Source organism: Microbacterium sp. (assembly GCF_026393345.1).
In the GTDB taxonomy this organism is placed as follows: domain Bacteria; phylum Actinomycetota; class Actinomycetes; order Actinomycetales; family Microbacteriaceae; genus Microbacterium.
The window spans coordinates 1-57671 of sequence record NZ_JAPLAI010000065.1 but is presented as its reverse complement, the minus strand read 5'-3'; the positions used below and the strand labels follow the sequence as shown (position 1 = coordinate 57671).

The following is a 57671-nucleotide window of genomic DNA, read 5'->3' as shown; positions in this document are numbered from 1 at the left end:
AACACCCCGTGGCGCGGGCCATCGTGAGCGCTCATCACGGTGCGCCACCGGTGGCGGAAACGTTCGCGTCTCACGCCGGGTTCGGCGTCCAGGCGGTTCTGGAAGGCTCGCTGGTCGTGGCTGGACGCCCGGAGTGGGTGGAGGACCAGTGGTCCGTTCATCTGCCGATCCGTTTCCGCGGTGAGGCTGAGGTGCTGGAGGCTGCTGGGGGCACGGTGATCGCGGTCGCCCGCGACGGGGAGTTCCTCGGTATCGTCGCGGTCTCTGACACCATCAAGCCCACCAGCGCGGACGCGATCGCCCGATTCCGTGCCCTGGGCTTGCGTCCTGTGCTGCTCACCGGCGACAACGCCGGCGCCGCCGAACACATCGCGGGTCTGGTCGGGATCGACGAGGTTCGGGCTGGAGTCACCCCCGCCGGGAAGCTCGACGCTATCCGGCAGCTGCAATCCTCGGGGCGGGTCGTGGCGATGGTCGGTGACGGTGTGAACGATGCCGCGGCCCTCGCCGCGGCCGATCTCGGCATCGCGATGGGGGGCGGGACGGACGCCGCCATCGCCGCCAGCGACGTGACCATCGCCTCCGGCGATCTCCTGGTTGTCGCGGATGCGATCCGACTGTCGCGTCGCACCCTGGGCACCATCAAGGGCAACCTGTTCTGGGCGTTCGCGTACAACATCGCCGCGATCCCGATCGCGATGCTCGGCCTGCTCAACCCCCTGGTTGCCGCCGCAGCGATGGCCCTGTCGTCGGTGTTTGTGGTGACCAACAGCCTCCGCCTACGACGGTTCCGACCACCGCCGGCGGAGTCCGTGCCCGCCGCACCCGCGACGCGAGTACCGCAGCCCGCTTGAGACCTGATGGCCGGGCGGTTCCATGCTGGCCAACAGGGACAATTACCCTGAAGGGAAGGAGGTGAGATCTCGATGATCGCTCTCGCGCAGCATCTGCGCCGCAGCCCATACGGGCTGGGCCGTTCTGTGCTGCTACTCATCGCCCTCACCGCCGCGCTCATCATCGGGCTGCTCGCGATGCATGCGATGAGCAGTGTCACCTCTCACACGACCCCGGCGGTCACAGCCGTGTCCATGCACGAAATGGACACTGCGCACGGTGATGCCATACAACCCGTCGAGGAAGGTTGCGCAGACTGCGGCGGGCATGAAGCCATGCTCGCGATGGCGTGCGTGCTAGCCCTCCTTGTGGTGTCGGTTCTGTTCTTGTTGCCCCGAACAGGTCTCACCTGGGTCGCCCCCCTCCGCCGGGCCGGACCCCTCATGGTCGCCGGCCGGGGAGCGCTGTCTCGACCACCCTCTCTTCTCGTTCTCTGCGTCAGTCGTACGTGATGGCAGCTCGCTGACCCGTCAGGGCAGCGGAGCTTTCGCGCGCGATCACACCGATCGTGCGCGCCACACAGACGACTGAGGAGAACCACATGAAGAACCGTGCCGCGGCGACCGCCGCGATCACCCTGACCGCGCTGCTTGCCCTCGCCGGCTGCGCCGGCACCACCACTGGCGGACCGGGCAACATGCCCGGAATGGGCTCATCGGCATCCCCCGCTGCCGACGTGAACAACGCCGATATGCAGTTCACGATGATGATGATCCCGCACCACGAACAAGCCGTTGAGATGGCCGACATGATCCTCGGCAAGGACGGCATCGACGAGCGCGTTATCACCATGGCGGAGCAGATCAAGGCCGCGCAAGGTCCGGAGATCGAGCTGATGGAGTCCTGGCTTGCTGACTGGGGCACCCCGATGGGTGACATGGACGCAATGGATCACGGGGGGATGATGTCGGACACCGACATGCAAGCCCTCGAGGACGCCACAGGTGCACAGGCATCCCGTGTCTTCCTGGAGCAGATGATCGTCCACCATGAGGGCGCGATCGACATGGCGCAGACCGAGGTCGACAACGGTCAGAACGCCGATGTCATCGCCCTGGCAGAGGCCATCATCGCCTCACAGACCACCGAGATGACGACGATGGAGGACATTCTCGCGACCCTCTGACCGTCAGGGGCCGGCCGCACCCGACGGCCGGTCCCTCACATAGGGAGACCGCCACTATGAAGACACATTCACGCACCCTCGCCGCTATCGGCCTCGCCACGACGCTCACCCTGACCACCGCCGCGTGCACCGCTGCATCCGAGAGTGAGACCTCGCTCGATCTCATCCCGCACGTCCACGACGTCGCTTTCGACCCGCGGGGGGCGCTGCTGGTCGGCGCACACACCGGCGCGTACCGGGTCGATCTCAGCACCGACGAGGTGTCCCTGATCGGAGAGACCGCCTTTGATGCCATGGGGCTCACCATCCAGGCGGACACGATTCTCGCCTCCGGCCACCCCGCCCCGGACAACCAGGACGACACCTTCACCGCGCCGAACATCGGCCTTGTCCGGCATACCCAGACGGGCTGGGAGCAAGTGGCCCTCGCGGGGGTCACCGACTTCCACATGCTCGCCGCCAGCCCCGCCGACCCCGACTTCCTTCTCGGGCTGCCCTCGGACCGGGCGGTCCTGGCTGCCAGTAGTGACTCCGGGCAGACCTGGACTGACCTCGGTCCACTGACCGCACGGGACATCAGCATAGACACGATGAAAGCCGATGTGGTCACCGCCACCACACCGGAGGGTCTGATGGTCAGCCGCGACGGCGGCATCACCTTCACCACGGTCGCCAACGCACCTGCGCTCCTGGTCATCACCGCCGACCCCACGGTGGAGGAGGGCATCATCGGGGTCGATTCGGACGGCACGATCTGGACCGGCGGCACGACGGAAGGGGCCGTCTGGAAAACTGCCGGGCGCGCTACCGGAGTCGCCTCGGCGATCGCCGCCAGCTCCGACGGCGCTGTCGCGATCGCTGACGAAGGCGGGGTCCGCGTCACCACTGACGCCGGAAACACCTGGCGGCTTCTCATCAGGACGAACGCTTCAGAATGAACCACTACCGCACTGAGAGGAGAAGACCATGAGCAACGCGAGGCGAACCGTGGTGTTGGAGGTCGAGGGGTTGTCCTGGGCGTCCTCGAAGGCCACGGTCGAGGCCACCCTGCTCCGGCAGGCGGGTGTCACCGATGTCGAGGCGAACCCGGTCTCCCAGACCGCGAACGTGACCTACAACCCCGAGCTGACCTCACAGGCTCAGCTCCGGCAATGGATCATCGAGTGCGGCTACCACTGCGCCGGCCAGTCCGTCCCCGAGCACATCTGCGATCCCGCCGACGACCCCACCCAAGCGGCGCAGACCGACCACAGCCCGCACCCGACCGAACCACACGTGCCGGTGCCCGGCGATTCACCGCCCCTGGGCGCGGCGAGCCCGGCTCACGATCATTCAGCGATTACCAGCCCCGCCACTGTGCGGGGCGAGAAGGCCGCGGACCGGGGCCTACACCAAACCCCGGATCACGGCGGCCACGAGATGGCAGACCGCAGCATGCAAGATGTGATGGGGCACGGCGGAAGCCACGCGGGCATGTCCATGGCGTCGATGATCCGCGACATGCGCAATCGGTTCATCGTGGCCGCCGTGCTGTCGGTGCCGATCATCTTGTGGTCCCCGATCGGGCGGGAAGTGTTCGGGTTCACCGTTCCTGCACCGTTCGGGCTGCGCGATGACGTGTTCTCGCTGGTCCTCTCCCTGCCCGTGATTTTCTACTCCGCTTGGATCTTCTTCGACGGCGCCTGGCGTGCCCTCCGTGCCCGAACCCTGGACATGATGGTGCTGGTCGCTGTCGGTGTCGGTACCGGCTGGCTATACAGCGTGGCGGTCACCCTCACCGGCGGCGGTGAAGTGTTCTACGAAGCGGCTACCGTGCTTGCCGCCTTCGTTCTGCTCGGCCATTGGGTGGAGATGCGCGCCCGCGGCGGCGCCAACGACGCGATCCGAACCCTGCTTGAGCTCGCTCCTCCCCGGGCAGTCGTGCTCCGCGACCGCGAAGAGGTCGAGGTCGCCACCGCCGACGTCGTCCCCGGCGATCTCATGCTGGTGCGCCCCGGCGCGAAGATCCCGACCGACGGCACCGTCGAAGAGGGCGACTCTGAGATCGACGAATCCATGGTGACCGGAGAGAGCCTGCCGGTCCTCAAGACTCCCGGCTCTGAGGTGATCGGCGCCACCGTCAACACCACAGGGACCCTGCGGGTGCGGGCCACCAAGGTCGGAGCCGACACCGCCCTCGCGCAGATCGTCGCGCTCGTCCAAGAAGCGCAGAACTCCAAAGCCCCCGGGCAGCGTCTCGCCGACCGGGCGGCGTTCTGGCTGGTCCTGGTCGCCCTGATCGGCGGCACAGTCACCTTCCTGGCCTGGTGGCTCACCGGCTCCCCGGTACCCACCGCGATCCTGTTCGCCATCACTGTGGTGGTGATCACCTGCCCCGACGCGCTCGGACTGGCCACGCCCACCGCGATCATGGTAGGAACCGGACTCGGCGCCAAACGCGGCGTGCTGTTCAAGAACGCCAGCGCCCTGGAATCCGCCGCGCACATCGACACGGTCGTCCTCGACAAGACCGGCACACTGACTAGGGGCGAACCCGAGGTCACCGACTACCTGCCGATCGGTATGAACGACATCGAACTGCTCTCCCTCGCCGCCGCCGCGGAACGCGAATCCGAGCATCCGCTCGCCAAAGCGGTCGTCGCATACGCCGACGCCCGCAACATCCCTCGCCGCACCGCCACTGCATTCCGGAATGTGACCGGGCTCGGCGCCGTCGCGACCGTCGACGGGCGCCGCGTGGTGATGGGCAACACCCGTCTGATGGCCGACGAGGGCATCGACATCAGCACCATCGAGGTCGCCCTGCACGAACTGGCCTCCACGGGCCGCACCGCGATCGCATTCGCCGTGGATGGCGAGGCAGCGGGGGTGATCGCCCTGGCCGACGCGCCGCGAGAGACCGCCGCCGCAGCGATCACCGCCCTGCACGAGGCCGGCATCGAAGTCGTCATGCTCACCGGCGACAACGAACCCACCGCCAAACGCATCGGCTCACTGCTGGGCATCGACACCGTCATCGCCGAAGTCCTCCCGGAAGACAAATCCGCGCAGATCGCCGAACTGCAACGGGCGGGCAAGAAGGTCGCAATGGTCGGCGACGGCGTCAACGACGCCCCCGCCCTCGCCCAAGCCGACCTGGGTATCGCCATCGGTGCAGGAACCGATGTGGCCATCGAGACCGCCGACGTCGTCCTGATGCGCTCCGATCCCCTTGACGTCGCGATCGCGCTCCGGATCGGGAAAGGCACCGTCCGCAAAATGCGACAGAACCTCGGCTGGGCCATCGGCTACAACGCCGTCGCCCTCCCGATCGCCGCCGGCGTGTTCGTCTCCTCACTGGGGATCATGCTCAGCCCCGAGATCGCCGCCATCTCGATGTCCGGATCCAGCGTCATCGTCGCCGGCAACGCGCTCCTCCTGAAGAGACTGCGCCTGCCCTCCCCTCCCGCTTCGACTCCGGCATCCTGACAGTCACCTCCAACCCAATCCGAACCCGAGGAGAATCTCATGACACATCACACCGACGACGCGACAGATCACGCGGAGTTCGTCACAGACCCGGTCTGCGGAATGCTGATCGACCCGACTACCTCCGCCACTAGCCGCGAGCACGACGGCACCACGTTCTATTTCTGCTCAGTCGGGTGCGCAAACACCTTCGACGCGGATCCTCACCGCTACGGCCACCCACACCCGTGAGGAATCACGGGACCGGTGCGCGGGCGACTGTGGCTCGCACGACCCGCGAACCGGCCCCCTCTCACACGGCCCTACCAGCCGCCACCCGGTAGTCCTTACCAAATCATTACATCGCCGCCCGAATCGGCGCTGTGCAGTCAAGGCTGCGTGCCCGTCTCCTCACCCTTACTGGAGCCGCCCCTACCTCGAGGCCCTACGCGACTGGGAGACAGCCTGCGGCAACTCGCGACCACCCCGGCTGCGGCTCGTAAGCGCGCGCAGAACAGCCCCGGCCTGCCACGGAGAGACGGACGGCGACTCGACGTCTCATTGCATTTAGTGCAACGACAAGATCGACCAGTGCAACCAAACGGCGCCAAGTGCAACGAGAGCCCGTTCCCGACAACGACTGTCGGGAACGAGGTGGGATGACACTGGATGTCACCTCAGGCGCGCGTGCGTTGCGCTATCGGAGCGTCCTTGCCGTGACACTTTCCGACCCGACCGCCCGCAGTGGAGACCGGGCTGACCTATCCGGCCGCGCCCACCTAGTCGCGGCGCACGACGGCCGTGCCGAGCAGCAGCTAGCCGCGGAAGGCATCGAGGCGGCAGAGCACACGAACGTGGGCTGGTGCGTCCGGGTTGACTCGCTCTGCGATCGCCGTGATCGACCAGCCGTCCTTGACTCGAGCGTGGACATCTGCGCAGAGCCAGTCCGGGACGTACCCAAACTTCTGACCATCGAAGGTGTTAACGAGGACCGCCTTCGGATTCACCTCGTTGCCTTCTTCTAGCTCGAGGCGGAGCGTCGCGCCATTCTGGAGGGTCGCGACGGCGCCATCCGAATCGACGAAATGCCGAACGCCTGAAACGAAGAACCGGCTCGTGAGCCGATCAGCGTTGGCGAGCGGCAGCTCGACGATGTGGAAGGTGTCGGTTGCCCTACCGCCGCCAGTGCGAGCCAAGACCTCGAATGGGACATCGTCCGAGCTGAGATCCTCAATGCCGAGCCAACTCAGATAGCGACCGTAGTGCGGCCGGTCGACGGAGAGAATGCGATTCGCGAAGAACGCCGGGACCTCATCGGAGACGTAGGCAGTGTCGCGATCAGGGTATTCGAGCAGTGGGACGAATGCAGGGTCGTCCCACGCACCCGGGAGGTATTGGAAAGCGAATCGACCGGAGGGGAGTGCGTCGAGTTGGCCCACCTTGACGAAGAGCCTCGACACCGGGTTCTGCCAGACCAGGATGAGGGTCTTGCGGCTCGCCGTGAGATCGAGTTGGTCTCGGTCAAGTGCCTGAGTAGCCATCGAGCAACCTCCTTCGATTCGTCGCCAACAGCCGAACTACGAATGTATGGGTGACCTCAGACATTATCGCGCGAGGGACCTGTGAGACGACGGAATGAACTGCATCTTGCGAGATCGCGTCGAGTCGTTCGACCCAGAAGCGGCGAGCCGTAGGCGAGGCGAGGCCAAGCGCGCTCCAGGCGAGTTCCGTGAGTTTGGGCTTTCCCGCGAAGTGGTGGCTGGTCCCGCGTTCCACCCAGCGCATCAAGTGGAGTTCGTCGTCCAACATTCGTACACGTCGCTCGTCCCGTTCCTGGAAGCCGAGCGCGTTTCCATGGTCGAACGAAGGCGCCAGGCGACGCTCATCCCCACGGAGGATGACCGCCCAGTTCTCGTGATGACGGTCGCGTCCAGCGACCCAGGCATCCATGAGGAGATAGCCAGCCCAGACGTCGAAGGCTGTGAAACCTCCTGGCCACTCCGTGTCGGCCGGTGGCCCAACCTCCTCGAGGGCATCCCGGACCGCGGCCAAGGTATAGCCCTGGTTCTCGCCCTGGACTGATTGATCGTAATCGGCGAACCGTGCTGACAGCACGCTGTTGCCATGATCGAGATACTCGAGACGGTCCCGAAGCACCGACCTGGACACGATCGCTCGCCGGCCTTCCAAAAGTGCTGGGCGCACTGTCGCGCTGGGGACACCGAGCTGTTCCGCGAATTGGTGGACGGTCCACTCGGCCCAATCCTCCCCGCTGACAGTCCCATCGAGCTCGTCGAGGCGCGCCAGCTTGAGCAGCCACTGTCGCTCACCGAACATCGGCAAGTCGACCCACCACTTCTCCTTCGATCCCATCGGTTCGTCGGCTTCGGCCGCACCGCGGACGAAATGAAGAGGCTCCCAGGCGGTCGGCACGGGGATGACCCTACCGGCGACTCCCGACGGCCGAATCGCCGAATCGCCCTTAACTCAGCGACTCTGCAAGATCGACCTTGGCACGCAACTTCGCGATCGGTCCGCCCCAGGTGCTCGTTAGGAAGGCCCATTGGCCGGCCACGACGCTCGGCGCAACGCCCAGTGTCTCGGCCAGTGAAACTATCTGCGCGGGGGTCGTCGCTGCCTGTAGAAGCTTCTTGTACGCGGGCGGTATCAGGTGCGTCTCGGCAAACTTGTTGGCTGCAACCTCTTGCGCATCGGCGTTGTCGTCGGCCTTGAATCCGTCGTCCACGAACGTGCTTCGCTTGGGGTGGAGCAGGACGTGGGCGATCTCATGAAGGATCGTGAACCACAGGCCGTCGAGCGATTTGTACCGGCTCGTGACAGCGATCATCGGGGTTCCACTTATCCACCGCGACACACCACTGATCCGCGTGTTTGGTATCTCTGGGACAAATACGAGGACTACTCCGGCATCAAGCAACAGTGCCTGAGCTTCTAGGAAAGCCGTGTCGATTTCCTTCACGGTGAGCTTCGGGATGGCGTGTGCAGCTGAGCGGAGCTTCTCACTATCGAACTCCGGTGCGTTCTCGACCAGAGCGGATGAGTGAAGCTCGGACAGACGGATCCACAGGGCAGTGAGGTCCGCATCGATCGTGTGAAGTTGACTGCGCTTGTAGGAGGCTTGCGGCTCCAGCCATGTCTTGTCGTATGCGGCTGGGGACGCGACGCCGAAGAACTGGAGTAGCTTTTCCGCGACCTGCGGCCCCTTGTCTGCAGCGTCGATTACATTTCGCTCGATCAGAATCTGCCGAGGGAAGTCTGAGGCCCACCCCACGAGGCCAGCAAGCGCGTCTCGTCTCTCGGCGCGCGCCTGATGGGTTTGGTACGCAGTCTCTAGGCGCAGCCACGTTTCGGCTGGTGTCCCAAGTACCTGCTCCAGCGTGACTGCAACATCTGGAGAGAGGGGCGCGGTGCCCTTGATGACGAGGTTGATGTGTTTTGTGCTCAGCCCCGTGCGCGCTGCGAGTTGCGCCTGGCTGATCGAGTGTTCGTCGAGCTCACGCTGCAGTATGCGGCCGGGTCGCGGCGCAAAGTCGAACTGGGCGTCTCTTGCCTTGTAAGTAGTCATAGTCCCGGTCAGCTCGCGCGCCGAAGAACTGATCGACCGCGAACATGCAAGTCCTGGATGAGGAGTGCTTCTGCTGCGGAGTAGTCGAGCGCCGACGCTCCACCAGCGATGATGCGTGGAACTCCGGCTTGGTTCAGTGGCCGTGCGTGCATGTCAACCTCCTGGATTGAAAGAGCTAGCGTTCCTGCTCGAATCTCCATTTGGACACTCCGGAACTGGGCGAGATCGCCGAGACGTGGTGCTTGCGCTATGAGGCTGAGGAGGTCCTCGGCTGCTTCGACTTGGCCGCGCGCGGCGACGCGCAGGCGTGCGGCGGATGTGCAGCAGCTCTCCAGCTGAGGATCAGACCATGCGAGCAGCAAGCTTTACCTCTTTGGTAAACGGAAATCGTGTACAATGGGATTTACCCGACAGGTACATGCTACTCGCTCTCACTCGGAGCGCGGGAGCAACACGGTGTTCGCTCACCATAGGAAGGAGGGTCATTATGACCCCCAACACTCCCGTCAAGCTCACGATCGTCATCGATGGCAAGGCTCACGTCACCTTCGACGAGGATCAGACCGCTGCGGCGCTGCTGCGCCTGGCAGGCCGCGAACCGAAGGTCTTCGATCTGTTCCTCGTTACTAAGAACGGCGTCGAGGAGAAGGTCAAGGACGGCCAGATCATCAATCTCAAGGACGGCGAGCGGTTCCGCTCGCGCCAGCACGCCCGCTTCACCATCGACGGCGAGCCGTTCCGCACGTACGACGAGGATCAGACCGCGGCCGACCTGCTGCGCCTCGCAGGTGTCGAACCGGCCGGCTATGACCTCGCCCGCGTCGGCGCTCCGGCATCGTCCGCCGACGACGAGATCGTGACCGTCGTCCACGGTGACGAGTTCGTCACCGCGAAGCACGTCGGCGGTGTCGCGTGACCGACACACAGGACCTGCCCGAGGCGGCCCAGCAGTTCATCGATGACATGACCGCTGCGGGCGCCCCGGCCAGGGCCGACGGTCCCCGAATTCTCTACGACATCACGCCAGTGAACGGCGCCCTCGCCGGCCAGGTCGTCGCCACCGGCGTCAGCCTCAACGAGGTCCAGAGCTGGCCGGCGGTGCCACCGCACTGGATCCACCTGCCCGAGACCGTGCGCTTCGAGCAGACCAACATCGACAGCTCCGACTGCGCGCCCGGATTCGTGCGGCACTCCCGCGACTACAACTACACCGACACCTCGATCGCCCCGGCCCGCGCGTGGCTGAGTCATGTCCGCGGCTTCGTCTCCATCGCCATCGCAGAGGAGGCCTGACATGCGGTACTCGGTAGCCATGACAGGCGAGGTCGAAGCAGCAATGCGCGATCACCTCATCCGTGACGACGGGCAGGAAGACGTCCTCGTCGCCACCTATGTGCTCTCCTCCGGCCTCGAGCGGACAACCGCTCTCATCCGGTCCATCATCCTTCCTCGCGAAGGCGAGCGTCATGTGCACGGCAACGCCTCGTTCACGAGTCGCTACGTGCTCCGCGCAGCGAGCGAAGCACGCGCTGCCGGCCACGGACTGGTACTCCTGCATTCCCACCCGGGCGCTGAAGGCTGGCAGCACCTGTCCGGGATGGACTGGGAGACTGAATCCGAGTACGAGCGCGTGGCGCGTACCGCCACGAAGATGCCCCTCCTCGGTATGACCCTTGGTGGTCACGACACCGCTTGGTCGGCACGCTTCTGGTTCGATCGCACCGCGCCGACCTGGGCCGAGTCGGTCCGGTCAGTCTCCTCCACCCTCGGGGTTACCTGGAACGATGAGCTCCGCGCTGTGCCGGGCGTCACGTCCTCGCAGGAGCGCACCGTCTCCTCCTGGGGTGAACGCGCCCAAGGCTCGATCTCGCGGCTCCGAGTCCTCGTCGTCGGAAGCGGCAGCGTCGGTCTAGATGTCGCGCAGCGCCTAGCGGCGACCGGTCTGGTCACAGTGGGCGTGATGGACTACGACGGGGTCGAGGCTCGCAACCTTGACCGCATGATCGGCGCCACCCGGCTCGACGCTGCCCTCGGACGATCCAAGGTCGACGTCGCATCACAGCTGATGAAGTCCGCCGCCACGGCCCACAAGATCGATATCCGCCGCCACGAGGTCAGCATCACCGACCCCGAAGGGGTGAGCATCGCCCTGGACTACGACGTGATCTTCTCTTGCGTCGACCGTCCCTGGCCGCGCGCGGTGCTAAACGGACTCGCGTACGCCGACCTCATCCCCGTCATCGACGGAGGGATCGCGCTCGACACCTTCAAGGACGGTCGCATGCGCAACGGGATCTGGCGCGCCCACACCCTCGTGCCCGGCCGGCCCTGCATGGGCTGCATCGGCCAGCTCGTTGCAGGTGACGTCTCCCTTGACAAGCTCGGACTCCTTGATGACCCGGAGTACATCAAGGGTGCAAACCGCGAGACTCCGTCGCGCCAGAACGTTGCGGCGCTCTCGGCCAGCGTTAGCAGCGCGCTCTTGGCACAATTCGTCAGCCTCACAGCCCACCCGGGTCGCCGAGGCGTTCCCGCCCCGCTTCGATACATCTTGTCCAGCCACACCCTCGAACACAGCACCGCAACGTCCGGCCCCTACTGTCCCTACGAGAACGCCACGACGTTGGGTGATCGGCGTACGCCCATCGCGGAGCGCCGCGATGACTGGCGGATCACCGTTGCCGCCCGCGCCACGACGAAGCACTCCCTTCGCCTCCGCGTCGCCGCTTGGGTCGAGCGTCTTGCGCGGCGCACCATCGATCGCATCGTTGATTAGTTCTCTGACGTAGTGCTCTCGTCATCGCGGGCTGTCAGGTTGCCCCTACGCACATGCTTCGCGGCGAGTCTCGGCACGCTGAGCCGAGGACTGGGTCGCGGGGATCTGCGGCGTCCCTACATAGCGGATGAGCACCTCTTTCTCAGGTGTCACGGAAGTCGTGCATGCAGACGTGCATTCTCGTGGGGGTTGCCCTGGCATTCGGGCACCGAGTGTTCAAATCTCGACGAAGAACTCCGGGTTCACCCAGATCTCTTCGACGATGCGGGCCGACACGCCGAGCTCGTAGCGCAGAAGGAGCTCGCACAGTCGATCCCCGTCGATGAGGTCGACCGGTGTGGCGCCGTCGCGTGATGCCTCTGCCTTCGCAGCAGCGGTGAACGCGCCTGTCGTGATTAGCAAGCCCTTCTCGCCTCGCCCTTGCAATGCGCCGCGGAAGTCTCTCACGTCGCCAGCGCCCACGCTGCCCTTGTAGCGCTTGCATTGGAAGTAGACCGGGAACGAGAGTAGGCCAAGCCGGTAGATGCCGATCCCGTCGATGCCCTGGTCGCCGGAGCGACCCGTCACGGTGACGGACTCGAAGTCCGCCTCGCGGAGCAGACGCTGTGCAAGCCGCTCGAACTGGGTCGGACTGAACGCGTCGGACGTGAGCACGCTGATAACGCGTTCCTTCCAGGACGCCGAGGGGGCGGCTTCAAGCGACTCGTCCGGCTCGTCGTCATTGCCGACGAGCGGCGCCCCTGTGGGCAGTGGTTCCCCGCGTGCGGCTCGTTCGAGCGCGGCCTCTTTGATCTTCTCGGCCTTCATCCGGAACAGCTCGGCCACGCGCTGCGAGTCTGTGACGGTGGGGTTGGTGAGGAACTGGTCGCCCGCCTCCGTGATCGCCCAGACGCCCCGCGCTGAGTTGGTGAGGAGCCCGAAGTACTTTAGGTAGGTCCTTGCCCAAGCGACGCGATAGCCGATCTTCGTCTCGGGGCCTTCGTTGTGCAGGACATCCTGCTGCGCCTCCGTGAACTGCTCGAGCTTGATGACCATGCTGACGATCTCAGAGATCGACCCGGACCCGCCCAGATGGGCAACGGCCTTGAGCGTCGGCAGGAGGAGATCCGAGAACTTGGGCAGCGGGACGGTCATCTCATCACTATGGCAGCCACGCAGGATCGACACAGATCACTACTTCGGCGGCTGTCTCGACATCCGCTGGATGCGGCTCGGTCAGACGAGATAGTTGCCCCGTGGCACCCGCCCGATCACGAGGTTGAAACCACCGGAGGTCCTCTTCTCGAGTGTCACGTGCTGGCCGATGTAGTTCGTGCCTTTGAGTACCTTTCCAAGGTCCGGACCCCAATGGATCACCGTCGGAACATTGCCCTGGCCAGACACGCGGTCCGGGTCATGGCTGACTCGCAGTTCGACTGCCCCGATGTCATGTCCATCAACCCAGACGCTGAACTCCGCAATGGCCTCCTGCTCGGTGTCGTGATTTTCCCTCGGCGTCCATGGCAGCTCTCCGAAGAACTCCTCGCGGAAATACGTCAGGTGGTTGATCGGCGCTGCTTCCCGACTGAGCCGGAGGTTTCCAGTTGGATTCGTCGTCGCCCCCTTCGGCTGTTGGGCTGCCGTGTGGTCCATCTCCTTCGACCACCGCCGTTGAACATCGGCGCTAGGTAATGGCGCGTCGGAGCCGGATACGGGCTGCTGCACATCTCGCGTCACGCTCACCCCGCTTGAACTGCCCGCAGTTCCCGGAAGAACCAGATCAATGATCAACGGCTTAGTCTTCGTGGCCGCGAACTTCGGGTTGAGCTTCGGAAGCGTGCGGAGCTTGGCCTGAACGGCCGTGAAAAGGCCGCTCACCGTGGCTGCTACTGCGCTGTCGGTGTCCTCGGGGGTATCGGACCTAGCCTTTTGCACGCGCCTGGCGCGGCGCTCCGAGCCGAGCATGATGTCCTTACTGTTCTCGATGTCGTCAATGAGCGCGGCCGTCAGCGGGACGCAGGATCCTTGCTCGCCGGTGAGCGCGTCAAACCACTCCGAGACGGCATCAGTGACCTCCTTGCCCTCGCCTGTGTCCCAATCGACCCATAGAGACGCCTCGTGGTTCCAGCCGAGCCCGCCGGCGGTCAGGTTGCTCGACCCGACTATGAGCGATCGGGGACCCGCTGAGGAGGCGAGATACACCTTCGGGTGGAACGTGCGCCCAGGGTCGTGGAAGACGAACGCCTCGTCGGCGACATCAAGCGCGATCTCGAGGCCCTCCCGTGTGGCACCTCCCTCGCTCACACCGAGGATTATGGTCACCTTTCCGCCTTGCGCACGGAATGCGGACAGGGAATCCCAGATCCGACCGAGGCCGGATCTCTTCGCCCAGGCGACCGCGATTCGCAGTTCGTCGAATCCGGCGGTCGTAGCGAACTCGATGAAGTCGAGGAGGTTCTGTTGTGTGGCGAACGGCTGGCCGACGAACCGGATTCTCATGTGACTCAGATTCGCACACAGGCTCCTCGACAGCAGTAACGTCCCTCGATAGACTATGCTTCAGTAACTGAAGCGGGAGTAGCGTGCGCACGCGAGAAGAAGTTAGTGACGAAAAGCTGCGGGGCGGCTTCTACTCTCCGGACGTCCTCGTTGACCTCTGCCTCGCGCGATCCAGGGCGCTACTCGGCGGACGAACTGGGCTGCGCGTTCTCGAGCCTTCCGCTGGCGATGGCGCGTTCCTGCGCGGCCTGGGCCGCGCGGGATTGGCCAAGGATCTCGCCCATGTCGAAGCAGTGGAGGTTCTGGAAGAAGAGGCGATGAAGGCCTCGCGCACGTTGGGCGATCTTAACCTGCCCGGACGTGCCGTGCACGCGAACGTACTGCGCTGGGCCGAGGATCACGGCGCCGATTTCGACCTCGTCCTCGCGAACCCGCCGTACGTGCGATTCCAGTTCATCTCCGACGAGGACAAGCAGCGTGCGCGGTCGATCAGCGCGGAGCTCGGCACCGCGGGTACCGCCGTGTCGAACCTCTGGATTCCAGTCTTCTTGCTCGCCCTCGCGAGGCTGCGCGAGGGCGGCGCATTCTCGGTGATCCTCCCTACCGAGTTCCTGACGGGTATCTCGGCGAACGCCGTGCGCAACTGGCTCCTCGGAAACACCACCGACCTCACGATCGACCTGTTCAAGCCCGGTACGTTTCCGGCCGTGCTGCAGGAAGTCCTCATCCTGAGCGGTCGGGCGTCGAGGCGTCCGGCAGGCGAGGTCGCGACGATCGACTTCCACGATCACAATGGGGGGACCCACTCTTGGTCCCATCGGGTCGCCCCCGCGGCTGGCACCTGGACCAACTACCTGCTGAGCCCAGACCAGAACGACGCGATCGACGCGACGCGATCAATCGGCGCCGTCCAACCGCTCCGCCAGGTCGCGCGGTTCAGTGTTTCGACCGTGACTGGCGCTAACGGCTACTTCTGCGTCGACGCAGCAGAGATCGACGAGTTCGACTTGCGGCAGTGGGCGATTCCGCTTCTCCCGAGGTCTCGCTTTGCTAAGGGCCTCGCGTTCGAGGTGGACGAGCAACGCGCACTCTCGGACGCTGGCCAACCCGCATGGCTGCTGAGCTTCGCGGCCGATAAGCCGTCACCGGCGGCACACGCCGGGGCACGTCGGTACCTTGAGCTCGGTACCGCACAAGCGATTGACAGGCGGTTCAAGTGCCGCGTCCGGGAGCCCTGGTATCGCGTTCCTGTGGTCCCACCCGGCGACCTACTGCTCTCGAAGCGCTCGAACCGATACCCTCGCGTGATCGCCAACCACGCGGGCGTGGTAACGACCGACACCATCTACAAGGGTCAGATTCTCGCGGGGGCGCCTGTGACTGCTGATGAATTCACGGCGACGTTCCACAACTCACTGACGATGCTCTCGGCTGAGGTCGAAGGTCGAAGCTTCGGCGGAGGTGTACTTGAGCTCGTGCCCAGCGAGGTGAGCTCGCTTCGGGTTCCCGTCATTCCGGGCGCTGGAGCCGAGCTCGCACGCCTCGATGGGATTGCGCGCACCTCTTCGGATCCGGAGTCACTCATAGAAGCCACAGACCAGACCCTCGCGCGGCTGCTTCCCGCGCTTGACGCGCCAACGCTCGCCTCGCTCAGTGAGGCGCGTCATGCTCTGATGGATCGGCGGCTGCAGCGGACACGACTGCGGTTCTACGACGACGACCGAGTTGCTTAAGAAGCGGAGAATGATCCGCGCCGCACCATAGCGGACTCTTCACCGCGAGCCGCCGGCTACTTCCACGGCCGCAGCCTCCAATACGGCCTCCGGGCCATTCACTATCAGAACGTCGCAGGGGCGCGCTCCGTCGAGGTGCGCATTGGCGCTCTTCAACCACACGTCAATCACGGGGTCGGTCCAGATTGCGGTGAGTCGTTCTCGAACGACGGCGATGTCACTCGCAGTGCCTTGCTCGATCAAGTCCCGCCCCAGTCGCGCGGCGTCCGGGCCGAACAGCGGGTCCTCGGATCGGACATTCATGGCCCGAATGTATCGAACAATGTGCCCGCAGAGAATCGAGATGTGCACGTTCGACATCGGCGACGTGAACGATCATCGAGCGGTGAGGTCCGGCATCTGAGCGGGCAAGATATCTTCAAGCGGCACCCGCAGCACCTGCGCGATTGCCAGGAGGGTCATCAGTCTGGGGTTAGACGTTCGCTCGGGGCTCGAACGTCCGCGTTCGAGTTGCTGGTACGTGTAGCGGCTGAGGTTTGCCTCATACGCCACACGATCCTGGCTGTATCCGCGCGCTATCCGAAGACGATGAATATTTGCGCCGATCTCGGCGACATACGCATCCCACCCAGATGGAAAGGCCAGAGGACTACGCACTATCTCAGGCTGACGGCGAGGCCTGCCCGGGAAGGCTCGATCTATCTGGCATTCTGCTCGCATGGCGACTCAACTCGTCGAGGTCGAGTCCTTTCGGATGACAGTCCGCGACCCCTTCCTCGATGTACTCATCAGCCTCGTCGCCGAGCCGAACGGAGTTCCGACAGCACTCCACGCCTACGAGACGACCTGCGCCTGGTGGGACGAGCACGCGGATGGCCCCACCGCGGACGAACTCTTGGACTCGATGTTCGAGCCGGCAGATTGGCTCACTGTGGTCGAAGACCGAAGCCGGCCACGCTCCGCCCAAGAAGCACAACTGCAGTTGCTGCGCGACTGGCTTCTGCTCTACTGGTGCAGAATCGGCGCGATCAGTTTCATTGCCGGCGTGGACCGAGTAATCCGTCCGGGAAGCCCGCTGCTCATGTCTGCTGAAACCCGGCAGTGAAGATCGGCGCTCCGATTGTGCAACGATCCGTTGCACAATCGTGCGGTGGTCTGATCCGCTGCAGGTTGGTCTCCCGATCCGAGCAGGTGCATTGAGGAGGGCGCGAGGTGCGCAAAGAGTATCCGGCGTTCAACTTCGACCAAGTCGACTACGTCACGTCCGACACGCACTTCGGTCACGCGCGGATCAGCGAACTCGCTTCCCGACCGTTCGCATCCGTCTCGGAGATGAATGCCGAGCTCATTCAGCGATGGAACCGGAGCGTCGCTCCCACCGATGTCGTTCTCCACCTGGGCGACGTCGCGCTCGGAACCATCATCGACTCGCTGCCACTCACCGCGCAGCTCAATGGGCGTAGGTTCCTCGTGCCAGGCAATCACGACCGCGTGTCACCCGCGACTCAGTCCCGGGCCGCGATCGAGCGGTTCACGCCGCTGTACGAACAAGCGGGCTGGACCGTTCTGCCCGAGGTCATTGAAGGCACCCGGCGGGGCATCCGACTTCTCGCGTCTCACTACCCGTATTCCGGCGACACCCAGGTGCAAGACCGGCACACGTCCCGTCGACCAATCGACCACGGCATTCCTTTACTGCACGGCCACACCCACGATCGATGGAACGGGCCTGTCGGACATCAGTTCCACGTCGGCATCGACGCCTTCGAATACGCGCCTATCCCGTTCTCGATGATCGACGCCTGGCTTGAAGATCTCCGCCGCGAGGACGACGAGATCGTCGGGGAAAGAACTGCGACAGGGGACGAAACACCGCCGTCAGAAGTCGCGGAGCGATTCGGGATCGATCTCCCGCCCCTTGAAACGCCCGGTCCGGACCACCGGCGAGGGGGGCACACCTTGATGGACGGAGACGAGGTGACAAGCGGGCCCGCAACGGCCATGGACCTCGTCCGGCGGGCGCGGGACGGCGAAATCTCGGGGGACGAACTCGTCGCCGTCTTGTCGACGTGGCAGTTCGAACCGCAGCACCGAACTCGAGGCCTCACGGATGACTGGGAATCCCGGCCGAACAGCTTTGACGCGGTGCAGTACGCGTTCAACCTCGATCTACTCGATGAGGATGCGTATCGCCGCATCGCCGATCGTGCCAGGCGGTCGGAGGCGGCGGGTCGCGAGTAGACAGCTACCGGCAGCGTGGATCACCGTCCGAGCAAACCAAGCTGGTCGTGTCTCGATTCGTTTAGCCATCCAGCACTTCGACGACTCTGTCGCAGCGAGGGCATCCGAGCCCGTTCACGCGGCTGACCACCCTCGCTTCCCAGACATGATCGCTTGAGCACCGCCAAGTGATCATTGCGGTAGATGCTGGCTTCACCCGTTCGGGTCGGGACTTGTTGCTGATGTCCCACTCCACAGCGAGGTCAGGTCTCAAAGTCGCCAGGTCGGTCTCTCCCGGAACGGCGCGATGACCGTAGCAGTGGGGGCAGCCACTGGCCTGGCGACCGGTTCGGCTTGCGATCACCGCCTCCCATTGATGCCCGTGCTTGCAGTTCCACAGCGCGCGCTGCTTCGAACCCGCAGGCACCTCGGTCGGCTCGCGCGCGTTCGAGGCGTCCCATTCGCGAACCAAGTCGGGCCGAACCGTGGCAAGGTCTGTCTTGCCGACGATGGCGTATCTCCCGAAGCAGAACGGGCATCCTGTGCCGAGAACGTGTCGCCGGTAGATGGCGGCAGTCCACGTGTGGCTCTCCGCGCAAACCCACATGACCTTCTTGCCAGAGCCCGGTACCACCGCGTCTGGGCGCAGCGTGTTGCTGGAATGCCACTGCGCGGCGAGATCTGGACGGACAGAAGCCAGGTCTGTGAGTCCAACAATGGGTCGCTTTCCGGCGCAGAACGGGCAGCCCTGGCCCTTGGATCGATTGCTCACCATGGCATCCCACTCGTGGCCGCACGAACCCGTCCACCACACCTTTGCTATCGAGAAGGCGCCAATCGAACCCGGAGCGAGTTCGCCGTTGCGCTCAAGGTTCCATTCCGCCATGAGGTCGGGACGAAGTGTCGCGAGATCTGTCTGGCCAGGAATCACTCGGTTTCCGGCGCAGAACGGACAACCGGATCCGTTTCTCGCCCGGTTGTTGATCGTCGCAGCCCATCGATGACCTTGCCCGCAGTTCCAATTGACACGTCGGTTGGATCGCGCACCAACGTGATCGGGGTCGCCAGCGTTCGCGCCCGGGCTGCGGTCCCACTCCTTCGCCAGCGCAGGGAACTGAGTGCCGAGGTCGGTCTGGCCCTTCCAGGCGGCTTGGCCCGCGCAATAAGGGCAGCCGGCTATCGCGCGGACGTACGGCGTCGATTCCCACGTGTGCCCTGCGTCGCACACCCACCACGCCTTATAGGACGTCCCCCTCCCGCCCCACGGGTCGCGGGCGGGGTCATTTGTGCTCCAGTCCCACTCGGCGACGGCGTGCGGTCGGCGCTGTATCCAGAGAGGGTACGGGGCTGCGACGTCGATGATCTCCGGAGCATCTACGACATCCATCGGGACGTTCAGTGGGTCAATGCGAGTTGGGCGAACTTCCCGACGTCGGGGACGCAGCCAGAGCACGATCCGTTCGACGAGCACATCGATCGGCGCCGCATCAAAATGAAACTTTGAGGCGATGGCTTGGCGAATCTCATCGGACGGCAGGCCGACCCACCGATCGACGATCGCTGAGTCGGAAAGCACCTGCAAGACCGCGATCGTCTCGGGGTAAAGTGCCGCTCGACCGCGGATTTCGTGGTCATCGATGCATCGTGACAATTGCGCCGTCCAGCCCTGCGGCTGGGTCAGCCAAGCGTTGTCGCGCACCATCTCCCACACTCGGGCGTGAAGCCGGGCGTCAATGCCTCCCGAGGCCACCAAGCGTCGGAATCGCCGCTCCGCCTTCGCTTGATGGTCGCTGTGCGCGACCACCAGCTGCGTGTCGGGTGTCGTACCTGGGCCCATCCAGACCATCTGACCTGGATGCCGAAGGCACCAGTTCTCGCGATCGTGCGGGATCTGCTCCACAAGATCGCCAGCAGAGCAAAGGCGGCAGAGGAAGCGTTGGGGATAGATCCACGATGCGTCGGGCTGTGTGATTCCTCGCAGACGAAGATAGTGACCCTCAGGGCGTCCCGCGGCGGCCTCGATAGTGGCCGCCGCAGCGGCCTCGTCCATCCACACCCGATAGATATACGGCTGCGTCGGGGAAGTGAGTCCCCGCTCTACGTCGCCAAACGGGACCCCGGCCGCTTTGCACTGTCGTTTGGCATATGAACGGGGAGATTCGAATCGATGCCACTTGGGGCGAATCGGCCACGCTCGGATGTCGGTCATGCTGCCTCGACCAGGTCTTTCAGCTTTACCCTGTGCCGAAGCGGTGTTGTGTGCTGCAGCCCGTCCAGGACCGCAAAGAGTTGATCGCGAGACACCTGTTCGTCGAGGCGGTTCGGATCATCGAGAATCGACGCGACCAGTCGCTCGATCGTCATGGCGAGCAGCGCGAGCCGTCCGTGCGTCGCGGAATGGAGAGCCTGCGCGTTGAGTGTGAGCGTGCCCGGCACGTGGTCACAAAGAGGCAGATTACGGTCAAAGATCGCCACCCAGCGCGTCCAGAGCGCCATCCCCTCCTTGGTCGAGACGTCGACCTTACGCAGCTCGACCATGTCGCATCGCATCGTGACCTGCATGCCGTGGCCGGATCCGAATGCCTTGCCGCTGCCCAGGCTGATCCCGACGAGCGCCACAGTCGCCGACGATTCGTTTTGCAGAGCCTTGATAACGCTCGACGGCTCAGTGCCTCTCAGATGGTGAGCCTCGTCGATCACAAGTAGCTTCGTCCGATGGACGCTGAGGAGTTTCAGGGCCTCCACGCGGAGCGCGTCAGTGTTACTTGACCTCGCCACGACCGCTGTGGGCGCAAGGAATCGGACGATCTGTGTCAGTAGCGTCTTGCCGGTGGCGTTCTCGGTCATCTCCACCCAGACAACCGGTACGTGCCCGTCGTCGGCGTAATCCGGAAAGTGCTTCGCGTGATCGTTCTCTACAGACCGAGCGAGGAGCATGGCGAGCTCGGTCTTGCCGTAGAAGAGTGGGGCCGAGATCATCAGACCTCTACGCGAGTTCGTGCGGCGGGGGTTGGTTCTGATGAGCCTCGCCAAAATTCCGGTGCTGCGATCCTGCTCCGGTGTGGGCACTCTTAGTGTTAGCCGAACAAAGTCGTCACGCGCTTGGTCGTAGAGCGCACGTTGGTCCGCGGGTAGCGCGCAGTAGTCCGCGAAGGAGAGGGCGGGCGGCATGGGGGGCAATGCACGGAGCGCCTCACGCAGGCCGGGGAGCGTCGTCTTGCTGGAGTGCTCCAGTGTGAGCGAGGGGATGATCACTAGCTCAGATCCTTCGTGGTCACGATGTCATACCGAGAGGAGGTCCAGTCAATATCGCTGACGTTGACCGGAGCGGCCCAATCTCGTAGATCGAAGGGGACGGGTTCGGTTACCGGGGCTGCGACGTCGTCAGAGCCACGCGCGGATACCCTGAGCTGGCGGTTTCGTGCTTGCTTGTCGCTTCGAGCTCTTCGCTCGATCTCGTCGAGGAACTCGGCTGTCTTTGGCGTCTCGCCTGGGGCTCCAGTGCCGAAGCGTTCGACGAGCCGGACCTCAGTCTCGGCGGCCATCCACGCCGCGCGGTCGTCGATCGCCTTGTCCCAGCACTCGATCCACTCGTCGGTTTCAGGATGCTGAACCCAGACCGCGTTGTCGTTGCAGGGATCGAATCGGATGTCGAACTTCCGTGCCTGCCGCGATCCGGCGGGAGCACCGGAGAGTGAGCGATTCCGGAGGTCAGCCAAGAGTGGTGAGTCGTACTTGCGGTTGCGGAATTCGATCCCTTCGTTGCTGATGATCCGGCCCTCGGAGGGGAGCAGAGCGAGGAAGTCCTCTGCTCGGAACGGAAGTTGAACCCCAGGACCGACCTCGAACAAGGCTGCGTACATCTGGTTGGGTGTCCACTCGCGGCCCGGGAACAGCGGAGAGCGCAGTCCCCCGTGCTGTTTGTTCAAGAAGACCGTGGTGATCCACGCGTCAAAAGCGAGCCGCACCGAATCCAACGTGAGCGTCGGGTTATCGCGTTTCCCTCGATTGGGCACCGAGTTGCCGGTGGAACCGGCAAGCCACTGTGCGAAGTCCGTCGATGTCGTGCCGAAATTGCGCTCGACGTGTGGCTTGGTCGCCGGGGCGTTCGGTGGCGCGAGCACGATTGTGATTCCGAAGGCGCGACAGGCCGCTTCGAATGTCGCTGATCGGAAGTCGGCGCCGCCGTCGACGGTGATCGCATGTGGAAAGATCCAGGGCACGGCGAGCGACTCGTCATCGAGGTACGGGTTGATCCTCTTCATCAGCTTCGCGGGCAGGGTCGCAGAGCCTGACAGGGTGGCTGCAGACGAGCCGGGCATGGCCCTGCGTCCGACGATTGCTCTTGCCAATAGCAGCGCGTGGTCGAATCCGTTCGGCCGATTGGCATGGATTGCCCACGCCAACGGGACTCTGCTTGCCACGCAGAAGAGCGCCGTGACGGTGGGGCGGAAGGTGTTGCCCTTCTCGTCCCACACTTGGACGTCCAACGTCGTCGAGTCGATCTCGCATACCTGTCCGAGTCGATGAGAGTTCCCCGAGAAGTACTCCCGATCCGGACTGTTCGATGTGTTGCGGCGGGTTGTCGCCTTCGCGAAGCTGTACCGGCCCGCATCACGCTCATTGATGTACCCCTGGAGGGTCGTGGGTTTCACGTTGCAGATCGCATCGCCCGGGTACATCGCCTCGAGCGTGCGTCGCACGAGGGCGGCGCAGTGACGGCGACTGCTCGTGTGCAGGTTGATTCGACTGTCGAGCTCGCGGTCGATGACCGCGATGAGGCGAGGATCCGCCTTGCTGATCACCAACCGCTTCTGACCCTTCGGATGCAACCGAGCATCCACCCCGGCGACGCCCTCCGACTCGTAGACCTTCCAATAGTTGAACAGCGCTTTGCGGCTGCGCGCGAGAGAGGTGCCAGCCAACTCAGCGACCTTCGCAGTGATCCGCTGCTCCTGCGTCGTTCGGGTGAGGTCGTACCCCGGACGCGCCCCGACCGCGCTCGGGTCCATCGGCACGCCACGGAAAGCCTCGAGCAGATGCTTTTCCATGTCGAGCACGTCAGCTGACCAGTCGCTTGCGGTGGGGCGAAGCGGCGTACTCGACTGCCGACGGGCGGTGCCAGCCAAGCCGATGAGTTCGGGCATCGAGATGACGAGCCAATCGTCTTCGGCGCCGTCGCGTCGAAGTGTTGCCTCGACGCCTCGGCGCACGCGCTCCCACACCCAGAGATCCCCATCTATCTCGACCTTGGCGCCGAGCTTGAGCTTGTACTCCTCGCTGGTCATGCCACCGCTCCCGTCAGTGCCGCTTCGGTTGTCGTGTAGACCGTCTCGCTGCTGAACACACCACCGAGATCTACGTGAAGCAGCCGGCGCCAAGCAAGGTTGTCGACCCACGCACACGCGTGTGGCGGGCAGTCCGGGGATGCGATCAGACAGAGATCGCCGCGGCTTCGACCCGCGCGCGCTGCGTTCAGGATGAGTGTTTCCGTCTCGTGGCCAGGTCGGCAGCGGTCGTGGCGGGACGCAGACAGGCTGTCGAGGTTGCCGGTCGCGCGTTTATCGTGGCCTGTCAGCACCCGGTAGCGCCACCCGAGCACATCGCAGGCGGCCGCAGTCTCACCGAACTGAATGCGCGCCGCGTCGTCGACCCGCTCCGCAGGACGCACATCCAACAGACCGTATGAGCCATCGGCGAAAAGCGCCAGCAGATCAGGGAAATGCGAGTAGCCCGATAACCGCGATCCGTGCCCGAAGGTGATCGCCACCGGCTGCGCCCAGAGTCGTTCCACCTGGCCGCTGTACTCCAACCAGAGGACCTCCCACCGTTCTTCCTGAGACTCGCACCAGACGTGGGTTTCCGTTGGCTGCCAGAAGTAAAGGCTCGGCGTGAACCTGAACCGAAGGCCCTTCGACTTCCGCAACGGTAGAGGATCGATCGTCGTCCAATCGCGATCACCCAGGTCGCGGTCGATGACGGCCCAGTCGTGCCGCTCGGACTTCTCGGGAGCGCTGCCGACGGCGCGAGATATCCAGTGCAACTCGGTGGACGATGTGCGCCGTCGGGGGACGATCTGCTGAGGTCCAGCTACTGGGAACACCCGCATCACCTCTCGCAAGCAAAGTCGGTGTCTGACGTTGCGAGGACGATGGGCTGATTGGAGCCCCATCGCTCCTCTATCCACTTCCGATGCTCTTCCTCGACGAACAACAACCCGTCGTCGTCATCGGCGTGTCGTGACACTCGATGTCATTCGACCGCCCGCCTATGTCAGGCAGAGCCGGTTTGTGTCATCGCAACCCGTTCCCGACAGCCGAACGAGCCGCCGCCGGGTCTTGACAGCATCCCGACGCCGTTCTAACGTGCAACCAAATGGTTGTAGATTCTGAACTCGACGAGGCCGTGACGGACCGCATCTTCCGCGCGCTCGCCGACGCGACTCGTCGCGACATCCTGCGCCGCACGATCGACGCGGAGCAGTCGGTGTCGACGCTCGCCGCGGCCTACGACGTGTCGTTCGCCGCGGTGCAGAAGCATGTGGCGGTGCTCGAGGCCGCCGAACTCGTGATCAAGCGGGCGGAGGGGCGCGAACGACTGGTCCGCGCGCAGCCAGCCACGATCCGGCGCGCCCGCGGGCTGCTGGAGCAGTACGAACGTCAGTGGCGCGACCGGGTGGACCGCCTGGATGCGCTGTTGGCGGCAGACATCTGAATCGGATGCGGCCCCACTCGCCGCATCCGCGATCCGAAGGGAACCGACATGCCCGTCACCGAGATCACCACCGATCCCGAGGCTCTGACCATGACGCTGGTCGCCGACTTCGCCGCCCCGCCGGAGCGGCTGTGGCGCGCGTTCACCGACCCGGAGCAGCTGGAGCGGTTCTGGGGCCCTCCGGGCTGGCCGGCCCGGTTCACCGCCTTCGACTTCGCCGTCGGGGGCCGGGCGCAGTACGCGATGACCGGCCCCCGCGGCGAGCGCTCGCGTGGCTCGTGGGAGTTCGTGCGGATCGACGGACCGGACGGCTTCGAGGTGCTCGACGGCTTCGTGGACGAAAACGGCGAGCTCATCGACGACATGCCGGTGATGCGCATGACGTTCACCTTCGAACCCACCGCGGCGGGCTCGCGACTCGTGAACGTCACCCACTTCACCTCGGTGGAGGCGCTCGACGAGGTCGTCGCGATGGGCGCCGTCGAGGGATCGACGCTCGCTATCAACCAGCTGGATGCGGTGCTCGAGGACCTCCGCGACTACGCGCAGGGGAAGGGCACCCGCACCGAGGTGCTGAGCGACACGCACGTGCGGATCACGCGACTCATCGAAGGTTCCCAAGAGCTGGTGTGGCGCGCGCACACCGAGCCGGATCTCATGCGGCAGTGGCTGCTCGGCCCGGACGGCTGGCGGATGACGGTGTGCGAGATCGACCTGCGTCCCGGCGGCCGTTACCGCTACGCGTGGGCACCGGAGGAGGGGACCGAGGGTGAGGCGTTCGGCTTCGACGGAGAGACGTTGCTCGCAGAGCCCGTGCGGCGGATGGTGTCGACCGAGCACATGACCGACACCGACTATCCGTCGACGACGAACGACCTGACCCTCTACGAAGAGGACGGCGCGACTCTCCTCACCCTCGTCATCGAGTACCCGGATCAGCAGACACGGGACATGGTGCTTGCGACCGGGATGACCGAGGGCATGGAGACGAGCTACGCGCGCCTGGAGAAGCTCATCGCGGCCTGATCGTGGGGTGGGGCGGCGCTCACGGCGAGTGCGCAGGGCCGCGTGCTAGGGTCGACTCGGTGCTTCCGAGCGCCTGCGTCGTCGATACGCTTCCCGGCTTTTGATAGCCGTGGCACTTCTCGAGCGGCGAACCGATGCGCGAATCCGCGCCGTCGCCCCACTCCGCGATCGATTCCGATCGCGCCTTTCCCGAAAGTCCTACCTCTATGCCTTCGTTCCTCGACCTCGGCGTGCCCGCACGTCTGGCCGCAGTCCTGTCTCAGTCCGGAAAGACCGAGGCGTTCCCCATCCAGGAGAGCACGCTCCCCGACTCTCTCGCCGGCCGCGACGTGCTCGGCCGCGGCCGCACCGGCAGTGGCAAGACCCTCGCCTTCGCGCTGCCCATGGTGGCGCGCCTGTCCGACGGCCGCCGCACCTCCGGCCGCCCGCGTGGACTCGTCCTCGCCCCGACCCGTGAGCTCGCGACTCAGATCGCCGCGACCCTGATCCCGCTGGCGGAGGTCTCCGGCCTTCGTGTCACCACGATCTTCGGCGGCGTGAGCCAGAAGCCGCAGGAGCAGGCGCTCCGCGACGGCGTCGACATCGTCGTGGCCTGCCCCGGCCGCCTCGACGACCTCATGAAGCAGAAGGTCATCGCCCTCGATCGCGTCGAGGTCACCGTCCTGGACGAGGCCGACCACATGGCCGACCTCGGCTTCCTTCCGGTCGTCACCCGGATCCTGCAGGCCACGCCCTCCGGCGGGCAGCGGATGCTGTTCAGCGCCACCCTCGACCGTGGTGTCGACGGCCTGGTCCGCAAGTTCCTGCAGAACGAGGTGCGCCACGAGGTCGACGAGTCCAGCGTCCCCGCCGCGGCCATGACCCACCGCGTGCTGCTCGTCTCGGACGACAACAAGAACGACCTCGTCAAGACGCTCTCGTCCGGCAACGGCCGTCGCATCCTCTTCACCCGCACCAAGCACCAGGCCAAGAAGCTGGCCAAGACGCTCACCGCGGCGGGTATCCCGGCCGTCGACCTGCAGGGCAACCTGTCGCAGAACGCCCGTGAGCGCAACCTCGCCGCGTTCGGTTCGCCGGTGTCCGAGGGCGGCGTGCGTGTGCTCGTCGCGACCGACGTCGCGGCGCGCGGCGTGCACGTCGACAACGTCGAGCTGGTCGTCCACGTCGACCCGCCGACCGAGCACAAGGCGTACCTGCACCGTTCGGGCCGTACCGCCCGTGCCGGCGCCGAGGGCACCGTCGTCACCGTCGTCACCCCGTCGCAGAAGCGCGACGTCACGCTGATGCTCCGCCAGGCCGCGATCGCTGCGGACTTCGAGCCCGTGGATGCGGCGCACCCCGCCGTGACCGGGCTCGTCGGTGAGGCCGCCGCCTACGTCAAGCCCGCGCCCGTGGTGGCGCAGGTGCAGGGCGGCCGCGGCGGTGGCTCGAGCCGTGGTGGTTCGGGCTCCGGTCGCAGCGGTTCCGGGCCGCGGGCAGCGCTCCGGCGCGGCCGGCGCAGCCGGTGGGCAGCGCACCGCGGGTTCGGGTGCGACGGGTGGGGCCCGCTCGGGCGCCGCGCGTCCGGCCGCATCCGGTGGGGCGCAGCGTCCGGCCGCATCCGGTGCCGGCGCAGGTGGCCAGCGCCGCAACCGTCGGGCGACCGGCGGCGGCTCCAGCACCGTGTGGTCCAGCTCCTCGCGCTGATCCACTGATCTTCGCCGCGACCCCCGCGGGCACCGCTTCGTCCTCCGACGACGCGGTTCCCGCGGGGGTCGTTCGTTCCCGCAGCGGCACCCATGGGCGCTCGTGCTGCCGGGGAGCAAGCTCCTCGTGCTGGAACTGGTCGACCTGGCGTTCGGCGATGCCGTTCATCTCGGCGGGTTCCTCCCCGTCACGGCTTTGATCATCGTGCTGATGCTGGCGCGTGGAGGCACGCGGCGGCTCTTGCGCGCGAGCGAGCGGTAGGCCGGATGCGGAGGCGGGGCGACCCCCGTCGGGGCGCTAGTGTGCGGGTTGCACATCTTCGTGCCCTGACCCGAACGAGGCACCCTCTTGTCTGACGCAGCATCCGCCCTGCCCACCGAACCCTGGTGGAAGAAACACGTCGAACTGATCGTCGTCATCCTGTTGGGTGTCGTCTCGGTCGCGACGGCCTACACCTCGTTCCAGTCCAGCCTCTACGGCGGGCAGAGCGATGACAAGATCTCGCAGAGCCAGGCGGCCGGCACCGCCGCCGAGTCGCTCTACCTCGAAGCGAACCAGCAGTACGTGCTGGATGCGCAGACGATCCAGCAGCTCGCCGTGCTGCGGGTCGGCGTCGACGCCGGCGACCCGCTCGCCCAGGCGCAGTACGACCAGCTGTACTTCATCGCGGCCTCCGAAGACCTCGATGCCGCGATGACGAACGCGGCGGAACTCGACGCGGCGGAGCCGGACTTCTGGCACGACCCGCAAGCGGACGAGGACTACCAGGACGCCCTGTTCAGTGGATATGCGGAGGAGCAGGAGCGCGCCGACGCGCTGCGGGTAGAGGGCGACGCGCTCGGGCTGCAGGGTGACACGCTGGGGCTCTACACCGCGCTGATGGCCATCACGCTGTTCCTTCTCGGTATCGCCGCGGTCGTCCGTCGCCCGCTCATCCAGTGGATCCTCATCGGCACCGGTGGTGCGATCTTCGTGGTCACCGCGGTGCTCACCCTGCTGATCCCGTTCGTCTGGCTCTGATCCGAGCCTCGCCCGTGGTCGGCCCCCGGGCGTCCGTCAACGACGTCCGGCGCGGGCGGCCGGGGGCGCATCCTGTTCGTGTGGCAGGACGGGCGGGGTGGCGCGGGCCGATCCCGCCCGTGCGGACACCTGAGCGGAGGCCGCCCCAGCCCCCGACGTCAGGCGCGGGCGAGTGCGTCTTCCAGCGCGACCCAGGCGAGCATGGCGCACTTCACCCGCGCGGTGAACTTCGAGACACCGCTCAGTGCGGCGGCGTCACCGAACTCGTCCTCGTCGAGCTCCAGCTGGCCGCGGGAGCGCAGCACCTCGCGGAAGTGGCCGATGAGTGATGAGGCGGCGTCGCGCGTCAGGCCGTCGGCGAGGCCGGTGAGCATCGAGGCGGACGCCTGCGAGATCGAGCAGCCCGCTCCCTCCCAGGTCACGTCGCGGATGACGTCGCCGTCGACCCGCACCCGCAGGGTGATCTCGTCGCCGCAGATCGGGTTCTTCTGATGCGACGTCGCGTGCGCGCCCTCCTCCGCGGCGAGGCCGAACCCGTCCCGCGCCTTGGAGTGGTCGAGGATCAGCTCCTGGTAGAGCCCGTCGAGCCCGCTCATACCGTCACCCCGAAGTAGTCGCGAACCCCCGCGACCGCATCCACGAACGCATCGACGTCGTCGAGCGTGTTGTAGACCGAGGCTGATGCCCGAACGCTCGCGGTCAGCCCGAACCGGCGGTGCAGCGGCTGCGCGCAGTGGTGGCCGACCCGCACCGCGATGCCGCGAGAGTCGAGCACCTGCCCGACATCGTGCGCGTGGACGCCTTCGACCTCGAACGCGACGAGCGCGACCCGTTCCGCATCGGTCGCGTCGCCCAGCATCCGGATGCCGGGAAGGGGGCGGAGCCCCTCCCGCATCCGCCGTTCCAGCAGCTTCTCGTGCGCGTGCACGGCGGGCATGCCGAGGCCGTCGAGGTAGCGGACCGCGGCGGCAAGGCCGACCGCCTGCGACACCGGCTGCGTACCGGCCTCGAAGCGGTGCGGCGGCGGCAAGTAATCGGCCGCATCGAGCGTGACGGTCGTGATCATCGACCCTCCGGTGAGGAACGGCGGCAGCGCCTCGAGCACCTCGCGGCGGCCGTAGAGCCCGCCGATGCCGTAGGGGCCGAGCATCTTGTGCCCGCTGAACACGGCGAGGTCGACGCCGAGGGCCGGCAGGTCGAGCGGGACCTGCGGCGCCGACTGGCATGCGTCGAGGACGGTCAGCGCCCCGACGCCGCGGGCGAGGGCAACGAGCTCCGCCACCGGGTTCACGATGCCCAGCACGTTCGACACATGCGGGAAGGCGAGGATGCGGGTGCGCTCGCCGATCACGGTGGCCGCCGCATCCAGGTCGAGCGTCCCGTCGTCGTGTACCGGGATGTGCCGCAGCCGCGCGCCGGTGCGTGCGGCGAGTTCCTGCCACGGGATGAGGTTGGCGTGGTGCTCCGATTCGGTGACGACGATCTCGTCGCCGGCACGGAGGGCGAGGGCTGCGGATGCGGCGCCGCCCCGGCCTGCGGACGCATTGCCGATGCCGTACGCCACGAGGTTGAGCCCCTCCGTCGCCCCGTGCGTCCACACCAGGGTCTCCTCGTCGGCGCCGACGAATGCGGCGACGGTGTGCCGGGCGTCCTCGAACAGCTCCGTCGCCTCGGCGGCGAGGGTATGGGCGCCGCGGTGGACGGCGGCGTTCGTGCGCGTGAGGAAGTCGGTCTCGGCGTCGAGAACCTGCCGCGGCTTCTGGCTCGTCGCCCCCGAGTCGAGATAGACGAGCGGATACCCGTTCACCTGCTGGTCGAGCAGCGGGAAGTCCGCGCGCACGCGCAGCGGGTCGAAGCCGGGAGAAGTCACCCCTCCAGGGTACGGGCGCCGGAGCGGGTGCGGCCCCGGAGGCGGGCGCGCAGTAGCCGGTCAGTCGATCGAGCGGCCGGCGCGCTCCTGCCCGGGGAGCGGCCGGGAGCGGCGGCCGTAGATGAGCTCGGAGGAGTCGAGCAGCCACGGCACCAGGGTGATCGTCACCCCGTGGACGAGCATGAGCTGCTGCGCGAGTCGCCGCGCGCGCCGGTTGTGCAGGAGCGACTCCCACCAGTGGCCGACGATGTACTGCGGCAGGTACACGGTGACCACGGCGGGCCCGTGCTTCTCGCGGTAGGCCGTGATGAACTGCGTCACCGGCTGGGCGTAGGCGCGGTACGGCGATTCCACGATGACGAGCGGCACCGGCATCCGGTGCTCCTGCCATTCCCGCTGCAGCTCCTGGGCGGACTCCTTGCTCACCGCCACGTGCAGGGCGATCGTCTTGTCGTGCCGAGCGGCCAGGGCATAGTCGATCGCCTTCACGACCGGCTTCTGCAGCTTTCCGACCATGATGAGTGCCACGTCGCCCGACGCACCGAAGCGGGTGTCGTCGTCGTACGCGATCTCATGCTCGACATCCCGGTAGTAACGGCTGATGCCCACCATCAGCAGTGACAGCAGCGGGATGGCGAGGAACACCAGCCACGCGCCGTGCGTGAACTTGGTCACCGTGACGATGAGGAAGACGGATGCGGTCAGTGCGGCGCCGAGCGAGTTGATCACGAGCCCGGTGCGGATCTCGCGGCGAGTGAAGCGGGCGGAGTTCTGCGTGCGGGCTTCCGCCGGGAGCGTGTTCATCTCGCGAAGCTCGCGTCGCCAGTGGCGCACCATCCCGACCTGCCCGATAGAGAACGACACGAACACCCCGATGATGTACAGCTGGATGAGGGTCGACAGGTTCGCGCGCGAGGCGATGAGCACCACGATCGCGGCGATCCCCAGCACGATCATCCCGTTGGAGAAGACGAGCCGGTCACCGCGGGTGTTGAGCGACTTCGGCGCATAGCCGTCGCGGGCGAGCACCGCACCCAGCAGCGGAAACCCGTTGAAGGCGGTGTTCGCCGCCAGCAGCAGCACGCAGGCCGTGGCCGCCTGGATGATGAAGAACGGGATCGAGTTCATGCCGAAGGTCGCGGACGCCACCTGGGCCATGAGGCTCGGTTGCGGCGAGGTGCAGTCGAAGCCGATGAGATGGCACGGGTTCTCGGCGTAGTGGACGCCGGAGACGAGCGCGATGAGGGTCAGGCCGGAGAACAGCAGGATCGCGACGAGCCCCATCGCGGTGAGCGTCTTCTGTGCGTTCTTCGCCTTCGGGCGGCGGAACGCCGGCACCCCGTTCGAGACCGCTTCCACACCGGTGAGCGCGGAGCAACCGCTGGAGAACGCACGCAGGATGAGGAGGATGACGGCCGCCTGCGACAGGTCCTCGGCCTGCACCGAGTATGCGGCGCTGGTCGCGACCGGCGGGTCGCCGAGGAGCCACCGGATGACGCCGACGATCACCATCACCCCGACGGAGCCGATGAAGATGTAGGTCGGAAGGGCGAATGCGCGGGAGGCTTCGCGGACGCCGCGGAGGTTCACGATCACGATGAGCACGACGAACCCGACCGCGAGCTCCACTCGCCACGAGTTCAGCAGCGGCAACGCCGAGATGATGTTGTCGACCCCGGAGGCGACCGACACCGCCACCGTGAGGATGTAGTCCACCAGCAGCGCGGATGCCACGACGACGCCGGGGAGCTCGCCGAGGTTCGTGCGGGCGACCTCGTAGTCGCCGCCGCCGGAGGGGTACGCCTTGATGAGCTGCCGGTACGACAGCACGACGACGACGAGCAGTACCACGACGGCCGCCGCGATCCACGGGCTGAACGCCAGGAACGCGGTGCCGCCGATGAGCAGGATCATCAGCAGTTCCTGCGGCGCGTAGGCGACCGACGACAGCGCGTCGGACGCGAAGATCGGCAGCGCCATGCGCTTTCGCAGCAGATGGTCGTCCGCGTCGCCGGATGCGAGGGGATCGCCCAGCAGGATGCGTTTGGCGATCGGGACCTCGGGCACGGGATCGCTGCCGGATTCCCGGCCGTCAAGTGTCACGGCGGGCGACACTACGCCTGCGGGCAGCTTCGGCGCAATCCGGCGCCCGAACCCGGTCATCGGGCTGGGTGCGCAGACCGGGGAACCCGTACGATCGTCCCGTGTTCATCGCGGATCGACGCCTCGCACTCGGCTTTCGTCTCCTCTCGGCGGTCGTCACCGCGTGGGGGATCGGCCGGGTCACCGGCGTGTTCGACGGCGACGTGAGCGGGGTGCAGTTCCTCTACTTCACGGTGCTGAGCAACATCCTGTGCCTGGTGTGGTTCGTGGTTCTCGCGGTGGCCACTGGGCGCGACATCGCCCGCCACGGCCCGCGGGGCGCGTCGGCGCCGTGGCCCCGGTTCTCGGGCGCGGTCATGATGTCGATCACGGTGACGATGATCATCTACCTGGTGATCCTCGTGCCGGAGGCGTTCACCCAGAACACCGGCTACACGCCGTTCACCCTGACCGACGACCTCATCCACATCGTGACCCCGGTGCTCACGATCCTGGACTGGCTGCTGTTCCTGCCGAAGGGGTCATTCCGCTGGTACGACCCGCCGCTGTGGGCTCTCCTGCCTTACGCCTACCTCGTCTTCGCTTTCGTTTACGGCGGGTTCGGCGGCACGTTCGGTGGGGGGTCGCCGTACCCGTACCCGTTCATGGAGGTCGACCGGCTCGGCGTCGGCGGGGTCGCGGCGTGGATAGTGGCGCTGACCGTCGCGCTGGAGGTCGTCGCTTTCGTCTACGTCGCGCTCGACCGCGTGCTCGCGCTCGCCGCGCGGCACCGCGATGCCCGGGGCGGCGTGGTCACCGAGCGAACCGAGGGCACCGAGCGGACGGAGCGCACCGAGGGCACCGAACGGACCGCCCGAGCCTGAGGCCGCCGGTCAGCCCAGCCACTCCCGGGCGGCCACGACGAGGTTCGCGACGCCCTGCTCGATCGTCGGATGCATGACCGGCGCGAACAGCGGCGAGTGGTTGGTGGGAATGTCCCGGTCCACCGTGCCGGCCGCGACGGCGGCGGCATACGCCGTCGGGTCGACGCCGCCCCAGAACCAGAACACGAGCGGCACTCCGGCGTCGCGGGCGAACCACGACACATCCTCGCTGCCGGTGAACATGCCGGGGTCGACGACGGAGTGGGCGCCGAACGCCTGCCGGAACGCGTCAACGGTCCGGGCTGTCGCACCCGCGTCGTTGATGGTCGGCGGCAGGGTGTGATCGGTGACGATCGTGGGCTCCCGCTCGGCCCCGGATGCGGCGGCCTCCGCCCGGACGACCCGCTCGACGCGGGTCAGCATCCGTTCCCGGCTGTCGTCGTCGGGGTAGCGCAGGCTCAGCTGCAGCGTCGCATCGGTGGGGATGATGTTGTGCTTGAGTCCGGCGTGGATGGACCCGACCGTCACGACCCCCATCTCGCGCGGGTCGATCTCGCGCGAGACGATCGTCTGCAGCCGCATGATGGTCGCCGCCGCCATGAGGATCGGGTCGATCGTCGCATGGGGCCGGGAGCCGTGCCCGCCGCGGCCGTGCAGGGTGACGGTCAGCCCGTCCGAGGCTGCCATCTGCGTGCCCGGGCGCACCCCGATGATCCCCGCGGGCAGCGGGGTGAGGTGCTGGCCGAGCACGACGTCGGGGGCCGGGAACCGCTCCAGCACCCCGTCGTCGAGCACCGCGCGGGCGCCGGCTCCGAACTCCTCCGCCGGCTGGAACACCGCCACGACGGTGCCAGACCACTCCGTCGTGGTCTGCGTCAGCTGTTCGAGGGCACCGAGCAGGGCGGTCACATGCATGTCGTGGCCGCAGGCGTGCATCACCGGCACGTCATTGCCTGCCGGATCGGTGCCGCGGGCGGTGCTCGCGTACGGCAGACCGGTGGCCTCCTCGACCGGCAGGGCGTCCATGTCGGCGCGGAGCCACACCACGGGACCCTCGCCGTTCCGGATGACCGCGACCACGCCGGTGCGACCGACACCGGGTTCGTATCCGATTCCGAGCTCGTCCAGCCGGGCGGCGATGACGCCGGCGGTGCGCGTCTCCTGGAACGACAGCTCAGGATGCTGGTGCAGGTCGGTGTAGATCGCGTCGAGGTCGAGCGGCATGGCCCGAGCCTACGCGCCGCGCCGTCGCCGCATCCGGAGCCGTCCCGCCGCCGCATCCGGAGCCCTCCCGGTGCCGCATCCGGATCCCCCCATGCGCCGAGACCACATCCGTTCCGCGAGACGACATCGGATCGGATGTGGTCTCGGCGGACGGATGTGGTCTCGGCGGAGGTCGGGGGTCAGTCCGCGGCGAGCCAGACGGTGGTGTCGGTGGGGAGCATGCCCTCGGTCACCGGACCGCTGGCGACCAGGATGCGGCCGGCGGGCAGTTGCAGCGGGGTCGCGCCGACGTTGGCGATGACGGTGACGTCGCCGTTACGGAAGGCGATCGCGTTGTCGCCGAAGCCCTCCAGCCAGGTGAGGTCACCGGCGCCGAGCGCGTGTTCGCGGCGCAGGCGCAGCAGCGACCGGTAGAGAGACAGCGTCGAGTCGGGATCGCCCTCCTCCACGTCGCGGGCGAACTGCGCCCACTCCGCCGGCTGCGGCAGCCAGGCGGCGCCGGAGTCATTGAAGCCGTAGGCCGGAGCCGAGGCCTCCCACGGGATCGGCACGCGGCATCCGTCGCGCCCGTACTTCTCGTGGTGGGTGCGGAACCAGGTGGGGTCCTGTCGTGCGTCGTCCGGCAGGTTCACGACCTCCGGGAGGCCCAGCTCCTCGCCCTGGAACAGGTACGCGGAGCCGGGGAGGCCCAGCATCACCGAGGTGGCCGCGCGGGCGCGGCGCAGGCCAAGCTCCGGTATCGGCTGCGCCGCCGAGGTCGGGCCGATGCCCTCGCCCTGCGGGCTGTCGGCGGTGAGCGCGAGGCGGGATGCGTGACGGATGACGTCGTGGTTCGACAGCACCCAGGTGGCGGGCGCGCCCACGGCGGGGAAGGCCCGCAGCGAGTCGGTGATGACCTTCCGCAGCGCCGGGGCGTTCCAGTCGGTCATGGCGTAGGGGAAGTTGAACGCCTGGTGCATCTCGTCCGGGCGCACCCAGAGCGCGGTCTTCTCCGGGGTCGGCAGCCACGCCTCGGCGCACAGCGCCCGGTTGCCGGGGTACTCGGCGAGCACCTGGTTCCAGTCGCGGTACACGTCGTGGACGCCGGGCTGGCCCCAGTACGGCACGTCCTCCTCGTCGCCACCCATGGAGTCGGCATCCTCGGCCGGCGTGTAATCGGGCAGGCCGTCCTTTTTGATGAGGCCGTGCGCCACGTCCACCCGGAAGCCGTCGACGCCGCGGTCGAGCCAGAAGCGCAGCACGCCGCGGAAGGCCTCGCGCACCTCCGGGTTGGTCCAGTCGAAGTCCGGCTGGGAGACGTCGAAGATGTGCAGGTACCACTGGCCGGGGGTGCCGTCGGCCTCGGTGATGCGCTCCCACATGCCGCCGCCGAACACGGACTCCCAGTTGTTGGGGGGCAGCTCGCCGTTCTCGCCGCGGCCGTCGCGGAAGATATAGCGTGCGCGCTCCGGGCTGCCGGGGCCCGCCTTCAGCGCTTCCTGGAACCACACGTGCTGGTCGGAGGAGTGGTTCGGGACGAGGTCGACGATGACGCGGATGCCGAGCTCGTGCGCGACCGCCAGCATCCGGTCGAAGTCCTCGAGGGTGCCGAAGAGCGGATCGACGTCGCAGTAGTCGGCGACGTCGTAGCCGGCGTCCTTCTGCGGCGACACCATGAACGGGCTGAGCCAGATGGCGTCGACGCCGAGCTCGGCGAGCGAGCCGAGGCGGGAGGTGATGCCGGGCAGGTCGCCGATGCCGTCACCGTTGGCGTCCGCGAACGAGCGCGGGTAGATCTGGTAGATCACGGCGGTGCGCCACCACTCGGAGCCGGGAAGGGATGCGGCGTCGTGCAGCTGTGTCATGGGATCAGGTTACCGTCGAAATCGTATCGATTCGACAGTAAGGGCCCCGGGGGTGCCAGGACGGCGCGACTACAGTTGTGAGGTGCCGCATCCCGACTCGGACGCCCTCGCGCGCGCCGAAAGCCTCATCGCTCTCATCCCCGACTATCCGCAGCCGGGGGTGCTGTTCCGCGACATCGCGCCGCTGCTCGCGGACGGCCCCGCCCTGCGCGCCACGATCGACGCGCTGGTCGCGCCCTTCGCGGGCGGCTTCGACGTGGTGGCCGGTGTCGAGGCGCGCGGATTCCTGCTCGCCGGTGCCGCGGCTATCGCCTCCGGTGTGGGACTCGTGCCGATCCGCAAGGCGGGGAAGCTGCCGCGCCCGGCCGCCGCGGTCGACTACGCGCTGGAATATGCGACCGCGACCATCGAGATGCACGACGACATCCCGGCCGGTGCCCGGGTGCTCCTCATCGACGATGTCCTCGCCACCGGCGGCACGCTCGCCGCGGCACGGGAGCTCGTGCACCGGGTGGGTGGCGAGGTCGTCGGCATCACGGTGCTGATGGAGCTCGAAGACCTCGGCGGCCGCGCCGTGCTCGGCGACCCCGGGCTGCACGCCGTCTTCCGCGCCTGAGGCCCAGCTCTTACCGCGCCCCGGCCGTTCGCGTCGGCTGGCCGCCGCATCCGACTCCGGCGCCCCGGCCGTTCGCCGCGGCCGGCTGCCGCGTCCGACCATGTCCCATTTTCTGCCGTTATGAGGGTCCCTTTCCGGCAGAAAGTGGGACATGTTCTGCAGAAAGTGGGACATGCGCCCGGGGGAGCGTGAGACAGCGGAGGGCGGGCGGCCGGATGCGGGCGCCTCAGCTGCCGCGGTAGGTGGAGTAGCCGAACGGGCTCAGCAGAATCGGCACGTGGTAGTGCCGGCTGTCGGCGACCGTGAAGGTCACGGTGACGAGCGGGTAGAAGGTTTCCACCCCGCGGTCGGCGAAGTACGCACCCGTCGCGAATGTGATCGCGTACATCCCCGGTTCGAGCTCGTCGGGACCGAGGGCGAGACGACCGTCCGCGTCCGTGAAGCCGTCGGCGACCGCATCCAGGGTCCCGTCCTCGCGGTGCCGGTGCAGCGTGACCGCCACGTTCGGGGCGGGTGCGCCGGCGGTGGCGTCGAGGATGTGGGTGGTCAGATGGCTCACTCGGCCTCCTCCGGCTCGATGTCGTCGTCGAAGATCGTGCCGCGAAGGCGCAGCAGGGCGATCTCCGCGAGCTGGATCGTGGCCTCGCGCCCCTCGGCGCTGTCGTCGTTGTCGAGGCGGCGGTGGAGCTCCGCGAGCATCTCCTGCGGCGACCGCCCGGCGGCACGGATGAGGAACACCCGCCCGAACCGCGCCTCGTAGGCGGCATTCCCGGCAGCGATGGCCGCGGCGACCTCGTCCGCCGCGGAGGCCATCGACGCCTGCTCGGACCGGGATGCGGCGGCCTCCGCCCCGGCACCGGTGGGCTTCTCGCCGATCCGGGGGTGATGGGCGAGCGCGGCGTCCAGGTCGGCGCGCGACCACACCGCGGCGAGCTCGCCGGCGTATGCGGCGAGGGCGTCGACGGTGGCATAGGGGCGCCCGGCGACGACCGCATCCACCCACCCGGGGACCGCGGCCCACACCGCCACGGTCTGCGCGGCGGTGTCCGGGTCGAGGCTGTTGAACTCGGTCAGCTGCATGGCCGCCACCCTATCCGCCGCGAATGTCCCCTCGGTTCCGTCCCGCGTACCCCGTCGCCGAAGCCTGCGACATGCGCGATGTTGGTCTGGGTTACATTCGCGAAATGAGAGCCGCCTAGCGTGAACACCATGAACGCCCTCGCACCCTCGCGGATCGCTGCGCGTCGGGTCCTCCTCGACGGCCGGTTCACCCCGGCCACGCTCCGCCTCGCCGACGGGCGGATCGCCGCCATCGAGCCGTTCGACCCGGATGCGGACACCGTGCTGCCCGACGACGCCGTGCTGCTGCCGGGCCTCGTGGACTCGCACGTGCACCTCAACGATCCGGGCCGCACCGAGTGGGAGGGCTTCGCCACCGGCACCGCCGCGGCCGCCGCGGGCGGCGTGACCACCCTGCTCGATATGCCGCTGAACAGCGTGCCGGTGACCACCACCCCCGAGGCGCTCGCCGCCAAGCGCGCCGCCGCAGCCGGCAAGCTCGCCGTCGATGTCGGCTACTGGGGCGGCGCGGTGCCGGAGAACCTCGGACACCTGCGGGAGCTCGCGGATGCGGGTGTCGTCGGCTTCAAGTGCTTCCTGCTGCCGAGCGGCATCGACGAGTTCGGACACCTCGACGCGGCGGGGTTGGATGCGGCACTGACCGAGCTCGCGACGTTCGACGGGCTCCTGATCGTCCACGCCGAGGATCCGTCGCACATCCACGGTGACGGTCCGCTCGGGGTGCACTACGCCGACTTCCTCGCGTCCCGCCCGCCCGCCAGTGAGCGCGCCGCGATCCGGCTCGTCATCGACACCGCCCGCCGCACCGGAGCGCGCGTCCACATCGTGCACGTGTCCGATGGGGCCGCCCTCGACGACGTCCGCGCCGCCAAAGCGGAGGGCGTGCGGATCACCGTCGAGACGTGCCCGCACTACCTCACTCTCGACGCGTCCCAGGTGCCCGACGGCGCCGGCGCGTTCAAGTGCTGCCCGCCGATCCGTGACGCGGCCAACCAGGACCTGCTGTGGGCCGGCGTCGTCGACGGCACGATCGACGCGATCGTCAGCGACCACTCGCCGTCCACCCCGACACTGAAGAGCGAGCCGGACTTCGGTCTGGCGTGGGGCGGGATCGCCGGCCTGCAGACGGGTCTGTCGGCCATCCATACCGCCGCGCTGAGCCGAGGCATCCCGATCGAGACGGTGCTGCCGCTGATGACCACCGGCCCGGCCGGCATCGGCGGCCTCGAGGGTCTCGGCCGCATCGAGGTGGGCACACCCGCGCACCTGGTCGCCTTCGCCCCGGATGAGTCCTTCACCGTGCACGCGAGCGACCTCGAGTACCGGAACCCCGTCTCCCCGTGGGACGGACGGACCCTCACCGGGCGGGTCCGTGCGACCTACCTCCGGGGGGAAGCCGTGTACCGTCACGGCGAGGCCGTGTCACAGCGACGCGGCCATGAGCTGATCCGCGCAAAGGAGCGAGCGTGACGTTCCCCGAGACCACCCCGACCCCGGCATCCGCCGAGACCCCGGCATCCGCCGAGACCCCGGCATCCGCCGAGACCCCGATCCTGCAGCCGGGCGTCGGCCCGCGCCCGGGCGACCACTATCTGGCGGCGAGCCCCGGCACCGTGATGTGGGGGCGCCTGCCCTGCGCGACGGACACGGCCGTGCTCACCGTGAACCCCGGCGAGACCGTCACGATCGACACAGTCAGCCACGAGGGCATCCTGGAGGACCAGGGCAAAGACCCGCTGGCGTACTTCACTGGCAAGGGCGTGGATGCGGCAGCCGTGCTGACCGATGCGATCGACATCGCGTGGGAGCTTGCCCGTGATCCGCTCGCGGACGGCCCGCATGTCGTGACCGGACCCATCCACGTCACCGGCGCGCACCCCGGCGATCTACTGAAGATCACGGTCGAACGGCTCGACCCGCGCGTGCCCTACGGCGTCATCTCCAACCGTCACGGCAAGGGCGCCCTCGTCGGCGAACTGCCCCGCGGCGAGCACAACGTGAGCGTCTTCACCCCGGTCGAGGATCGCGCGGACGGACCCGTCGGCGTGCTCCCGCTCACCGAGGGCGGCGCGGGTATCGTCGCGTTCCCGCTGGCGCCATTCCTCGGCACCATGGGCGTCGCGGTCGCCGACACCAAGCGGCCGCATTCGGTGCCGCCGGGAAGCCACGGCGGCAACATCGACATCAATCTGCTCGTGGCCGGCACCGTGCTCTACCTGCCGGTGCAGGTCGAGGGGGCGCTCGCCTACGTCGGCGACCCGCATTTCGCGCAGGGTGACGGCGAGGTCGCCCTCACCGCGCTCGAAGCATCCCTCCGTGCCACCCTGCGGTTCGAGGTCGTGCCGCGCGACGAGGCGCTCGCCGCGTTCGGCGATTTCAGCGGACCGCTGGTGCGCACCGACGAGTTCCTCGTCCCCACCGGTCTCGACCCAGATCTGGACGAGGCAATGCGGCAGTGCGTCCGCGCCGCGCTGTCGCTGCTGCAGGCCCGCTACGGCATGGACGAGCACCTCGCCTACGCCTACCTGTCCGCCGCCACCGACTTCGACATCTCGCAGGTGGTCGACATCGTCTGCGGTGTGCACGCCCGCATCCGGGAATCCGACTTCGCCGCCGTGACGCCGGGAGGCGACGCGTGACCGCCCTCGGCGAGGGCATCCCCGGCGACCTCTTCACCGCCTTCGACCGGTACGAACGGGCGATCCTCGACAACGACCTCGACGTGCTCGACGCCATGTTCGCGCCGGGCGAGGGGACCCTCCGCGGCGACGCGGCCGGCCTCCTCGTCGGACACGACGCCATCAGCGCCTTCCGCGGTGTCCGCGGGGGCGTGCCGCCGCGCGAGATCGAGCGCATCGAATACCGCCCGCTCGCCGACGACGTCGCCCTGCTCGTCTCGATTTCGCGGTACCGCGGCGGGGGCACGGGGCTGCAGACCCAGGTGTGGCAGCGCATCGACGGCCAGTGGCTCATCACCGGCGCGCACGTCACCGCACGCCCGCAGGCGCTCGACCGCTCGGTGTGGCGCTCGGTCGGCGACCCGCTGCTGCAGGGCGCGTGGGAGGGGCCGCTGGAGGGCCTGAACGTCGCCGTGAAGGACCTGTTCGCGATCTCCGGCTACCGGATCGGTGCCGGCAACCCCACCTTCCTGGAATCCGCCAAGCCGGAGCCGAAGACGGCGCCCGCCGTCGCCGACCTCCTCCGCGGCGGGGCATCGCTGCGCGGGATCGCCCGCACCGACGAGTTCGCCTATTCGATCGCCGGTGACAATCCGCACTACGGCACTCCGCCGAACGGCGGCCTTCCCGGAGCGCTGCCCGGCGGCTCCTCGTCCGGTCCCGCGTCCGCTGTCGCCACCGGTCAGGCCGAGGTGGGACTCGCCACCGACACCGCCGGCTCCATCCGCGTCCCCGCCTCGTACCAGGGACTCTGGGGCCTGCGCACCACCCACGGCCTCGTGCCGCGGATGGGGATGCTGCCGCTCGCACAGTCCTTCGACACGGTGGGCTGGCTCACCCGCGACGGCGACACCCTGCAGCGCGTCGCCGACTGGGTGCTCAGCTACGACGGCTCCGAGTCGACGGAGAGCGTCTACGGCGAGTCCGGCGACGACCTCCCGTGGCGGTTCGTCGTGCCGCACGAGGTCATGGATGCGGTCGAACCCGAGACGCGCGCCGTCTTCGACGCGTTCCTCGCCCGCCTCGCCGGCGTCGACGATGCGCCGTCGCTGCGCCGGGTGGAGATCGGCTCGCTCGACGACTACTTCGAGCCGTTTCGCACCGTGCAGGGCGCCGAGGCGTGGCGCAACAACGAGAGCTGGCTGCGCGCGCACCCCGGGGCCACCGGCCCCGCCGTCGCCGAACGCTTCCGGATCGCGAGCGAGGTCACCCCGGCACAGGAGACCGCGGCCCGCGCGCAGCTGGGGAGCCTCCGCGACCGCATCCAGGACGTCGTCCGCGACGCCGTCCTGATCCTGCCCACCGTGCCCGGCCCCGCCCCGATGCGCACCGCCGACGGCGCGCGCATCGATACCGTCCGCCAGGCCACCCTGCGGATGACCGCCCCCGCGGCCATCGGCGGGCTGCCCGCCCTGTCCGCACCGCTCATGACCGTGCGCTCGCAGCTCGGCCCCGCGCCGGTCGGCGTGTGCCTGGTCTCCCGTGCCGGCACCGACATCGCGCTGGTCCGTCTCGCACGGCGCCTCGCCGCGGTCATGCGCTGAGCGCACCCGCATCCGAAGAAACCCAAGGAGTACCACCGTGACCATCCCCGGCCCGATCGACCCGCCCGCTCGCCTCCTCATGGGCCCGGGGCCGATCTCGGCCTACCCCTCGGTGCTGCGGTCGATGTCCGCGCCGCTCGTGGGGCAGTACGACCCCTTCATGACGTCGGCCATGACCGAGACGCAGGAGCTGTACCGCCAGGTGTGGGGCACCCGCAACGAGGGCACGATGCTCGTCGACGGCACCTCCCGCGCCGGCATCGAGGCCGCCATCACCTCCCTCGTGCGCCCCGGCGACCGCGTGCTGGTGCCCGTGTTCGGCCGGTTCGGGCATCTGCTCGCCGAGATCGCGGAGCGGGCGATGGCCGAGGTCCACACGATCGAGACGGAGTGGGGCCAGGTCTTCCCACCGAGCGTCATCGAGGCGGCCATCATCCGGGTGAGGCCCACCCTGCTCGCGCTCGTGCAGGGCGACACCTCCACCACCATGAACCAGCCGCTCGACGAGATCGGCGCGATCTGCCGCCGGCACGGCGTGCTGTTCTACTCCGACGCCACCGCCTCCCTCGGCGGCAACGAGTTCGAGGCCGACGCCTGGGGCCTGGATGCGGCCACCGCGGGGCTGCAGAAATGCCTCGGCGGCCCGTCCGGCTCGGCACCGATCACTCTCAGCGACGCCGCGGTCGAGGTCATCCGCAGCCGCGGGCGCGTCGAGGCGGGAATCCGTGAGGCCGGCGACGAGTCCGCGTCCGACTTCGTGCGCTCGAACTACTTCGACCTCGGCATGATCCTTGACTACTGGGGTCCGCGCCGGCTCAACCACCACACCGAGGCGACGAGCATGCTGTACGCCGCCCGCGAGTGCGCGCGCGTGCTGCTTCTCGAGGGCCGCGACGAGGTCATCGCGCGGCACCGGCTCGCGGGCGCCGCGATGCTCGCCGGGGTCGAGGGTCTCGGCATGACCGTGTTCGGCGATGTCGCGCACAAGATGACCAACGTGGTCGCGGTCGAGATCCCCGAGGGGGTGGCCGGGGACGCGGCCCGCGCCGCACTGCTCGAGGACTTCGGCATCGAGATCGGCACCTCCTTCGGTCCCCTCCACGGCAAGGTGTGGCGGATCGGCACCATGGGCTACAACGCCCGGAAGGATGCCGTGCTCACCACCCTCGCCGCGCTCGAGGCTGTACTGCGCCGGTTCGGCGCCACGGTGCCGGTCGGCGGTGGCGTGGAGGCCGCCGCGGACGTGTACGCGGGGCGAGGCTGATGGCGCTTCTCACCGGGGTGAGCCCGGACCGGGTCGCCGCGGCCGCGCGCCGCGTGATGGCGCGCTGCGAGGAACTCGCCCGCGTCACCGCGACCCCCGGTGAGATCCAGCGCGTCTACCTCTCGCCCGAGCACGCGCGCGTCAACCGCCTCGCCGCGGAGTGGATGCGCGAGCTCGGTATGCGCACGCGGCAGGATGCGGCCGGCAATCAGGTCGGACGCCTGGAACGCTTGCGCGGCGACCGGCTCGACTCGGAGGCTCCGGCGCTCGTGCTCGGCTCGCACCTGGACACGGTCCTCGACGCGGGCCGCTACGACGGCATCGTCGGCGTCCTCATGGCGCTCGAGGTCGCACGGCTTCTCCGCGCGCCCGCCGCCGACGGCCGCTTCGGCGTCGACCTGCCGTTCGCGCTCGAGGTCATCGCGTTCTCCGACGAGGAGGGCACCCGCTTCGGCAAGGCGCTCCTCGGTTCCTCCGCGGTCGCGGGCCTCTGGCGCGACGACTGGTGGGCACTCACGGATGCCGACGGCACCACGCTGCGGGAGGCGTTCCTCGAGTTCGGCCTCGACCCGGCGCGCGTCGGCGAGGCCGCCCGCCGCCCCGAGGAGCTCGCCGGCTACCTCGAGGCGCACATCGAGCAGGGCCCGGAGCTCGACCGCCGCGGCGAGCCGCTCGCCGTCGTCTCGTCGATCGCCGCGGCCCGGCGGTTCCAGCTCGTGGTGGAGGGCGAGGCCCGCCATGCCGGCGGCACCCCCTACGACATGCGACGCGACGCGCTGCTCGGCGCGAGCGAGGCCGCGCTCGCCGTGGAGCGGATCTGCTCTGCCGAGCATCACATCATCGGCACCGTCGGTCAGCTCGAGGCGTTCCCCGGCGCGGTGAACATCGTCCCGGGCGAGGCTCGCTTCTCGCTCGACCTGCGCGGCGAGTTCGACGGTGCCCGCGACCGGGTGTGGGACGAGATCTCCCGCGAACTCGACGGCATCATGGGCCGCCGGCACCTGCGCTGGAACGCCCGCGAGGTGCACAACGCGCCCGCCGTCATGTGCGCGCCGCTGCTGCAGGACGTCGTCCGTGAAGGCATCCTCTCCACCCTCCCGGGCGGCGACGAGCCTCCCACGCTGTTCAGTCCCGCCGGGCACGACGGCATGGCGCTCGGCGCCGTCACCGACGTCGGGATGCTGTTCCTGCGCAACCCCGACGGCGTCAGCCATCACCCCGATGAACTCGTCTCCGGCGCCGATGTCGCGCTCGGCATCCGCGCCCTCGCCGAATCCGTCCTGCAGCTGGCCGCCGACCGCGGCTGACCCGCGGCTGAAAGAAGGAACCATGTCCACTCTCCTCGTCGTCAACGCCCGCCTCATCACGGTGCCCGCCGGCACCGACGACCCCGGCTACCTCGAGCGGGGGTGGATGCGGGTCGAGGACGGCCGCATCGCCGCGATCGGCGAGGGCGACGCCCCCGCATCCGCATCCGCCGACGAGGTGCTCGACGTCGACGGCGCGTTCGTTGCGCCCGGCTTCGTCTCGAGCCACTCGCACCTGTTCACGAGTGGCCTGCGCGGACTCGGTGTCAGCGAGACGCTGTACGGCTGGTGCGACTCGATGCTCGGATTCACGGCGCACCTGTCGCCGGAGGACATGTACTGGTCGACGCTGCACGGTTCGCTCGACTTCCTCGCGAACGGCGTGACGACGGCGTACAACTTCACCGACCCGCTGCAGGCGTGGGAGTCGATGGTCGAGGGCAAACGCCTCGGCGGCGACGCGCCGCTCCGCGACCTCAGCTACCACACGCGCCAGGCCGACGGCTGCCTCGACGCCGGCATCCGGTTCGTCGACGCGATCGGCATGGACGTGTCCACCGGCACCGACGAGGAGATCTTCGACCGCTTCGGCGCGGAGGTCGCGCACACCCGGTCGCTGAACCCCGACCTCGCCCTGGGTGTCTCGATCATGGGGCAGGTGCAGTGGTCGCCGCGCCCCGAGGCCGCCGAGATGGAGGTCGAGGCGATGCGCCGGTTCGGCGTCACGAACCAGGCGCACTTCCTGGAGTCGCCCGAGGCCGTCGAGGTGCAGCAGGCCAAGTTCGCCATGTACCAGGATGCCGGCGCCCTCGGCCCCGACATGATGTTCGGCCACTTCATCCAGACCACGCCCGAGATCATCCGTGCCACCGCGGCGGGTGGCGCCGGGATGTCGTGGCAGCCCGCTTCCAACGGCCGGCTCGCCTCCGGCGTCGCGCTCGTCCCCGAGATGCTCGAGCTCGGCATGCGCGTCGGCATGGGCCTCGACGACCAGGCCTGCACCGACATCGCCGACCCCTGGGGCAACATGCGCGCAGGCATCTTCATGCAGCGGGCCCGCACCAAGGACCCGCTCACCATGACCCCCGAGACCGTGCTGCGCCTGCACACCCTCGGCGGTGCCGAGATCCTCGGTGTCGACGACCGGGTCGGCAGCCTCGAGGTGGGCAAGTTCGCGGACTTCGTCGTCGTCGACCCGCGCACGCCGGACGTCGGGCCGCTCTGGCACCCGGTCCGCAACTATGTGCTGTCGATGAGCCTGCGGAACCTGAAGCAGGTCTACGTCGGCGGCGAGCTCGTGAGCGAGGAGGGGCGGTCGACCAATCCGCTCGCCGCCGAGGCCTCCGCCCGTCTGCACGCCGACCTCCCCGCCCGCGCCGCCGCCTTCGGGCACCCGCGCTGAGCCATGGCTCTGCGAGACCGGTGCCCGCTGGCAGAGGCCGTCCGGCGCGCCTAGGGTGACGGCATGGACATCCGCGATCTCCTTCGGCGCGCGCTCGCACCCCTGACCCGTACGCGGGCCTTCCGGTGGCTGGGCCCGCGGGTGCTGCCGCGAATCGAGAACGTGCTCAGCGCCCTGACCGGCCGCCGCATCCAGGTGAGCGGACTGCTCGTCCCCTCGCTCGTGCTGATCACCCGCGGTGCGAAGAGTGGCGTGGAGCGCGAGAGCTACCTCATGTACACGCCGGACGGGCAGGGCCGCGCGATCGTCGCCGGGACGAGCTTCGCCCGGCAGCACCACCCCGGCTGGACGTACAACCTTCTCGCGAACCCCGAGGCCCGCATCCTGGTGCGTGGCACCGAGTACCGGGTGCACGCCACCCTCATCCCGGATGCGGAGCGCGACGCCGCGTGGGCACGCATCGAGCGGCAGTGGCCCGGGTACCGCGCCTATGAGCGCGATTCCGGACGCACCGTGCGGCTCTTCCTGCTGCAGCCGGTCGAACGCGTCGCCTGACCGTTCTTCTCCCGCGGCCAGGCCCTGTCCGCGAGCTGGCTTCTGGGCCCCGAGACCCTGGGTAAAACCCACGGACTCGGGGCCCAGAACCCATTTCGCGGTCAAATGGCGACGGATGCGGGAAGAAATGTCCCGGAACGGCGCGAGCGTAACGGCGACGAAACACGAGCGCCAGTGTTCGTGAAATCTACATCGCATAGCGTCAGACCCGTTGCGAGGCCGAGCCCCACAGGCTCGCACACTCATCTACCCGAGTGCACCACCGGCATCTGGAGACACAGCCCATGTCCTTCTTCACCACGCGACGCACCCGCGTCGCCACCTCTGTCGCAGCGCTCGCGCTGTCGGCGCTCGCCCTGTCCGCCTGCTCCGGCAGCTCCGACGCCTCGTCGAGCGCCTCCGGCGACGGCGACAGCGCCGGCAAGACCGACCTCACGCTCCAGCTCAGCTGGATCAAGAACGAGGAGTTCTGCGGCGAGTTCTTCGCCGAGACCAACGGTTACTACGACGAGGCAGGCCTCGCCGTCACCATGGTCCCGGGCCCGTCCACGAGCACGACCGAGCTCATCTCCGGCACCGCCGACTTCGGCATGAGCGACGCCGTCGCCGCCGGTACCGTCATCGCGAACGAGGGTGCGCCGCTGAAGATCATCGGCACCACGTACCAGAAGAACCCGTTCACGATCCTGTCCCTGAAGGACGGTGGCGACATCGCCACGGTCGAGGACCTCAAGGGCAAGAAGATCGGCGTGCAGGACTCCAACACCTCGCTGGTGATGGCCTTCCTCGCCGCCAACGGCCTGACCACCGACGACGTCACCATCGTCCCGGTGCAGTACGACCCGGCGCCCCTGATCAACGGCGAGGTCGACGGTTTCACCGCGTACCTCACCAACGAGTCGATCATCGTCGAGAACGAGGGCTACGAGGTCACCAACCTCCCGCTCGCCGACAACGGCCTGCCGTTCCCGGCCGAGACGTTCCTCGCGACCGACGACATGATCACGAACGACCCCGAGACGGTCAAGGCCTTCCTGAAGGCGGAGATCCAGGGCTGGTCCGCGGCGATCAACGACCCGGAGGAGTGCGCCCGCCTCGCCTACGAGGACTTCGGTGCAGACCTCGACCTGAACCCGGTCACCTCGGAAGCCGGCGCCAAGGCGCAGCTCGAGCAGCTCGTCGTCTCCGACGAGACGGTCGAGAACGGCATCTTCACCATCTCCGACGAGCTGAAGGATGCCACCGTCGAGAGCCTCGCCGACGCCGGCATCGTGGTGACCGCCGATCAGCTGTTCGACACGTCGCTCCTCGAAGAGGTCTACGCCGAGAACCCCGACCTGATCGCCTACGCCAAGTAATTCTCGAAGAACACCGACACGGAGCACCATCGTGACGAACACCGTCGTCGAGACCGGTGCCCAGGGGACCACCCTGGGCACCGGCCTTCAGATCACCGGCCTGAACAAGGTCTTCACCACCGGTCGCAAGAGCGTGGTCGCCCTGCAGGACGCGAACCTCCACACCGAACAGGGCACGTTCCTGTCGCTGCTGGGTCCGTCCGGATGCGGGAAGTCCACGATCCTGCGGATCCTCGCGGGTCTGGACCAGCCGACCAGCGGCACCACCCGGGTGGACGGCAAGAGCCCGAAGGAGCTCCGCAAGGAGAACAAGCTGGGCATCGCGTTCCAGGACTCGGCGCTGCTGCCCTGGCGCAGTGTCGTGAGCAACATCCGGTTGCCGTTCGAGATCGCGGGCACGCCGGTGGACAAGGCCTACGTCGACGAGATGATCGCCCTGGTGGGGCTCCGTGGCTTCGAGAAGGCCAAGCCCGCGCAGTTGTCCGGCGGGATGCGGCAGCGCGTCTCGATCGCCCGGTCCCTGATCATGCGCCCCGAGGTGCTGCTGTTCGACGAGCCGTTCGGCGCGCTCGACGATATGACGCGGCAGAAGCTCAACCTCGAGCTGCTCCGCATCTGGACCGAGAAGCCGGCCACCACGCTGCTCGTGACCCACGGCATCTCCGAGGCCATCTTCCTCTCCGACCAGGTCGCGGTCATGAGCCCGCGCCCCGGCCGGATCAAGGAGGTCATGACCATCGACCTGCCCCGCCCGCGCATGCCCGAGATGATGCGCACGTCCGAGTTCCACTCCTACGTGGACCAGGCATCCGAACTGCTCTTCGGCGCCGGGGGCGCCGCCGCCGATGACCACTGAGGCACCGGCGAAGGGCCGCGCGGTCCACTGGGAGGACGTCCGTCTTCCGGCCTGGGCCACCGGCACCATCGGCGCTGTCGGACTCATCGCGCTGTGGTGGATCATCTCCGCCGTCTTCGTGAACCCGTCCGGCCGGCAGGTCATCCCGAGCCCGCCGCAGGTCATCCTCAGCTACATCGACAGCGGGTGGGAGTTCTACTGGCGGAACTTCTCCGTCACCCTGAGCGAAGCCGGCATCGGCTACCTGTGGGGCAACGGGCTGGCGCTCCTGCTCGCCTTCCTTGTGCTCATCGTGCCGCGCCTCGAGGGCGTCGCGATGCAGCTCGCGATCCTCACCTACTGCGTCCCCATCGTCGCGATCGGGATGCTGGCCGTGGTCCTGTTCGGCGCACCCCCGGTGGGCCAGCCGAGCGGCACCGCGGTGTTCCTCGCCGGCCTCTCCGTCTTCTTCACCACCGTCGTGGGTGCCCTGCTCGGCCTGAAGTCGGCGGATGCGGCGAGCCTCGATCTCGTGACCGTCTACGGCGGCAGCAAGTTCACCCAGCTGACGAAGGTGCGCCTGATCGCGGCCCTCCCCGCCATCCTCAACGCGCTGCAGATCGCCGTGCCCGCCGCTTTCCTCGGCGCCGTGCTCGGGGAGTTCTTCGGCAAGGTCGAGTCAGGGGTGGGCCTTGCGATGATCCTCGCCCAGCAGAGCTCCAACGGCCCGCTCGTCTGGGCCATCGCCCTCGCCAGCGGCGCCGTCGCGCTCGCCGGCTACGCCCTCGTGGGCCTCATCGCCCGCGCCATCGCACCGTGGTCGAAGGGAGCCGCATCGTGACAACGCTGAACACCGCGCACGCGCCGGTCGCGGGTCTGGGATCGACCCAGAACGCCGAGCTCAACGCGCAGATCCGCAAGCAGGCCACATCCGGAGCCCTCAAGGCGCTGGTGTGGGGTGTGCTCACCTTCCTCGGCACGATCGTGCTGGTGCTGGTGCTGTGGGTCGGGGCGCTCGCGCTGCTGAACATCTCGCCGATGATCGCCAAGGGCCCAGTCGACGTCTGGAACTACCTGTTCACGATGCCGAACTCGGCGGCAAATCGCGAGGTCATGTTCGGCCACCTGGCCGTGACCCTCGGGCACTCCGCCATCGGGTTCATCTCCGGCCTCGTGATCGCGCTCCTGGGCGCATCCGTGTTCCAGCTGAGCAAGGGCGTCGAGCACGCACTCATGCCCGTCGCCATGCTGCTGCGCTCGGTGCCGCTGGTCGCGATGGCGCCGGTCATCATCATGATCTTCGGGCGTGACCTCATCACCGTCGCCGTCATCGGTGGCATCGTGGTGCTCTTCCCCGCGCTGGTGAACATCTCCTTCGGCCTGAAGTCCGCCTCCCCGCAGATGAACGACCTGGTCGAGGTGTACGGCGGCGGCTCCTGGAGCAAGCTCCGCAAGATCGCGATGCCCTCCTCCCTCCCCGCGTTCTTCGCCGCCGTACGCATCTCCGTCCCCGGTGCCATCACCGGCGCGCTGCTGGCGGAATGGCTCGCCGTCGGCGGCGGCATCGGCGGGTCGATCGCCGGCTACGTGCCGCAGGCGCAGTTCAGCGCCCTGTGGACCTCGGTGATCCTCGTCACCGCCGTCTCCCTGGTGCTGTACAACGTCATCCAGATCGTGGAGGACGTGGTCCTCGCCCGCATGGGCATGCGCCCGCAGAAGGGCGTGTGACGCGCGTCACCCGCCGCATCCTTCCTTTCAGAAAGAGCACCATGACCCCTGACACCGGGCTGATCCCGTTCGCCTATGGACTGCCCAAGGCAGAGCTCCACCTCCACCTGGAGGGCACGCTGGAGCCGGAACTGAAGTTCGAACTCGCCGCCCGCAACGGCATCGAGCTCGCCGAGAAGACCGTCGATGACGTCCGCGCGACCTACGACTTCACCGACCTCACCAGCTTCCTGCAGGTGTACTACCCGGCGATGCGGGTGCTGCAGACGGCCGACGACTTCCACGACCTCGCCTGGGCGTACCTGCAGAAGGCCGCGTCGCAGGGCGTCGTCCACACCGAGATGTTCTTCGACCCGCAGGCGCACACCAGCCGCGGCGTGCCGTTCGAGCACGTCATCGGCGGTTACCGCCGGGCGGTCGTCCGCGCGGAGGCGGAACTGGGCGTGTCCGCCGAGCTCATCCTCTGCTTCCTGCGCGACTTCTCCGCCGAGCACGCGATGTCGACCCTCATGGAGGCGCTGCCCTACAAGCACTGGATCATCGGGGTCGGTCTCGACTCCGACGAGCGCGGCAATCCTCCGTCGAAGTTCGCGGACGTCTTCGCCCGCGCCCGTGCCGAGGGCTTCCTCCTGACGATGCACTGCGACATCGACCAGCCGGGGTCGATCGGCCACATCCGCGAGGTGCTCACCGACATCCAGGTCGACCGCATCGACCACGGCACGAACATCGTCGAGGATCCGGAGCTCGTCGCGCTCGTGGCCGAGCGGGGCCTCGGGCTCACCTGCTGCCCGGTGTCGAACTCGTTCGTGACGGAGAAGATGAAGTCCGACGAGATCGTGTCGCTGATGCGCCAGGGCGTGAAGGTCACCGTCAACTCCGACGATCCCGCGTACTTCGGTGGCTACGTGGGCGACAACTACGTGGCGCTCGCCGAGCACGCCGCGCTCCAGTCCGCCGAGCTTGTGCAGCTCGCGATCAACTCGTTCGATGCCTCCTGGCTCACCCCGGCACGTCGTGACGCGTACATCGCACGAGTGCGGGAGTACGCTGCGGCGCATGGAGTCGTCCGGGCCGAGTGAGCCGAACGTGACCGACAGCATCGTCGCCGGTTCTGCGGTGGAGGACGACTCCGCCGCAGTGCTGCGCTTAGGCGCCCGCATCCGAGAGCTCCGCAAGTCCCGTGGGCTCACCCTGGTCCAGCTGGCGACCGCGACCGAGCTGTCGCATCCCTTCCTCAGCCAGCTCGAGCGCGGTCTCGCGCAACCGAGCCTCGGGTCGCTCCGCCGGATCGCGCTGGCCCTGCAGACCAGTCCGATCGAGCTGATCGCCGCATCCGAAGAACCCCTCTCCGGCGCCGGCGGCATCGAGGTGCGTCGGGCGGGGTCCGGCGCGGTGCCCGACGGCTTCGCGATCGGCACGGCTCGGATGCTGACGCACAGCGGGCGGCCGTTCCACCCCATGGAGGTGCTCTCGGACGCAGTCGAGCCGGGCGAGGCGTTCAGCCACGAGGAGGACGAGTTCCTCTACGTCGCCGACGGCGAGGTGGTCGTCGAGCTCGACGGCCAGCAGTACCAGCTCGCCACCGGCGATTCGCTGTACTACGGGGGCGGCGTCGTGCACCGATGGTGGTCCGCCGCGGGCGAACCGTACCGGCTGATGGTCGTCAAGGAGGGTCCGCGCCTGCGGACCCTCGCCGCACCCCAGGAGAACCCGTGATCTCATACCCCGACTACCTGCAGCTGCTGCCGAAGACCGAGCTGCACTGTCACTTCGCCTCGACCATGAGCGCGCAGCTGTTCGTCGAGCTGGCGCGCAAACACGGGGTGACGCTGCCGACCGAAGACCCGGACGTGCTTTTCGATTTCACCGATCTGCGCGACTTCCTCGTCGCATTCCGCTACGCGCATGATGTGCTGCGCGACCCGGAGGACTTCGAACGCGTTGCCTACGAAGGGGTGCGGTCCGCGGTCGCCGACGGCAACCTGCGCTACCGCGAATACGCCGTCAACCCGCAGTACTTCTTCTCCCGTGGCCTCACCTACCGGCAGGTCATCGACCCGATTGTCGCGGGGCTCCGCGCGGCGGAGGCGGACTTCGGTGTCGGGTTCGGGATCGTCGCCGCCATCAACCGCCGTGAGTCCGCGGACTCCGCGATCGCGATGGTGGAGCAGGTGATCGCGCACGCCGTGCCGGAGGTCGTCGCGATCGGGCAGGACGACCTCACTCCCGAAGACACCGAGGACCCCACCCGGTTCGCCGCGGCATACGAGCTCGCTGCCCGCCACGGCCTGAAGCGCACGGCGCACGTCGCCGAGACGCCGTTCGCGACCCCGGATGCGGTGCGCGAGGCGCTTGAGGTGCTGGGCTGCGAACGGCTCGACCACGGCTATCGGATCGTCGACGACCCGGCCGTCGTGGCCCTCGCGCGCGAGCGGGACGTCGTCTTCACCGTGACCCCGGTCTCGACCACCATCTGCTCGAGGTGGACGCTGGACGAGGGGCACCGCATCCGGTCCATGATCGACGCGGGCCTGCGGGTCGCGGTCTCGACCGACGACGCGATGTTCTTCCGCACCGACCTCGGCCGCGAATACCGGGAAGGCCTCGCGGCGATGGGCGTGGATGCGGCCACCGCGAAGCAGATCGCTCTCAACGGTATCGACGGCGCATTTTGCGACGAGGCGCAGAAGGCGCGCCTGCGTGCGGATTTCCGGGCGCAGTTCCTCGCGCTCGACGCTCTCCTCGCCTGAGCCTCGTCGGGCCTGCACTGCTGTTCCCCCTGTCGCCTCGTGTGGGTGCGAGTCGCGCTTTGCGACGGGTGAGGCGAGTGCGGTCCCGTTCCCCTGTCGCAAAGTGCGGGTGCAGATCGCAGTGAGCGACAGCTGAGCCGAGTGCTGCCCTGTTCGCCCGTCGCGGATGTCGGGTGTGCGGCCGGTTGACCCGCAGTTAGCGACGGGTGAGGCGAGTGCGGTCCCGTTCCCCTGTCGCAAAATGCGAGTGCTGATCGCAGTGAGCGACAGGTGAGCCGCATCCCCGCGCCCGCGCCCGCGTGCACCCCGCTCAGCGCTGCTGAGCGAGCCGCCACACGCGGTCGCGGCTGAAGGGCAGTTCGTACGGGCGGGATCCGAGGGCACGCGCGATCGCGTTGCCGATTGCGGGGGCCACCGGGTTGTAGGGGCTCTCGCTCATGGGCTTCGCGCCGAACGGTCCGACCTCGTCCTCGGTGTCGGCGAAGTACACCTCGGTCGTCGGCACATCGGCGAACTGCGGCACCCGGTACACGCGGAACACCGGCGTCGTCACCGTGCCGGCCCCGTCGGTCATCACCTCTTCGTACAGTGCACTGCCGATGCCCTGCGCGGCACCGCCCTCGACCTGCCCGCGCGTCTGTGCCGGGTTGATGACGGTCCCCGCATCCGCGGACTGCACCGACTGCAGGATGCGGACAGATCCGGTCTGCGGATCCACGGCGACGCGCGCCGCGTGCACGTTGAACGCGAGCGAGCGGATGTCGCCGAGCTCGGTGCCGTCGGCGGTGAGGCCGTCCTCGCTCCGCTCCTCCGCGGGAGCGGCCGCGACGATCTCGGCGAACGTCACCGTGCGCACCGCGGTGACAACACCGTCCGCGGTCAGACGGGCGTCCGCGGGCGGGGTCGCGGTGAGTTCGGCGGCGATCCGCCGCATCCGCTCCGCCAGCATGCGGCACGCGGCATATAGTGCCTTACCGGCGACGGTGATACCGGTCGAGGCGAAGGCGCCGGTGTCATGGGCGACCGCATCCGTATCGGCGCTCCAGAGCATCAGCCGGTCGAATCCGACGTCGAACACGGTCGCGCCGATCTGCCGCAGCACGGTCGACGTGCCGTTGCCGAACTCCGTGGTCCCCGCCTGCAGCAGGTAGGTGCCGTCGGGTCGCAGGGTTGCACGGGTGCGTGAGACATGACCGAACGGCGCGATGGTCGCGATCATGGCCGCCGCCATCCCCTCGCCGACGAGCCATCCCTCGGGCGCCGTCTCGCCATTCCCGCGCGCCAGGGCGTCTCGGGCGAGGTCGAGGCACTGGTCGAGACCGTGGCTGCCCCAGGTGAGTCCGTTGCCGAGCTCGCCGTGCTCAGGTCGCGCGGCGTTGATGCGGCGCAGGTCGAACGGATCGATGCCCAGGTGCTCGGAGAGGAGGTCCATCGCGGACTCGACCCCGAGCATGACCTGGCCCAGGCCGTAGCCGCGGAACGCTCCCGAGGGCACGTTGTTCGTGTAGACGGCTTCGGCATCGATGCGGCGGGTGGGCACGTGGTAAATGTGCGTCGACTCCGACACGGCGTGGAAGAGGACACCGCGGGAGTGGTTGCCGTAGGCACCGGTGTCGCTGAGGACGTCGACCGCCATGGCGGTGAGGACGCCGTCGGCAGTGGCCCCGAGGCGCACGTTCACCCGCATCGGATGCCGGAGCGCGGCGCGCTGGAACTGATCGGTGCGCGAGAACTCGTAGGCGACGGGGCGTCCGGTACGGAGTACGGCGAGGGTGACGAGGTCCTCGGTGAAGATCTCCTGCTTGCCGCCGAAGCCGCCGCCGACGCGCGCGGCGTAGACCCGCATCCGGTCGCGGTCGAGATCGAAGACCCGGCACAGTTCGTCGCGGGTGAGGAACGGCACCTGGGTGGAGGAGCGGATGACGAGGCGGCCGTCGTCGTCGAGCCAGCCGATGGCGCCGTGCGTCTCGAGCTGGGCGTGCGTGACGCGGGCGGTCTGCCACGTGCCTTCGACCGTCACGGCGCTCGCGGCGAGGGCGTCCTCGACGTCGCCGCCGTGACGTTCCTGGAACGACAGCACAACGTTCCGCGGGGCATCATCCACCCGGTCCGCGGGGGTGCGGCCGGGGTGGATGACGGGTGCGGTGCCGCTCCGGGCGATCTCCGGGTCGAAGACCGTACTCGACGCGGACCAGGCGGCAGGCCGCATCCGCTGCCGCCGCGGTCTCGGCGACGACGGCCGCGACCCGCTGCCCGACGAATCGCACCGTGTCGTCGAGGACGCGGGTGTCGTCGGGGTCGTCGGTGTGGTGCTCATGGCGGCCGGTGGAGAAGCGGGTGGCCGGGGCGTCCTCATGGGTGAAGACGGCGACGACGCCGGGGACGGCGAGGGCCGCGGCGGTGTCGATCGACCGGATGCGGGCATGGGCGTGCGGGCTCGCCACGACACGCAGGACCAAGGGCGTCCCGGGGAACGGCTGGTCGGGCGCCCCGACGATGTCGAACGTGAACGGTTCGAGGCCCTGCACGACCCGGCGTCCGGCCTCGGGCCGGGCCGACCTGCCGACGCCCTGCCCCGCTTCTTCCGCGGGAGCGCTTCCGGTCTCGCGGACGGGGCCCATCACGGACTGGGTGATCGCGTCGCGGATGGGGCGGTACCCGGTGCAGCGGCACAAGTTGCCCTTCATCCGGCGGTCGAGGTCGTCGAGGTCGGACGCGCACAGCGTCGATGCCGTGACGCTCATCCCGGGCGTGCAGAATCCGCACTGGAACCCGAAGTTCTCGACCAGCGCCTCCTGCACCGGATGCAGCTCGTCGCCGGGTGCGAGACCGGCGGCCGTCGTGACGGAGCGGCCCTCCATGCGCACCGCCGGGATGATGCACGAGTGCACCGGCTCGCCGTCGATGAGCACGGAGCACGCGCCGCAGTCGCCCGCGTCGCACCCCTTCTTCACCTCGGTGTGCCCGTGCTCGCGCAGCAGCGTCCGCAGGCACTGGCCTGCCGCAGGCGTCGCCTCGACGGGCGCTCCGTTGACCTCGAACCTCACGCGGCGGCCTCCAGCTCTGCACGGATCTGCTCCGCGAGCACCGCGCTCACGCCGCGCCGCCAGTCGGCGGAACCCAGGGGGTCGGTGTAGTACCCGGATGCGGTGGTGACCGCATCCGCCACCTCGGTGTTGGTCGGCAGCTCGGTGAACCGCATCACGGTCGGGGTGAGCGTCGCCGCGGTGAGGACGAAGACCGCGGCACCGTCCTCGTCGACCCGCCCGGTGACGACCGCACCGGAGCGCCCGAGCTCCGCGAGCGCGATCTTGCGCAGGCGCGCGCGCGAGCGCAGGGCTGCCGCCGGAAGGTGCACGGCGCGGAGCACCTCCCCGGGGGCGAGCGTGTTCGTGCCGTTGCCGGTCACGAACTCCGCGACGCTCTGCCACCGGGAGTCGCCGTCGGGCATCCAGATCTCGGCCACGCCGTCGAGGGCAGCGGCGAGTGACACCATCGCCCCGGCGGCAAAGGACCGGCAGATGTTGCCGCCGACGGTGGCGGTGTTCCAGATCTTGAAGGAGGCGAGCAGCGCGTTCGCCGCATCCGGCACGATCGACAGCGCGGTCCACTCGGCCGGAGGTGTCGCATCCCCGCGTCCCTCGGCCCACGCGAGGAGCCGGGCGATCGTGCAGGTCGCACCGATCCGCAGGCCCGCGGGCGACACCTCGATGTCGGCCCAGCCCAGGGTCGTGAGATCGACGAAGCCGGTGGTGCCGGGCTGCGGTTCGCTCATGAGCCACGTGCCGCCCGCGATCACGGCTTCACCCGGCGCCAGCAGCAGGTCGTCACGGGTGCGCGCGGTGCGGTAACTCGTGACGGTGGTGATGTCCACGAGATCCTCCCGAATGTTGACGACACGAACACCGCGAGTCAAGCAGGCCGAGATTTCACGACTGTTT

51 protein-coding genes and 2 pseudogenes (1 of these 53 running past the window's edge) are annotated in these 57671 nt (G+C 68.0%); 33 read left to right on the top strand and 20 right to left on the bottom strand.

Going from position 1 to position 57671, the window contains the following annotated elements; translation table 11 throughout:
• The 6 genes from NT132_RS12700 to NT132_RS12675 all read left to right on the top strand — a co-directional run.
• Positions 1-854, top strand: partial view of a cation-translocating P-type ATPase gene (locus NT132_RS12700; RefSeq protein WP_215487108.1) — the 3' portion only. Its footprint begins 1420 nt before the window's first position; only the last 854 of its 2274 coding nucleotides appear in the window; its start codon lies beyond the left edge, outside the window; the stop codon is at positions 852-854.
• Positions 855-926: 72 nt separating this feature from the next.
• A complete protein-coding gene (locus tag NT132_RS12695; protein ID WP_215487109.1) occupies positions 927-1346 on the top strand; it encodes a DUF6153 family protein in 420 nt (139 codons plus the stop codon).
• Positions 1347-1435: 89 nt separating this feature from the next.
• On the top strand, positions 1436-2020 hold the full coding sequence (locus NT132_RS12690) for a DUF305 domain-containing protein (RefSeq protein ID WP_215487110.1): 585 nt from the start codon (positions 1436-1438) through the stop codon (positions 2018-2020).
• A gap of 56 nt (positions 2021-2076) precedes the next feature.
• On the top strand, positions 2077-2958 hold the full coding sequence (locus tag NT132_RS12685) for a hypothetical protein (RefSeq protein ID WP_215487111.1): 882 nt from the start codon (positions 2077-2079) through the stop codon (positions 2956-2958).
• Between the two features lie 28 nt (positions 2959-2986).
• Positions 2987-5488 carry a heavy metal translocating P-type ATPase gene (locus NT132_RS12680; RefSeq protein WP_282836798.1) on the top strand — a complete coding sequence of 834 codons (2502 nt, stop codon included), beginning with the start codon at positions 2987-2989 and terminating at the stop codon, positions 5486-5488.
• A 39-nt stretch (positions 5489-5527) separates the two neighbouring features.
• The gene (locus NT132_RS12675) at positions 5528-5719 is read left to right on the top strand and encodes a YHS domain-containing protein (protein WP_215487113.1); all 192 of its coding nucleotides are present in this window, start codon (positions 5528-5530) and stop codon (positions 5717-5719) included.
• A 563-nt stretch (positions 5720-6282) separates the two neighbouring features.
• On the opposite strand, the gene NT132_RS12670 is transcribed toward NT132_RS12675, so the two are convergent.
• The 3 genes from NT132_RS12670 to NT132_RS12660 are packed head-to-tail and all read right to left on the bottom strand — an operon-like array spanning position 6283 to position 9053.
• Positions 6283-7008 carry an HIRAN domain-containing protein gene (locus tag NT132_RS12670; protein WP_215487114.1) on the bottom strand — a complete coding sequence of 242 codons (726 nt, stop codon included), beginning with the start codon at positions 7006-7008 and terminating at the stop codon, positions 6283-6285.
• A complete protein-coding gene (locus NT132_RS12665; protein ID WP_215487115.1) occupies positions 6989-7900 on the bottom strand; it encodes a hypothetical protein in 912 nt (303 codons plus the stop codon). Before NT132_RS12665 ends, NT132_RS12670 begins: the two co-directional genes overlap by 20 nt.
• A gap of 49 nt (positions 7901-7949) precedes the next feature.
• On the bottom strand, positions 7950-9053 hold the full coding sequence (locus NT132_RS12660) for a HigA family addiction module antitoxin (protein WP_297789552.1): 1104 nt from the start codon (positions 9051-9053) through the stop codon (positions 7950-7952).
• Positions 9054-9540: 487 nt separating this feature from the next.
• Between NT132_RS12660 and NT132_RS12655 the strand changes: the two genes are divergently transcribed.
• Genes NT132_RS12655 through NT132_RS12645 form a run of 3 tightly spaced genes read left to right on the top strand, consistent with a single transcriptional unit; the run spans position 9541 to position 11829 of the window.
• Positions 9541-9969, top strand: coding sequence for a hypothetical protein (locus tag NT132_RS12655; RefSeq protein WP_297789550.1), 429 nt, complete (start codon positions 9541-9543; stop codon positions 9967-9969).
• Positions 9966-10346 carry a hypothetical protein gene (locus tag NT132_RS12650; protein WP_215487118.1) on the top strand — a complete coding sequence of 127 codons (381 nt, stop codon included), beginning with the start codon at positions 9966-9968 and terminating at the stop codon, positions 10344-10346. Before NT132_RS12655 ends, NT132_RS12650 begins: the two co-directional genes overlap by 4 nt.
• A 43-nt stretch (positions 10347-10389) precedes the next feature.
• Positions 10390-11829, top strand: a complete 1440-nt coding sequence (locus tag NT132_RS12645) for a ThiF family adenylyltransferase (protein ID WP_297789546.1) — start codon at positions 10390-10392, stop codon at positions 11827-11829.
• 216 nt (positions 11830-12045) lie between these two features.
• Here NT132_RS12645 and NT132_RS12640 read toward each other — a convergent pair whose 3' ends face one another.
• Together NT132_RS12640 and NT132_RS12635 are read right to left on the bottom strand one after the other, a co-directional pair.
• The gene (locus tag NT132_RS12640; RefSeq protein ID WP_215487120.1) at positions 12046-12963 is read right to left on the bottom strand and encodes a restriction endonuclease; all 918 of its coding nucleotides are present in this window, start codon (positions 12961-12963) and stop codon (positions 12046-12048) included.
• Between the two features lie 81 nt (positions 12964-13044).
• Entirely contained in the window at positions 13045-14307 is a 1263-nt protein-coding gene (locus NT132_RS12635; RefSeq protein ID WP_215487121.1) for a phospholipase D-like domain-containing protein, read from the bottom strand.
• An 83-nt stretch (positions 14308-14390) separates the two neighbouring features.
• Between NT132_RS12635 and NT132_RS12630 the strand changes: the two genes are divergently transcribed.
• Positions 14391-16040: a hypothetical protein gene (locus tag NT132_RS12630; RefSeq protein WP_215487122.1), complete on the top strand. Its 1650-nt coding sequence runs from the start codon at positions 14391-14393 to the stop codon at positions 16038-16040.
• 39 nt (positions 16041-16079) lie between these two features.
• Here the strand turns inward: NT132_RS12630 and NT132_RS12625 are convergent, their stop codons facing one another.
• Positions 16080-16343 (bottom strand): hypothetical protein, encoded by a 264-nt coding sequence (locus NT132_RS12625; RefSeq protein ID WP_215487124.1) that lies wholly within the window; start codon positions 16341-16343, stop codon positions 16080-16082.
• Between the two features lie 72 nt (positions 16344-16415).
• Positions 16416-16760: a helix-turn-helix transcriptional regulator gene (locus NT132_RS14395; protein ID WP_366940410.1), complete on the bottom strand. Its 345-nt coding sequence runs from the start codon at positions 16758-16760 to the stop codon at positions 16416-16418.
• Here NT132_RS14395 and NT132_RS12620 point away from each other — a divergent pair.
• Both NT132_RS12620 and NT132_RS12615 read left to right on the top strand, forming a co-directional pair.
• Positions 16759-17145 (top strand): hypothetical protein, encoded by a 387-nt coding sequence (locus tag NT132_RS12620; RefSeq protein ID WP_215487126.1) that lies wholly within the window; start codon positions 16759-16761, stop codon positions 17143-17145. The genes NT132_RS14395 and NT132_RS12620 overlap by 2 nt on opposite strands.
• Before the next feature lie 107 nt (positions 17146-17252).
• A complete protein-coding gene (locus NT132_RS12615; protein ID WP_215487127.1) occupies positions 17253-18281 on the top strand; it encodes a metallophosphoesterase in 1029 nt (342 codons plus the stop codon).
• A gap of 61 nt (positions 18282-18342) precedes the next feature.
• Here NT132_RS12615 and NT132_RS12610 read toward each other — a convergent pair whose 3' ends face one another.
• The 4 genes from NT132_RS12610 to NT132_RS12595 form a co-directional block, all read right to left on the bottom strand.
• The gene (locus tag NT132_RS12610) at positions 18343-20310 is read right to left on the bottom strand and encodes a zinc-ribbon domain-containing protein (RefSeq protein WP_215487128.1); all 1968 of its coding nucleotides are present in this window, start codon (positions 20308-20310) and stop codon (positions 18343-18345) included.
• Positions 20311-20465: 155 nt separating this feature from the next.
• Positions 20466-21431, bottom strand: a complete 966-nt coding sequence (locus tag NT132_RS12605) for a TniB family NTP-binding protein (RefSeq protein WP_246540022.1) — start codon at positions 21429-21431, stop codon at positions 20466-20468.
• An 83-nt stretch (positions 21432-21514) separates the two neighbouring features.
• Entirely contained in the window at positions 21515-23548 is a 2034-nt protein-coding gene (locus NT132_RS12600; protein ID WP_215487130.1) for a Mu transposase C-terminal domain-containing protein, read from the bottom strand.
• Positions 23545-24372, bottom strand: a complete 828-nt coding sequence (locus tag NT132_RS12595) for a hypothetical protein (protein WP_215487131.1) — start codon at positions 24370-24372, stop codon at positions 23545-23547. Before NT132_RS12595 ends, NT132_RS12600 begins: the two co-directional genes overlap by 4 nt.
• 263 nt (positions 24373-24635) lie before the next feature.
• Between NT132_RS12595 and NT132_RS12590 the strand changes: the two genes are divergently transcribed.
• From NT132_RS12590 to NT132_RS12570, 5 genes and pseudogenes are all read left to right on the top strand, one after another.
• Positions 24636-24974, top strand: a complete 339-nt coding sequence (locus tag NT132_RS12590) for a metalloregulator ArsR/SmtB family transcription factor (RefSeq protein WP_297789528.1) — start codon at positions 24636-24638, stop codon at positions 24972-24974.
• A gap of 48 nt (positions 24975-25022) precedes the next feature.
• Positions 25023-26000 (top strand): SRPBCC family protein, encoded by a 978-nt coding sequence (locus NT132_RS12585; protein WP_297789525.1) that lies wholly within the window; start codon positions 25023-25025, stop codon positions 25998-26000.
• Between the two features lie 206 nt (positions 26001-26206).
• A pseudogene (locus NT132_RS12580) lies at positions 26207-27686 on the top strand (DEAD/DEAH box helicase).
• 126 nt (positions 27687-27812) lie between these two features.
• The gene (locus tag NT132_RS12575) at positions 27813-27947 is read left to right on the top strand and encodes a hypothetical protein (RefSeq protein ID WP_297789522.1); all 135 of its coding nucleotides are present in this window, start codon (positions 27813-27815) and stop codon (positions 27945-27947) included.
• An 87-nt stretch (positions 27948-28034) separates the two neighbouring features.
• Entirely contained in the window at positions 28035-28706 is a 672-nt protein-coding gene (locus tag NT132_RS12570; RefSeq protein WP_297789519.1) for a hypothetical protein, read from the top strand.
• A gap of 158 nt (positions 28707-28864) precedes the next feature.
• Here NT132_RS12570 and sufU read toward each other — a convergent pair whose 3' ends face one another.
• The 3 genes from sufU to NT132_RS12555 are packed head-to-tail and all read right to left on the bottom strand — an operon-like array spanning position 28865 to position 32739.
• Positions 28865-29302 carry a Fe-S cluster assembly sulfur transfer protein SufU gene (sufU, locus tag NT132_RS12565; RefSeq protein WP_297789516.1) on the bottom strand — a complete coding sequence of 146 codons (438 nt, stop codon included), beginning with the start codon at positions 29300-29302 and terminating at the stop codon, positions 28865-28867.
• Positions 29299-30576 carry a SufS family cysteine desulfurase gene (locus NT132_RS12560; protein WP_297789514.1) on the bottom strand — a complete coding sequence of 426 codons (1278 nt, stop codon included), beginning with the start codon at positions 30574-30576 and terminating at the stop codon, positions 29299-29301. The genes sufU and NT132_RS12560 overlap by 4 nt, the downstream gene beginning before the upstream one ends.
• A 60-nt stretch (positions 30577-30636) precedes the next feature.
• Positions 30637-32739: an APC family permease gene (locus NT132_RS12555; protein WP_297789511.1), complete on the bottom strand. Its 2103-nt coding sequence runs from the start codon at positions 32737-32739 to the stop codon at positions 30637-30639.
• 41 nt (positions 32740-32780) lie between these two features.
• Between NT132_RS12555 and NT132_RS12550 the strand changes: the two genes are divergently transcribed.
• On the top strand, positions 32781-33542 hold the full coding sequence (locus tag NT132_RS12550) for a Pr6Pr family membrane protein (protein WP_297789508.1): 762 nt from the start codon (positions 32781-32783) through the stop codon (positions 33540-33542).
• Between the two features lie 9 nt (positions 33543-33551).
• Here the strand turns inward: NT132_RS12550 and NT132_RS12545 are convergent, their stop codons facing one another.
• Both NT132_RS12545 and NT132_RS12540 read right to left on the bottom strand, forming a co-directional pair.
• Positions 33552-34766 carry an amidohydrolase gene (locus tag NT132_RS12545; RefSeq protein WP_297789505.1) on the bottom strand — a complete coding sequence of 405 codons (1215 nt, stop codon included), beginning with the start codon at positions 34764-34766 and terminating at the stop codon, positions 33552-33554.
• A gap of 179 nt (positions 34767-34945) precedes the next feature.
• On the bottom strand, positions 34946-36610 hold the full coding sequence (locus NT132_RS12540) for a glycoside hydrolase family 13 protein (protein WP_297789501.1): 1665 nt from the start codon (positions 36608-36610) through the stop codon (positions 34946-34948).
• A gap of 82 nt (positions 36611-36692) precedes the next feature.
• On the opposite strand from NT132_RS12540, the gene NT132_RS12535 reads away from it, so the two are divergent.
• Positions 36693-37226, top strand: a complete 534-nt coding sequence (locus tag NT132_RS12535; protein WP_297789497.1) for an adenine phosphoribosyltransferase — start codon at positions 36693-36695, stop codon at positions 37224-37226.
• A 226-nt stretch (positions 37227-37452) separates the two neighbouring features.
• Here the strand turns inward: NT132_RS12535 and uraH are convergent, their stop codons facing one another.
• Both uraH and uraD read right to left on the bottom strand, forming a co-directional pair.
• Positions 37453-37785, bottom strand: a complete 333-nt coding sequence (uraH, locus tag NT132_RS12530; protein ID WP_297789494.1) for a hydroxyisourate hydrolase — start codon at positions 37783-37785, stop codon at positions 37453-37455.
• Complete coding sequence (gene uraD / locus NT132_RS12525; RefSeq protein ID WP_297789491.1) at positions 37782-38306, bottom strand: 2-oxo-4-hydroxy-4-carboxy-5-ureidoimidazoline decarboxylase; 525 nt, start codon at positions 38304-38306, stop codon at positions 37782-37784. Before uraD ends, uraH begins: the two co-directional genes overlap by 4 nt.
• Before the next feature lie 129 nt (positions 38307-38435).
• On the opposite strand from uraD, the gene allB reads away from it, so the two are divergent.
• The 14 genes from allB to add all read left to right on the top strand — a co-directional run bounded on the left by allB (position 38436) and on the right by add (position 53730).
• The gene (allB, locus tag NT132_RS12520; protein ID WP_297789489.1) at positions 38436-39776 is read left to right on the top strand and encodes an allantoinase AllB; all 1341 of its coding nucleotides are present in this window, start codon (positions 38436-38438) and stop codon (positions 39774-39776) included.
• Between the two features lie 80 nt (positions 39777-39856).
• The gene (locus NT132_RS12515; protein WP_297789563.1) at positions 39857-40945 is read left to right on the top strand and encodes an acetamidase/formamidase family protein; all 1089 of its coding nucleotides are present in this window, start codon (positions 39857-39859) and stop codon (positions 40943-40945) included.
• A complete protein-coding gene (locus NT132_RS12510) occupies positions 40942-42528 on the top strand; it encodes an AtzH-like domain-containing protein (RefSeq protein ID WP_297789486.1) in 1587 nt (528 codons plus the stop codon). Before NT132_RS12515 ends, NT132_RS12510 begins: the two co-directional genes overlap by 4 nt.
• Before the next feature lie 79 nt (positions 42529-42607).
• The gene (locus tag NT132_RS12505) at positions 42608-43792 is read left to right on the top strand and encodes an alanine--glyoxylate aminotransferase family protein (RefSeq protein ID WP_297789561.1); all 1185 of its coding nucleotides are present in this window, start codon (positions 42608-42610) and stop codon (positions 43790-43792) included.
• Positions 43792-45099 (top strand): allantoate amidohydrolase, encoded by a 1308-nt coding sequence (locus tag NT132_RS12500; RefSeq protein WP_297789483.1) that lies wholly within the window; start codon positions 43792-43794, stop codon positions 45097-45099. The genes NT132_RS12505 and NT132_RS12500 overlap by 1 nt, the downstream gene beginning before the upstream one ends.
• A gap of 22 nt (positions 45100-45121) precedes the next feature.
• Complete coding sequence (locus tag NT132_RS12495; protein WP_297789479.1) at positions 45122-46501, top strand: amidohydrolase family protein; 1380 nt, start codon at positions 45122-45124, stop codon at positions 46499-46501.
• 63 nt (positions 46502-46564) lie between these two features.
• Positions 46565-47056: a nitroreductase family deazaflavin-dependent oxidoreductase gene (locus NT132_RS12490; RefSeq protein ID WP_297789476.1), complete on the top strand. Its 492-nt coding sequence runs from the start codon at positions 46565-46567 to the stop codon at positions 47054-47056.
• Positions 47057-47340: 284 nt separating this feature from the next.
• The gene (locus NT132_RS12485) at positions 47341-48414 is read left to right on the top strand and encodes an ABC transporter substrate-binding protein (RefSeq protein ID WP_297789473.1); all 1074 of its coding nucleotides are present in this window, start codon (positions 47341-47343) and stop codon (positions 48412-48414) included.
• A gap of 31 nt (positions 48415-48445) precedes the next feature.
• Positions 48446-49270 (top strand): ABC transporter ATP-binding protein, encoded by an 825-nt coding sequence (locus NT132_RS12480; RefSeq protein ID WP_297789470.1) that lies wholly within the window; start codon positions 48446-48448, stop codon positions 49268-49270.
• Positions 49260-50090 (top strand): ABC transporter permease, encoded by an 831-nt coding sequence (locus NT132_RS12475; RefSeq protein WP_297789467.1) that lies wholly within the window; start codon positions 49260-49262, stop codon positions 50088-50090. The genes NT132_RS12480 and NT132_RS12475 overlap by 11 nt, the downstream gene beginning before the upstream one ends.
• The gene (locus tag NT132_RS12470; RefSeq protein ID WP_297789462.1) at positions 50087-50977 is read left to right on the top strand and encodes an ABC transporter permease; all 891 of its coding nucleotides are present in this window, start codon (positions 50087-50089) and stop codon (positions 50975-50977) included. Before NT132_RS12475 ends, NT132_RS12470 begins: the two co-directional genes overlap by 4 nt.
• A gap of 41 nt (positions 50978-51018) precedes the next feature.
• The gene (locus tag NT132_RS12465; protein ID WP_297789460.1) at positions 51019-52059 is read left to right on the top strand and encodes an adenosine deaminase; all 1041 of its coding nucleotides are present in this window, start codon (positions 51019-51021) and stop codon (positions 52057-52059) included.
• A gap of 7 nt (positions 52060-52066) precedes the next feature.
• Positions 52067-52696 carry an XRE family transcriptional regulator gene (locus NT132_RS12460; RefSeq protein WP_297789455.1) on the top strand — a complete coding sequence of 210 codons (630 nt, stop codon included), beginning with the start codon at positions 52067-52069 and terminating at the stop codon, positions 52694-52696.
• A complete protein-coding gene (gene add / locus NT132_RS12455) occupies positions 52693-53730 on the top strand; it encodes an adenosine deaminase (protein WP_297789452.1) in 1038 nt (345 codons plus the stop codon). The genes NT132_RS12460 and add overlap by 4 nt, the downstream gene beginning before the upstream one ends.
• A 310-nt stretch (positions 53731-54040) precedes the next feature.
• On the opposite strand, the pseudogene NT132_RS12450 reads toward add, so the two are convergent.
• Positions 54041-56777: pseudogene (locus NT132_RS12450) on the bottom strand (molybdopterin cofactor-binding domain-containing protein).
• Positions 56774-57604, bottom strand: a complete 831-nt coding sequence (locus NT132_RS12445) for an FAD binding domain-containing protein (RefSeq protein WP_297789450.1) — start codon at positions 57602-57604, stop codon at positions 56774-56776. Before NT132_RS12445 ends, NT132_RS12450 begins: the two are co-directional and overlap by 4 nt.
• Positions 57605-57671 lie beyond the last annotated feature (67 nt).

Excerpts from the sequence above, each read along its gene's own strand:
- NT132_RS12695 (WP_215487109.1), top strand. The coding sequence starts at position 927 with ATGATCGCTCTCGCGCAGCATCTGCGCCGCAGCCCATACGGGCTGGGC.
- NT132_RS12690 (WP_215487110.1), top strand. The coding sequence starts at position 1,436 with ATGAAGAACCGTGCCGCGGCGACCGCCGCGATCACCCTGACCGCGCTG.
- NT132_RS12685 (WP_215487111.1), top strand. The coding sequence starts at position 2,077 with ATGAAGACACATTCACGCACCCTCGCCGCTATCGGCCTCGCCACGACG.
- NT132_RS12680 (WP_282836798.1), top strand. The coding sequence starts at position 2,987 with ATGAGCAACGCGAGGCGAACCGTGGTGTTGGAGGTCGAGGGGTTGTCC.
- NT132_RS12675 (WP_215487113.1), top strand. The coding sequence starts at position 5,528 with ATGACACATCACACCGACGACGCGACAGATCACGCGGAGTTCGTCACA.
- NT132_RS12670 (WP_215487114.1), bottom strand. The coding sequence starts at position 7,008 with ATGGCTACTCAGGCACTTGACCGAGACCAACTCGATCTCACGGCGAGC.
- NT132_RS12660 (WP_297789552.1), bottom strand. The coding sequence starts at position 9,053 with ATGACTACTTACAAGGCAAGAGACGCCCAGTTCGACTTTGCGCCGCGA.
- NT132_RS12655 (WP_297789550.1), top strand. The coding sequence starts at position 9,541 with ATGACCCCCAACACTCCCGTCAAGCTCACGATCGTCATCGATGGCAAG.
- NT132_RS12645 (WP_297789546.1), top strand. The coding sequence starts at position 10,390 with ATGCGCGATCACCTCATCCGTGACGACGGGCAGGAAGACGTCCTCGTC.
- NT132_RS12640 (WP_215487120.1), bottom strand. The coding sequence starts at position 12,963 with ATGACCGTCCCGCTGCCCAAGTTCTCGGATCTCCTCCTGCCGACGCTC.
- NT132_RS12635 (WP_215487121.1), bottom strand. The coding sequence starts at position 14,307 with ATGAGAATCCGGTTCGTCGGCCAGCCGTTCGCCACACAACAGAACCTC.
- NT132_RS12625 (WP_215487124.1), bottom strand. The coding sequence starts at position 16,343 with ATGAATGTCCGATCCGAGGACCCGCTGTTCGGCCCGGACGCCGCGCGA.
- NT132_RS12620 (WP_215487126.1), top strand. The coding sequence starts at position 16,759 with ATGGCGACTCAACTCGTCGAGGTCGAGTCCTTTCGGATGACAGTCCGC.
- NT132_RS14395 (WP_366940410.1), bottom strand. The coding sequence starts at position 16,760 with ATGCGAGCAGAATGCCAGATAGATCGAGCCTTCCCGGGCAGGCCTCGC.
- NT132_RS12610 (WP_215487128.1), bottom strand. The coding sequence starts at position 20,310 with ATGGACGAGGCCGCTGCGGCGGCCACTATCGAGGCCGCCGCGGGACGC.
- NT132_RS12605 (WP_246540022.1), bottom strand. The coding sequence starts at position 21,431 with ATGCCGCCCGCCCTCTCCTTCGCGGACTACTGCGCGCTACCCGCGGAC.
- NT132_RS12600 (WP_215487130.1), bottom strand. The coding sequence starts at position 23,548 with ATGACCAGCGAGGAGTACAAGCTCAAGCTCGGCGCCAAGGTCGAGATA.
- NT132_RS12590 (WP_297789528.1), top strand. The coding sequence starts at position 24,636 with ATGGTTGTAGATTCTGAACTCGACGAGGCCGTGACGGACCGCATCTTC.
- NT132_RS12585 (WP_297789525.1), top strand. The coding sequence starts at position 25,023 with ATGCCCGTCACCGAGATCACCACCGATCCCGAGGCTCTGACCATGACG.
- sufU (WP_297789516.1), bottom strand. The coding sequence starts at position 29,302 with ATGAGCGGGCTCGACGGGCTCTACCAGGAGCTGATCCTCGACCACTCC.
- NT132_RS12555 (WP_297789511.1), bottom strand. The coding sequence starts at position 32,739 with ATGACCGGGTTCGGGCGCCGGATTGCGCCGAAGCTGCCCGCAGGCGTA.
- NT132_RS12545 (WP_297789505.1), bottom strand. The coding sequence starts at position 34,766 with ATGCCGCTCGACCTCGACGCGATCTACACCGACCTGCACCAGCATCCT.
- NT132_RS12540 (WP_297789501.1), bottom strand. The coding sequence starts at position 36,610 with ATGACACAGCTGCACGACGCCGCATCCCTTCCCGGCTCCGAGTGGTGG.
- uraD (WP_297789491.1), bottom strand. The coding sequence starts at position 38,306 with ATGCAGCTGACCGAGTTCAACAGCCTCGACCCGGACACCGCCGCGCAG.
- allB (WP_297789489.1), top strand. The coding sequence starts at position 38,436 with ATGAACGCCCTCGCACCCTCGCGGATCGCTGCGCGTCGGGTCCTCCTC.
- NT132_RS12505 (WP_297789561.1), top strand. The coding sequence starts at position 42,608 with ATGGGCCCGGGGCCGATCTCGGCCTACCCCTCGGTGCTGCGGTCGATG.
- NT132_RS12500 (WP_297789483.1), top strand. The coding sequence starts at position 43,792 with ATGGCGCTTCTCACCGGGGTGAGCCCGGACCGGGTCGCCGCGGCCGCG.
- NT132_RS12495 (WP_297789479.1), top strand. The coding sequence starts at position 45,122 with ATGTCCACTCTCCTCGTCGTCAACGCCCGCCTCATCACGGTGCCCGCC.
- NT132_RS12490 (WP_297789476.1), top strand. The coding sequence starts at position 46,565 with ATGGACATCCGCGATCTCCTTCGGCGCGCGCTCGCACCCCTGACCCGT.
- NT132_RS12485 (WP_297789473.1), top strand. The coding sequence starts at position 47,341 with ATGTCCTTCTTCACCACGCGACGCACCCGCGTCGCCACCTCTGTCGCA.
- NT132_RS12475 (WP_297789467.1), top strand. The coding sequence starts at position 49,260 with ATGACCACTGAGGCACCGGCGAAGGGCCGCGCGGTCCACTGGGAGGAC.
- NT132_RS12465 (WP_297789460.1), top strand. The coding sequence starts at position 51,019 with ATGACCCCTGACACCGGGCTGATCCCGTTCGCCTATGGACTGCCCAAG.